Annotated in this window: 59 protein-coding genes, 1 tRNA gene and 1 other RNA gene (2 of these 61 cut by a window edge); 18 read left to right on the top strand and 43 right to left on the bottom strand. The window is 46.7% G+C overall.

Translation table 11 applies throughout. The features are described 5' to 3' along the window. Both dltA and G6R27_RS04525 read right to left on the bottom strand, forming a co-directional pair. Positions 1 to 280, bottom strand: the 5' portion of a protein-coding gene (gene dltA / locus G6R27_RS04530; RefSeq protein WP_213819884.1) for a D-alanine--poly(phosphoribitol) ligase subunit DltA. Its footprint begins 1250 nt before the window's first position; only the first 280 of its 1530 coding nucleotides appear in the window; its start codon is at positions 278 to 280; its stop codon lies off the left edge, out of view. Between the two features lie 15 nt (positions 281 to 295). After that, complete coding sequence (locus G6R27_RS04525) at positions 296 to 436, bottom strand: teichoic acid D-Ala incorporation-associated protein DltX (RefSeq protein WP_010017670.1); 141 nt, start codon at positions 434 to 436, stop codon at positions 296 to 298. Positions 437 to 581: 145 nt separating this feature from the next. Between G6R27_RS04525 and G6R27_RS04520 the strand changes: the two genes are divergently transcribed. The 4 genes from G6R27_RS04520 to G6R27_RS04505 all read left to right on the top strand — a co-directional run bounded on the left by G6R27_RS04520 (position 582) and on the right by G6R27_RS04505 (position 4570). Further along, positions 582 to 1805 carry a hypothetical protein gene (locus G6R27_RS04520; RefSeq protein ID WP_213819883.1) on the top strand — a complete coding sequence of 408 codons (1224 nt, stop codon included), beginning with the start codon at positions 582 to 584 and terminating at the stop codon, positions 1803 to 1805. A 4-nt stretch (positions 1806 to 1809) separates the two neighbouring features. Then, a complete protein-coding gene (locus G6R27_RS04515) occupies positions 1810 to 2745 on the top strand; it encodes an alpha/beta hydrolase (RefSeq protein ID WP_213820029.1) in 936 nt (311 codons plus the stop codon). Positions 2746 to 2761: 16 nt separating this feature from the next. After that, a complete protein-coding gene (locus G6R27_RS04510; protein ID WP_213819882.1) occupies positions 2762 to 3880 on the top strand; it encodes a TPM domain-containing protein in 1119 nt (372 codons plus the stop codon). A 63-nt stretch (positions 3881 to 3943) separates the two neighbouring features. Further along, entirely contained in the window at positions 3944 to 4570 is a 627-nt protein-coding gene (locus G6R27_RS04505; RefSeq protein WP_213819881.1) for a LemA family protein, read from the top strand. A 51-nt stretch (positions 4571 to 4621) separates the two neighbouring features. Here G6R27_RS04505 and G6R27_RS04500 read toward each other — a convergent pair whose 3' ends face one another. The 4 genes from G6R27_RS04500 to G6R27_RS04485 all read right to left on the bottom strand — a co-directional run bounded on the left by G6R27_RS04500 (position 4622) and on the right by G6R27_RS04485 (position 7818). After that, entirely contained in the window at positions 4622 to 5338 is a 717-nt protein-coding gene (locus tag G6R27_RS04500; RefSeq protein WP_213819880.1) for a hypothetical protein, read from the bottom strand. A gap of 489 nt (positions 5339 to 5827) precedes the next feature. Beyond that, positions 5828 to 6430, bottom strand: coding sequence for an ATP-binding cassette domain-containing protein (locus G6R27_RS04495; RefSeq protein ID WP_213819879.1), 603 nt, complete (start codon positions 6428 to 6430; stop codon positions 5828 to 5830). A 15-nt stretch (positions 6431 to 6445) separates the two neighbouring features. Next, positions 6446 to 7015, bottom strand: a complete 570-nt coding sequence (locus G6R27_RS04490; protein ID WP_213819878.1) for a hypothetical protein — start codon at positions 7013 to 7015, stop codon at positions 6446 to 6448. Then, positions 7015 to 7818, bottom strand: a complete 804-nt coding sequence (locus G6R27_RS04485; RefSeq protein ID WP_213819877.1) for a hypothetical protein — start codon at positions 7816 to 7818, stop codon at positions 7015 to 7017. Before G6R27_RS04485 ends, G6R27_RS04490 begins: the two co-directional genes overlap by 1 nt. Positions 7819 to 8291: 473 nt before the next feature. Between G6R27_RS04485 and G6R27_RS04480 the strand changes: the two genes are divergently transcribed. Together G6R27_RS04480 and G6R27_RS04475 are read left to right on the top strand one after the other, a co-directional pair. Beyond that, positions 8292 to 9365, top strand: coding sequence for an AEC family transporter (locus tag G6R27_RS04480; RefSeq protein WP_213819876.1), 1074 nt, complete (start codon positions 8292 to 8294; stop codon positions 9363 to 9365). 15 nt (positions 9366 to 9380) lie between these two features. Next, positions 9381 to 10394, top strand: coding sequence for an NAD(P)-dependent oxidoreductase (locus tag G6R27_RS04475; protein WP_213819875.1), 1014 nt, complete (start codon positions 9381 to 9383; stop codon positions 10392 to 10394). Between the two features lie 116 nt (positions 10395 to 10510). Here the strand turns inward: G6R27_RS04475 and hdcB are convergent, their stop codons facing one another. Genes hdcB through hdcA form a run of 3 tightly spaced genes read right to left on the bottom strand, consistent with a single transcriptional unit; the run spans position 10511 to position 13441 of the window. Beyond that, entirely contained in the window at positions 10511 to 10999 is a 489-nt protein-coding gene (hdcB, locus tag G6R27_RS04470; RefSeq protein ID WP_213819874.1) for a histidine decarboxylase maturation protein HdcB, read from the bottom strand. Next, entirely contained in the window at positions 10996 to 12456 is a 1461-nt protein-coding gene (locus G6R27_RS04465) for an amino acid permease (protein ID WP_213819873.1), read from the bottom strand. Before G6R27_RS04465 ends, hdcB begins: the two co-directional genes overlap by 4 nt. Positions 12457 to 12493: 37 nt before the next feature. Next, entirely contained in the window at positions 12494 to 13441 is a 948-nt protein-coding gene (gene hdcA, locus G6R27_RS04460; protein ID WP_213819872.1) for a histidine decarboxylase, pyruvoyl type, read from the bottom strand. A 256-nt stretch (positions 13442 to 13697) separates the two neighbouring features. On the opposite strand from hdcA, the gene G6R27_RS04455 reads away from it, so the two are divergent. After that, complete coding sequence (locus G6R27_RS04455) at positions 13698 to 14528, top strand: SDR family NAD(P)-dependent oxidoreductase (protein WP_238480085.1); 831 nt, start codon at positions 13698 to 13700, stop codon at positions 14526 to 14528. A gap of 60 nt (positions 14529 to 14588) precedes the next feature. Here G6R27_RS04455 and G6R27_RS04450 read toward each other — a convergent pair whose 3' ends face one another. Beyond that, positions 14589 to 15119: a DUF4811 domain-containing protein gene (locus G6R27_RS04450; RefSeq protein ID WP_213819871.1), complete on the bottom strand. Its 531-nt coding sequence runs from the start codon at positions 15117 to 15119 to the stop codon at positions 14589 to 14591. Beyond that, positions 15120 to 16598: a DHA2 family efflux MFS transporter permease subunit gene (locus G6R27_RS04445; RefSeq protein ID WP_230791180.1), complete on the bottom strand. Its 1479-nt coding sequence runs from the start codon at positions 16596 to 16598 to the stop codon at positions 15120 to 15122. A 136-nt stretch (positions 16599 to 16734) separates the two neighbouring features. On the opposite strand from G6R27_RS04445, the gene G6R27_RS04440 reads away from it, so the two are divergent. Further along, a complete protein-coding gene (locus tag G6R27_RS04440; RefSeq protein ID WP_213819870.1) occupies positions 16735 to 17280 on the top strand; it encodes a TetR/AcrR family transcriptional regulator in 546 nt (181 codons plus the stop codon). A 41-nt stretch (positions 17281 to 17321) separates the two neighbouring features. On the opposite strand, the gene G6R27_RS04435 is transcribed toward G6R27_RS04440, so the two are convergent. Then, on the bottom strand, positions 17322 to 18191 hold the full coding sequence (locus G6R27_RS04435; protein WP_213819869.1) for a LysR family transcriptional regulator: 870 nt from the start codon (positions 18189 to 18191) through the stop codon (positions 17322 to 17324). Positions 18192 to 18284: 93 nt separating this feature from the next. Between G6R27_RS04435 and G6R27_RS04430 the strand changes: the two genes are divergently transcribed. The 3 genes from G6R27_RS04430 to G6R27_RS04420 all read left to right on the top strand — a co-directional run bounded on the left by G6R27_RS04430 (position 18285) and on the right by G6R27_RS04420 (position 23106). Next, positions 18285 to 19691 (top strand): APC family permease, encoded by a 1407-nt coding sequence (locus G6R27_RS04430; protein ID WP_213819868.1) that lies wholly within the window; start codon positions 18285 to 18287, stop codon positions 19689 to 19691. Between the two features lie 154 nt (positions 19692 to 19845). Next, positions 19846 to 21999 carry an ArnT family glycosyltransferase gene (locus G6R27_RS04425; RefSeq protein WP_213819867.1) on the top strand — a complete coding sequence of 718 codons (2154 nt, stop codon included), beginning with the start codon at positions 19846 to 19848 and terminating at the stop codon, positions 21997 to 21999. A gap of 15 nt (positions 22000 to 22014) precedes the next feature. Beyond that, positions 22015 to 23106: a glycosyltransferase family 2 protein gene (locus tag G6R27_RS04420; RefSeq protein WP_213819866.1), complete on the top strand. Its 1092-nt coding sequence runs from the start codon at positions 22015 to 22017 to the stop codon at positions 23104 to 23106. Positions 23107 to 23174: 68 nt separating this feature from the next. Here the strand turns inward: G6R27_RS04420 and G6R27_RS04415 are convergent, their stop codons facing one another. Beyond that, positions 23175 to 23774: an NAD(P)H-dependent oxidoreductase gene (locus G6R27_RS04415; RefSeq protein WP_213819865.1), complete on the bottom strand. Its 600-nt coding sequence runs from the start codon at positions 23772 to 23774 to the stop codon at positions 23175 to 23177. 286 nt (positions 23775 to 24060) lie between these two features. Here G6R27_RS04415 and G6R27_RS04410 point away from each other — a divergent pair, with 286 nt between their 5' ends. After that, positions 24061 to 24660 (top strand): Pr6Pr family membrane protein, encoded by a 600-nt coding sequence (locus G6R27_RS04410; RefSeq protein WP_213819864.1) that lies wholly within the window; start codon positions 24061 to 24063, stop codon positions 24658 to 24660. Positions 24661 to 24700: 40 nt separating this feature from the next. On the opposite strand, the gene G6R27_RS04405 is transcribed toward G6R27_RS04410, so the two are convergent. The 21 genes from G6R27_RS04405 to gap form a co-directional block, all read right to left on the bottom strand. Continuing rightward, positions 24701 to 26266 (bottom strand): bifunctional metallophosphatase/5'-nucleotidase, encoded by a 1566-nt coding sequence (locus G6R27_RS04405; protein ID WP_213819863.1) that lies wholly within the window; start codon positions 26264 to 26266, stop codon positions 24701 to 24703. Positions 26267 to 26323: 57 nt separating this feature from the next. Then, entirely contained in the window at positions 26324 to 27118 is a 795-nt protein-coding gene (phnE, locus tag G6R27_RS04400) for a phosphonate ABC transporter, permease protein PhnE (RefSeq protein ID WP_213819862.1), read from the bottom strand. After that, positions 27115 to 27897 carry a phosphonate ABC transporter, permease protein PhnE gene (gene phnE / locus G6R27_RS04395; protein WP_213819861.1) on the bottom strand — a complete coding sequence of 261 codons (783 nt, stop codon included), beginning with the start codon at positions 27895 to 27897 and terminating at the stop codon, positions 27115 to 27117. Before phnE (G6R27_RS04395) ends, phnE (G6R27_RS04400) begins: the two co-directional genes overlap by 4 nt. Continuing rightward, positions 27897 to 28697, bottom strand: coding sequence for a phosphonate ABC transporter ATP-binding protein (phnC, locus tag G6R27_RS04390; RefSeq protein WP_213819860.1), 801 nt, complete (start codon positions 28695 to 28697; stop codon positions 27897 to 27899). Before phnC ends, phnE (G6R27_RS04395) begins: the two co-directional genes overlap by 1 nt. Positions 28698 to 28788: 91 nt before the next feature. Further along, positions 28789 to 29727 carry a phosphate/phosphite/phosphonate ABC transporter substrate-binding protein gene (locus tag G6R27_RS04385; RefSeq protein ID WP_213819859.1) on the bottom strand — a complete coding sequence of 313 codons (939 nt, stop codon included), beginning with the start codon at positions 29725 to 29727 and terminating at the stop codon, positions 28789 to 28791. Between the two features lie 250 nt (positions 29728 to 29977). Further along, positions 29978 to 30550: a hypothetical protein gene (locus G6R27_RS04380; RefSeq protein ID WP_213819858.1), complete on the bottom strand. Its 573-nt coding sequence runs from the start codon at positions 30548 to 30550 to the stop codon at positions 29978 to 29980. 191 nt (positions 30551 to 30741) lie between these two features. Further along, positions 30742 to 31098: a transfer-messenger RNA gene (gene ssrA, locus G6R27_RS04375) on the bottom strand. Positions 31099 to 31177: 79 nt separating this feature from the next. After that, positions 31178 to 31975 (bottom strand): carboxyltransferase subunit alpha, encoded by a 798-nt coding sequence (gene accA, locus G6R27_RS04370; RefSeq protein ID WP_230791183.1) that lies wholly within the window; start codon positions 31973 to 31975, stop codon positions 31178 to 31180. Positions 31976 to 31978: 3 nt separating this feature from the next. After that, complete coding sequence (locus tag G6R27_RS04365) at positions 31979 to 32821, bottom strand: acetyl-CoA carboxylase carboxyltransferase subunit beta (protein ID WP_213819857.1); 843 nt, start codon at positions 32819 to 32821, stop codon at positions 31979 to 31981. Between the two features lie 58 nt (positions 32822 to 32879). Further along, a complete protein-coding gene (locus G6R27_RS04360) occupies positions 32880 to 34268 on the bottom strand; it encodes an acetyl-CoA carboxylase biotin carboxylase subunit (RefSeq protein WP_213819856.1) in 1389 nt (462 codons plus the stop codon). 1 nt (position 34269) lies between these two features. Further along, positions 34270 to 34701 (bottom strand): 3-hydroxyacyl-ACP dehydratase FabZ, encoded by a 432-nt coding sequence (gene fabZ / locus G6R27_RS04355; protein ID WP_213819855.1) that lies wholly within the window; start codon positions 34699 to 34701, stop codon positions 34270 to 34272. Positions 34702 to 34781: 80 nt separating this feature from the next. After that, a complete protein-coding gene (gene accB / locus G6R27_RS04350) occupies positions 34782 to 35267 on the bottom strand; it encodes an acetyl-CoA carboxylase biotin carboxyl carrier protein (protein ID WP_213819854.1) in 486 nt (161 codons plus the stop codon). Positions 35268 to 35280: 13 nt separating this feature from the next. After that, positions 35281 to 36531, bottom strand: coding sequence for a beta-ketoacyl-ACP synthase II (gene fabF / locus G6R27_RS04345; protein ID WP_213819853.1), 1251 nt, complete (start codon positions 36529 to 36531; stop codon positions 35281 to 35283). 36 nt (positions 36532 to 36567) lie between these two features. After that, positions 36568 to 37296 (bottom strand): beta-ketoacyl-ACP reductase, encoded by a 729-nt coding sequence (locus G6R27_RS04340; protein ID WP_213819852.1) that lies wholly within the window; start codon positions 37294 to 37296, stop codon positions 36568 to 36570. 5 nt (positions 37297 to 37301) lie between these two features. Then, positions 37302 to 38243, bottom strand: coding sequence for an ACP S-malonyltransferase (locus G6R27_RS04335; RefSeq protein ID WP_213819851.1), 942 nt, complete (start codon positions 38241 to 38243; stop codon positions 37302 to 37304). Between the two features lie 21 nt (positions 38244 to 38264). After that, positions 38265 to 39221: a DUF561 domain-containing protein gene (locus tag G6R27_RS04330; RefSeq protein WP_213819850.1), complete on the bottom strand. Its 957-nt coding sequence runs from the start codon at positions 39219 to 39221 to the stop codon at positions 38265 to 38267. 77 nt (positions 39222 to 39298) lie between these two features. Continuing rightward, on the bottom strand, positions 39299 to 39541 hold the full coding sequence (locus G6R27_RS04325; RefSeq protein WP_213819849.1) for an acyl carrier protein: 243 nt from the start codon (positions 39539 to 39541) through the stop codon (positions 39299 to 39301). Positions 39542 to 39626: 85 nt separating this feature from the next. Next, on the bottom strand, positions 39627 to 40601 hold the full coding sequence (locus tag G6R27_RS04320) for a beta-ketoacyl-ACP synthase III (protein WP_213819848.1): 975 nt from the start codon (positions 40599 to 40601) through the stop codon (positions 39627 to 39629). Between the two features lie 17 nt (positions 40602 to 40618). Then, complete coding sequence (locus G6R27_RS04315) at positions 40619 to 41089, bottom strand: MarR family winged helix-turn-helix transcriptional regulator (protein WP_213819847.1); 471 nt, start codon at positions 41087 to 41089, stop codon at positions 40619 to 40621. Beyond that, positions 41076 to 41519, bottom strand: a complete 444-nt coding sequence (gene fabZ, locus G6R27_RS04310; RefSeq protein WP_213820025.1) for a 3-hydroxyacyl-ACP dehydratase FabZ — start codon at positions 41517 to 41519, stop codon at positions 41076 to 41078. Before fabZ (G6R27_RS04310) ends, G6R27_RS04315 begins: the two co-directional genes overlap by 14 nt. A 197-nt stretch (positions 41520 to 41716) precedes the next feature. Next, complete coding sequence (gap, locus tag G6R27_RS04305; protein WP_213819846.1) at positions 41717 to 42727, bottom strand: type I glyceraldehyde-3-phosphate dehydrogenase; 1011 nt, start codon at positions 42725 to 42727, stop codon at positions 41717 to 41719. 217 nt (positions 42728 to 42944) lie between these two features. Between gap and G6R27_RS04300 the strand changes: the two genes are divergently transcribed. After that, positions 42945 to 43427, top strand: coding sequence for an ECF transporter S component (locus tag G6R27_RS04300; protein WP_213819845.1), 483 nt, complete (start codon positions 42945 to 42947; stop codon positions 43425 to 43427). A 109-nt stretch (positions 43428 to 43536) separates the two neighbouring features. Then, a complete protein-coding gene (locus G6R27_RS04295; protein WP_213819844.1) occupies positions 43537 to 44874 on the top strand; it encodes a dihydrolipoyl dehydrogenase family protein in 1338 nt (445 codons plus the stop codon). A 78-nt stretch (positions 44875 to 44952) separates the two neighbouring features. Here the strand turns inward: G6R27_RS04295 and G6R27_RS04290 are convergent, their stop codons facing one another. Further along, positions 44953 to 45627, bottom strand: coding sequence for a CPBP family intramembrane glutamic endopeptidase (locus G6R27_RS04290; RefSeq protein WP_213819843.1), 675 nt, complete (start codon positions 45625 to 45627; stop codon positions 44953 to 44955). A gap of 109 nt (positions 45628 to 45736) precedes the next feature. Then, entirely contained in the window at positions 45737 to 47773 is a 2037-nt protein-coding gene (metG, locus tag G6R27_RS04285; RefSeq protein WP_213819842.1) for a methionine--tRNA ligase, read from the bottom strand. A 442-nt stretch (positions 47774 to 48215) separates the two neighbouring features. Between metG and G6R27_RS04280 the strand changes: the two genes are divergently transcribed. Genes G6R27_RS04280 through G6R27_RS04265 form a run of 4 tightly spaced genes read left to right on the top strand, consistent with a single transcriptional unit; the run spans position 48216 to position 51354 of the window. Beyond that, a complete protein-coding gene (locus G6R27_RS04280) occupies positions 48216 to 49010 on the top strand; it encodes a transporter substrate-binding domain-containing protein (protein WP_213819841.1) in 795 nt (264 codons plus the stop codon). 27 nt (positions 49011 to 49037) lie between these two features. Further along, a complete protein-coding gene (locus tag G6R27_RS04275) occupies positions 49038 to 49736 on the top strand; it encodes an amino acid ABC transporter permease (RefSeq protein ID WP_213819840.1) in 699 nt (232 codons plus the stop codon). Further along, the gene (locus G6R27_RS04270) at positions 49733 to 50467 is read left to right on the top strand and encodes an amino acid ABC transporter ATP-binding protein (protein WP_213819839.1); all 735 of its coding nucleotides are present in this window, start codon (positions 49733 to 49735) and stop codon (positions 50465 to 50467) included. Before G6R27_RS04275 ends, G6R27_RS04270 begins: the two co-directional genes overlap by 4 nt. After that, a complete protein-coding gene (locus G6R27_RS04265) occupies positions 50467 to 51354 on the top strand; it encodes a DNA/RNA non-specific endonuclease (RefSeq protein ID WP_213819838.1) in 888 nt (295 codons plus the stop codon). Before G6R27_RS04270 ends, G6R27_RS04265 begins: the two co-directional genes overlap by 1 nt. 94 nt (positions 51355 to 51448) lie before the next feature. Here the strand turns inward: G6R27_RS04265 and G6R27_RS04260 are convergent. From G6R27_RS04260 to G6R27_RS04230, 7 genes are all read right to left on the bottom strand, one after another. Then, positions 51449 to 51532 (bottom strand) — tRNA-Leu (locus G6R27_RS04260). Positions 51533 to 51612: 80 nt separating this feature from the next. Next, a complete protein-coding gene (locus G6R27_RS04255) occupies positions 51613 to 51954 on the bottom strand; it encodes an ArsR/SmtB family transcription factor (protein ID WP_213819837.1) in 342 nt (113 codons plus the stop codon). A 92-nt stretch (positions 51955 to 52046) separates the two neighbouring features. Further along, the gene (locus G6R27_RS04250) at positions 52047 to 52508 is read right to left on the bottom strand and encodes a universal stress protein (RefSeq protein ID WP_213819836.1); all 462 of its coding nucleotides are present in this window, start codon (positions 52506 to 52508) and stop codon (positions 52047 to 52049) included. Positions 52509 to 52532: 24 nt separating this feature from the next. Next, positions 52533 to 53918: an Nramp family divalent metal transporter gene (locus tag G6R27_RS04245; protein WP_213819835.1), complete on the bottom strand. Its 1386-nt coding sequence runs from the start codon at positions 53916 to 53918 to the stop codon at positions 52533 to 52535. A gap of 387 nt (positions 53919 to 54305) precedes the next feature. Then, positions 54306 to 55295 carry a cation diffusion facilitator family transporter gene (locus G6R27_RS04240; RefSeq protein WP_213819834.1) on the bottom strand — a complete coding sequence of 330 codons (990 nt, stop codon included), beginning with the start codon at positions 55293 to 55295 and terminating at the stop codon, positions 54306 to 54308. 59 nt (positions 55296 to 55354) lie between these two features. Then, entirely contained in the window at positions 55355 to 56065 is a 711-nt protein-coding gene (locus tag G6R27_RS04235; RefSeq protein ID WP_213819833.1) for an NAD-dependent protein deacylase, read from the bottom strand. Between the two features lie 21 nt (positions 56066 to 56086). Then, on the bottom strand, positions 56087 to 56645 hold the 3' portion of the coding sequence (locus tag G6R27_RS04230) for a nitrate ABC transporter ATPase (protein WP_213819832.1). It continues 413 nt past the right edge of the window; the window shows 559 of its 972 coding nt (coding positions 414-972); the start codon falls outside the window, past its right edge; it ends in the stop codon at positions 56087 to 56089.

Below are 56645 nucleotides of genomic sequence, written 5' to 3'. Positions count from 1 at the left end.
TTTCGATTCGGTCGTTCGTTGAATCCTTATCCACCGGCGCATAAGCGTGACCGGATTTGACGGATGCTAAGAAAGCGGCAACCATTTCGAACTGGTGACCACCAAAAACCATGATCGGCGCCTTTTTTGCAATTCCTTGCTCGTCCAAAAAGGCCGCCAAGGAATCCGAATAGGCTTTTAATTCGCCATACGTATGGGTAACGCCCATTTCATCGTAGGCGATTTGGTCGGGATGGGCGATAGCATACTGATCAATGTGTTGGTAAATATTCTCAATCATTTTAATTAAAACCTCTTAAAACTCGTTGTAGATGAAGTGACCACCGGTGACGCCGGAATAACCATATAAGTAAATCAAGAACAACATGATTAGAAAATAAGCCAAGGTTTTCGCCACAAAGGCAACCCAAGGCCGTTTGATGAAACGCTGAAACATCGCGACATGCCCCCGAATTCTTCCAATTAGTGTATAATTAGCGGCAGATTGGCCGTTAATGTATATCAAAATACTTCGACTATTATAGCACAAATTAAAATGGTGCATAGCCAGTCTAAATACGCTCAAATCAAAGAAGGTCCATATGTTTTCGAAATATCTAACAAAGATCGTCGCCCTTGATAACAAATGGGTAAAAAAATTGCCGGTTGAGACACTTTTTACGGCTTTTCAAAAAGTCGTCCCGCTGGTCATCATTAACGTGTACCTCCACCTTCTCATTAAACTTTTCTTTGATCCGTCCGCGATTGTGCCTGCCATTTTCCACATTCGCTTAAAGCATCTGTTTTTTGCCCAAAACCTACAGTTTTTAACCTCGGCCTTTGATTACTTGATCTTGGCCTTCGTTGCAGCCCTTTGGACAAAGGGTTATTTGGAAGCGAAGTTAGACGATCTGGGCCACACAAAAGACGAATTACTACCCGTTTTGGCCAACTTCGCACTGGCCCTATCTTATGGCTTTGCCACCTATACCTACGCCAACCAATCGGCGATCTATTTGATTGGTGTACTCTTCTTGACCTATTTGTCCAACTTATCTTACGTCTACTTAACCAAGTGGACCAAAGGAAAATTAAATGACTTTGGCTTTGCCTACCTTTTTTGGGCGGCGACCATCTTGGCATTATCAACTTTCCTTTATTCGCTAATCCCAAGTCAGGTTAGCCAAGCCTCCTTTAACGCCCTCTTCTCCATGGACTTCTTTTCTCATTGGTATGGCTTAGTGCTGACGGCGATATTCACACCAATCGCCTTTGTGCTTGGCTTTGCCATTCCAACGGATTTGACGGTGTCTGCAACCGACCTATCGCAAGTAAACGCTAATCTTAATGCCGTTTATCAAGCCGTGATGGCGCAGTTACCTCACCCGCAAAATCCCTATTCGGTTCTGACGACTTCTGCCTTGATCGGCGGTGTTGGGTCGACTTTAGCCTTGACCATCTGCCTCCTCTTTTTGAAACGACAAAAACTACGCCGCCTTGGCCTTTGGTCTTTAGTTCCAGCCGTCTTTGATTCGAACAAAATCTTAGCTTACGGCCTGCCCCTTTTCTTCCGGCCACTGATGCTTTTACCAATGGTTTTAGCATCGACCTACGGGACCGTCGTCACTTCCCTTCTTATTAAATTCGACTTTTTACGCCCCACTGTTTTTTCTGTACCAATCGGTACGCCACACCTACTTTTGGCCTTCTTTGCTTCGCAGACGCCACTTGATGCTTTACTGGCGACCGTCTTGATCTTGATCGGGGCCATTTTGATCTACTGGCCTTTTGCTAAGCAACTTGAAAAGGAGGAAGCCAATGCTTAAAAAGATGTGTTCATTTCCCAAAAAAGCCCGTTCCTTCTGGCAGCAAAGCGCCCGTTCCTCTCGGATTGCCTTAGTATTAACCGCTATAGCCGTAGTTGTTCTGGCCTTCCTTGGCCGCACTTGGATGCTAACGGAACATCAAAACGATCGCGCGATCCAAAAATCACGAATTGAACCAGTGATCTTTGTGCCTGGCTCTTCCGCCACCATCCAGCGCTTTAATTCGCTTTTTACAACGTTGAATGAAGAAGACAGCGGAAGCAAGAATCACTCCGTATTGAAGGTGCAAGTCAATGCTGACGGTAGCCTTTCTTATTCGGGTCACCTTTCTTCTGCCAACCGCCAGCCCTTCATCGTGATTGGCTTTGAAAAAAACCAAGATAACTACCCAACCATTCAAGCTGATGGCCAGTCAATGGAAACGGTCATGTCCGATTTGCAATCCAAGTACCACTTCCGTTCCTTTTCTGCCGTTGGCCACTCGAACGGTGGACTGATCTGGACGGACTACCTGGAAAATTATTATTCAAGCAACAATTTCCACATTCGGACGCTGATGACCCTGGGAACGCCTTACAATTTCTCCGAATCGTCTGACACCAAAAAAACGACGATGCTTTCGGATTTCATTGACGGCTCAGACAACTTGCCAACCGACCTATCGGTTTATTCAATTGCCGGATCTGACGATTACACAGATGATGGAAACGTCAATGTCCAGTCCGTTTTGTCCGGTAAGTATATCTTCCAAAAGAAGGTCGCCAAATACACGCAGACAACCGTGTCCGGTGATAACGCTCAGCATTCTAAACTGCCCGAAAATCCCGAAGTGGTGAATCTAATTCGTGAACTGATCTTGGATAACAAGGCTGGCCGACGTGGGCTCTCCACCAACCAACTGAAAAAAGAAGCACCAGCGACCGATAAAGATAAAAATTAAGAACAAAGGAGGACGGATGACAGCATTTAAGACAACAAAGGGGCTTTCTCTGCTAGTCTTTTTGGCTTTGCTTCTAGGCAGCCTCTTGCCTCTTGGACTAAGCCAGCAGGCCAATGCCGAAAATCCCGACACCCTGACACCATCGAAGACCACAACCGATGTTTCCGACTATGCTGAGGTGCTTTCGGATTCTGCTATCAAGCAGTTCTTGCGCTTAAACAAAGAGGCAAAAGCACAGGATAACAACGCTCAGTTTGCCATCGTCACCGTCAAATCAACAAACGGCCAATCAATCGCCGACTTCACCAACGACTTGACCCTACGCAAGGAATGGCACGTGGGCAGTTCCAAAAAGGATAATGGTGTCCTGATCGTCTTTGCCGAAAACAACGGGCAAAATAACGTCCGCGTGGCTACCGGAACGGGTATCGAACAGACCTTGCCCGATGCGACCATTCACCGACTCTTGCTGCAAAACGAAAAGAGCCTGAAGTCCCACAAAGAAGTCGACATCAACCTTGGTATTTTTTCCCTTTACCAAGATTTGGCCAACATCGCAGACCCTGGCTTTGTGAAGGAAAACCCAGCAACTGATACCATCCAACAGTATGTGGACGGCCGTGATAAGCGACAAAGTAATCAAAGCACTTACCAGAAGCAAAATCCAGTGCAGCAAGAAGAAAGCCCTGTTGCCAATTCAACGAGCGAAAAGAGCCCCGCCACTATCTTACTTCTGGTACTAGCAGCCGCCCTGCTGCTGATTGTCATCATCGTGATGCGCTCCCTAGCCAAATATAAAAAGGCCAGCCCAAAAGAACGGGCACAAGCCGATCCGAAGGATGGCCATTACCCACGGCCAAGTATTCATTTCGGTGGGCCATGGGGCTTCCTCTTTGGTTGGCTGCTGGCTAGCTTCCTCTCGTCGCGCGATCGCGATCGCTACCACGGAGGCGACGGCTTTGACGATAACGGCTCGGACTATGGCCACGATTTCCACCACATGGGCGACTCGTCTGGCTTTGATGGCTTTGGTGACGATGGTTTCGGTGGTGGCTTTGACGGAGGTGACTTCGGCGGCGGCGGTGATTCCGGCTTTGGCGGAGGCGACTTCGGCGGCGGTGGTTCGGACTTTTAGCCCTTGCAGGCCGATCGTCGAACCCGTAAAATAAAGAAAAGAAGAAAGAGAAAAGGAAATTCCATGACTGTCATTAATGAACAACAGCCCTTCTACCAAAAGCGCGGTTTTCAAATCACGGCCGGTATTGGCCTTGTGATTCTGATCGTGCTTTCGCTCTTCATCTCGTCATCCAATGGTCTGAACCAAAAGCAACAAAACGTCGATGCAGCCACTGGTGAGATCCAGACGGCCTTACAAAACCGGGCCGATTTGATTCCAAACCTGGTTAACGCGGTCAAGGGGTCACAGGGGCAAGAATCAGCCGTTTACGGTAAGATTGCCGACGCCCGCACCCAATACAACCAAGCCAAGCAGTCCTACGACAAGGCTTCTGGTCAAGATCAAAAGACTTCGGCGATGCAAAACCAGGACAAGGCCTTCAACTTGATGGTCTCAACCATTAACGAAAACTACCCTGACTTGAAGTCTTCGGATCAAATGTCGACCTTGATGGCCCAACTGGAAGGCGTCAACAACCGTGTCACTTATGAACGCAAGAAGTACAACAAGGCCGTCTCGGACTACAACAATTCTGTTGTTTCTTTCCCGGCTTCACTTGTTGCTTCAATGACTGGTCACCAAAAGATGGCCTATTACCAAGCCGACAGTAGCGCACAGAGCAACCCAACGGTTGATTTCTCAAAGTAAGGCAAATCAAAAAAGGAAACGCAAATGCGTTTCCTTTTTTTGATTACCGAATTAATTCAATTTCACTTTAAACGATGGGAGGTGCTCTTGAATTTTAGGATCGTCACTCTCGATGCCATAATTCAGCACTAATTTACCATCATTTGAAACCTCAGCATACAATGTCTTTGTCAGACTTTCCTTGACTGAGATAATCCCTTGTTCTGGCATCGCTTCTGGCAAAGAGTCATTTGTTAGGAAAGGTATCTTCTCACCTTTTTGGAAAAGCGAAAATGCGTCTTTTTGATAAGCAATGGCGCCCTTGCCCGTCTGGAAATCTTCATTAGCTGTATTCTTAATGGTCAATGAAATCGCAACAAAGCGTTTTCCGGGTGCAGCTTCAACCCCTGCCAAATCCGATGAATAAGAGACCTGATTGACGCGATAATTATCCGTTTCAACAGTAATGTCTTGGCCCACCTTCAAAACATGATTTCCAACACGAAAGCTCGAATGCCCCATAGCTGTCTTTCTTGCTTGTGCAAAGCCAACCTGGACAAAAAGTGTTGCCAACAAGGCGATCAATGCAATTAAGACAGCAAATTTAATCGTTACATCTTGTTTTTCTTTTTTGCTCATAAACAAAAGGCCTGACAGCCCAATCGAAACGAGCGCTAACAGTCCGCCTGCCAAATTAATATATGGCATCCAAGAAAGCAGTAACGCGATGCTGGAAAGTGACAAAGCGATATGCGCCGTCAAATTCGTAGTGAATCGACTATTCTTCATTCATCTCTCCTCTATAAATAAGTACACAAAATTCGCAAAATTAATAGCAGAATAACCGTCGTGGCTATCGACCAACTTTTATTTGGACTTTTAACAGACAAAAATAGCAAAAGTAGCCACCATAAGATACTGAACAGCAAGACCGGAAGTAGGTAATCTAGTCCACCATTGATGGCACCTAATAGTTTTACAGCAAGAAAAGCTAAAAAGTATGGATAAAAAGCACCACAATAAACCCACAAACGACGACACAGCGATGTTGGACGCACTTGAAGAAAAGATTGGATGTTAAAAAGGCCTTGCAAAGGAACCATCAACGTCAAGTAATCGAACCAGAAAAACAGCAAGGAAGCCATCGTTAAATAAATATCGCTGCCATTTAACGAAAACAGGATTTCTGAATGACTCGTAGTAGTTAAATTCTCTTCTATAGTTGGAAGAAAGCAAAAGCACAACAGCACCACTAAAAAATAGCACCAAAAACTAAATCTACTCCTCACTTTGCAGCACTCCGTCAATCAAGCGATACGTCTTATCGTACGGCATACCCGCTTGGAAATCGTGTGATGCAATAATCACGAGCTTGTTTTCATCTTTTAATTGTTGAACTAATTCGACAAAATGATTCAGCGAAGCACGATCCAATCCTCGAGTTGGCTCATCCAGCAATACAATGTTTTGATCTTCCATGATTGCCTGGATAATCCCCAACTTCTGTCTCATTCCCAATGAGTACTTTGAAACAGCTCGTTTATTATCTGGATCCAGTCCAAAGTCAGCCATTAATCGACGAATTTTTTCTAAATCCTCATTATGATTCAATTTGGCCAAGAAGCTCAGGTTGGTCAGACCGGTTTCGAACTCCAAATAGCCTGGGTTTTCAATCAAAGCTCCAATGGTTGTTTCTGAATCGTAATGTATTTCTCCAGAATCGGCCTTCAAAATTCTTGCGATAATTTTGAATATCGTCGACTTACCCGATCCGTTTTCCCCACTAATATGAATGACTTGACCAGGTTGTCCGCTAAAAGAGATGTCTTGTAAAACGATCTCGTCATGAAAACTTTTTTGTAATTGGTTAACTTCTAACATAAACACTCCACTGGATTAATTGTTAAAGGCTTGCCACAATGTGTCGTAATGGACACTATAGTGGACTAGCAAAAAGGACTTTTCAACTATAAAATGATAAAGAAAATTGGACACAAATACTGTCAATGCGATAACTGCTGGATATGATGAGTTATACATCGTGATTAACAACAGTCCTAAGAACCAAACCAGCAGAACTCGAAAGACGAGCACTAAGACTCCAATCACGACAGGACCATCGCGGAATATTTGGTAGCCTAGTAACAAAAAGGCCCCCTCAAAAAGCAAAAAATACAAGACGACTTCAAAAGTCATTGCTTTAATCAATTGTTTTTGAATAACTTCTGTCTTACCTCGCACTTCAATCAATGCACGTGATTTTCTAAATGAAACGACTTGCCACATCACAAAGGCCAAAAGGATCGTTTGCGATATTAACACCGGACCCCTTAAATTGATTGTAGCAGCAATGATATCGTCAACCGGGCGAAACGATGGTAAGAATTGAATCGATAGCAAACTGATGACTATAACAATCATCGTCGTAACAAAAGAAGGCTTTAACATTTTTAATTGGCGAAACATCAGGCAAAGCGCTCCTTTTTCTTCATCCACAAAGAAGCCGATGAAACAGTCAACAACGTATAGAGGCATGCTGCACAGATAAAGTAAAAGACGGTTTTATCCATTGAAATTGTCGGATATGAAACCATTCCTGGTGCTATCAATGTTGACACCTGAAGTGAATACAGCGCTCCTGACAAGTGACCATTTAACAACTGAGCCAAAATAGCAGGTGCAAGGAAAAAAGCTACTCCTAAAAGGCTTCCTGATACGATCGCAATCGCTGTCTTTTTAACCCATAACGTTGCTGAAAAAACAAACATGGCATAGATTCCCCAGCCAATCGCAGCAAGGAAACAGAATTGAATGGTTGACCAAAGATTCCCATCATCATAAAAAGCAAGACCATTAGCTTTATTATCCGCAACCGGTCCAAAGGATAACGGGTGAATGAATAATGATAGCAAAACCAATTGATAAAGTGACATCAGCAGTGAAAGTGTTGCCCCACCAATAAAGGAAACGACCACGCCTTTCGTCAAGAAACGACGATAGCCAATTCGCTGGATAATATTGAAGAAAAACGGACTATTCTTTGCATATACAAAGATAAAATTGGCAAAAATGGTCAGCATACAAAAAAGAACCAAATCATAAGCAGGATTGCTCTGCCCAATTTGTAAGAAATAAAACGTATTTGAAGTCTTCAAAGCACTAGCACTGGCTAAATCAACATCTCGACATGCAAGCAGGGTTACCCCGGTCATGGCAAAGAGTAAAGCAGTCACAACCAAAAGTGTGACGACTGATAAACGTCTTGGCATAAATTCCTCTCCCAAAAATCCCTCGATCCATTAAGTTTAAAGTGATTCTATAAAATCACTAAGCATTCTATCATAATCGTTCTATTTTAAACAATGTAGATAAGAATACTTATTGAAACAGTTTTTTTTTCAAAAAACCACCAGCCACTATTCTAAACAACCCTTCCCGACATCTCCGATTACAAGGCAAAAACCGTTCAAAAAGCGATTAGACCGCTACCTATCGAGCTTTTAAGAAGCCTTTTATCACAACGAAAAAGCCCCAGACCAATTGGCCTGGGGCTTTTCCGTTCTCTCATAAAGAATAATTCTATTATACATGAATACGAAACATCAAACAAGTGTTCTGTCCATTAAATTTTTATACACTTTCACTATTTTTACCGTCATACCTTGACTTTTGCTGCCCTTGTTGAGAAAATAGTTTGTCAGAATTTGATAAAGAAATAACATAGAACGGAATGGAGACTTTTATGAACCTCGTAGATTCAGTTGTAAAAGTCGTGACTAACGCCAGTATTATCGGTGCCATCGTTGCTACGATCGGTACGATTTTACTTGGTTACTGGTTGCGCAAGACGAACCGCTTGAAGGAAGGGGCTGTGAAGTCCTTGACAACGGTCACGATGACAGTTGCTTTGCCTTTGTTGGCCTTCAACTCATTCATGACGCCGTTGAACCAAAAGACCTTGCAACAAGGCATGAGCGTGTTGATCTGGGGATTACTCATCTACATCATCTTGATTGTGACGATGCCTTGGTTGTACGCCAAGTACGGAAAGGACGAACGTGACGTCTTAGGCGTTTTGACGTCATTTGGTTCCACGACCTTCTTCGGAATGCCAATCGTTGGTGCCGTTTACGGCGCCAAGGGTGTCATGTATGCGTCAATCTTTAACATCGGCTACCGTATCTTCTTGTACTCATATGCTTACATCAAGATGTCTGGTCAGCAATTGAAGGGTGAACACATCAAGAAGATGTTGTTAAACCCAATCGTTGTGGCTACTTTCCTTGGCCTCTTCCTCTGGTTGATCCAAAACGCCGCACCACAGGTAACAGCAATGGTCACTGACTCCAAGACTGGTCAAGCTTCCTTGCAACACGTCGCCTTCTTCCGTTTGGATGCCACGATGCCATGGCTTTACTCATGGTTTAAGATGATGGCCGCTTTGGCCTCACCACTGGCCTGGTTGGCCATCGGTGGTAACTTGGCCCAAATGTCCTTCGGCGAAGCTTTGAAGAACAAGACGGCTTGGTACTACTCATTTAACAAGGTCATCATCGTGCCAATCATTATGATTGTTTTGACGGTGATCACGTCAGCCATGGGCATCTTGCCCGTTGACCACATTGCCTTGGCAACGATGGTCATCATGATGGCAACGCCGGTTGCAACCGTGGCCGTTAACTACGCCATGGCCTTTAACCGTCAATCATTGTTGGCATCCAACACGTCGTTGATCTCAACGATCTTGGCCACGATCTTCATCCCTGTTTGGATCATCGCGGTTCAACTCTTGGGTGATCTGCCACTCTTCAAGTAATTAAGGGAGAAAGATATGTCATTTAAGATTATTTCATTTGGTACGCGCGACAACGAAGTGGCGCACTTCGACGCCTTGAACAAGCAAGGTTTCGACATGACTTACAAGTCTGAAAACTTGACCCACGATAACATCGATTTGGTCAAGGGCTTTGATGGTGTATTGCTCCGTGCTAATAACGTCGCTGACAAGCAAAACTTGGACAAAATGGCCGAATGGGGCATCAAGTATGTCTTCACTCGTACCGTTGGTTACAACCACATCGATTTGGATGCCGCTAAGGCAAACGGTCAGATTGTTGCCTTCGTGCCTGCTTATTCCCCATATGCCGTGGCTGACTTGGCCTTTGGTTTGGGAATCATGCAAAACCGTAACCTCTCTGGTGCGGTGGCTTCGACGAAGCAATCCGACTTCCGTCCAAACCCCGCTTCATTCGTTCCTGAATTCCAGTCCTTGACGGTTGGTATCTTGGGAACCGGTAAGATTGGTTTGGCCGAAGCGAAGCTCTGGAAGGGTGTTGGCGCCAAGGTATTGGGTTACGACCCATTCCCTAAGGATGGCATCGACGATATCTTGACTTACGCTTCAATGGAAGACTTGCTCAAGGAATCAGACATCGTTTCCTTGCACGTGCCTTACTTCAAGGGTAAAAACGACCAATTCTTCGCGGCTGAACAATTGAAGCAAATGAAGTCTTCTGCTGTCTTGGTGAACACGGCCCGTGCCGAAATCACCGACGAAGAAGCCATCATCGCTGCTGTGAAGAACGGCGAAATCAAGGGCTTTGCAACGGACGTCATCTCGAACGAGGGTGCTTACTTCGGTCAAGTTGACCCTGAAGCCGCTAAGGATGAGAAGTCCATCATGGCGCAGTTCCAAGCGCTCTATCCAAAGGTGGTGGTCACGCCACACATCGGTTCATACACCGAAAACGCCTTGACGGATATGATCTCAATCTCATACCAAAACTTCGAAAACGCCTTGAACGGCAACTTCGAAAACAACTTCTTGGTGAAGCCAGAAGCATAAGCGAATCAATAAAAGCCAGCCAACAGATTGTTGGTTGGCTTTTTTTTGAACTAAAAAACGATGAACCAAGCGGTTCATCGTTTTCTTTTTTTCGAACGTGTCCTTGCCGAAACGCCCTACTTCCCCGCCTTTGGCAGCATGGGATTCAGCGAATCGTAGTCGTGCTGAGAAATCTGACCCGTCTGCATCTCATAGCGCAGCTCATCGATTAGTTCAGCATGTTCTGGATCGAAGTAAACCGAGCTTTGCAGGGCCTGGCTACCATCGTAGCTGGCCTTGTAGATTGGCTTTGGATCCAAGGCCTGGGTCAGGTCATAGACCCGACCGGTTTGAATCTTTTGCAAAGTGATCGGTTCAATCTGTCCGTCAACTGAAAACGTCAGTTTTCCATTTGGCACACCAGCGACAAAGGTCGTTTTGATGGGCGCATTGCGAGAAAATCGCTTTTCATCGTCAGAAGACTTGAGATAAACGGTCTCGCCATCATAGCCGATGGCTAGAGGCTGCCCCTTTTCATCCTCACCAATCAGAAGGCCGCGCAAGCGCAAGTCTGCTTGTTTGGTCCAGTCAGACACAAATTGTTGAAAGTCTTTTTTTGTCATCATTTCAGTAACATCATGGCACAAGAACCAACCGCAACAATCAAGATACATGCCACGAAGATCTTTTCGTACTTACCAAAGACCTGACCGATCGTCATGTCTTGCTTGTGCGTCCGTGCCCAAATATAAACAGGAATACCAAGCGCGTAAATCACAAAGGACAAAGCCGTGTAGGTAATACCAGCTGAGTAACCCATGTAAAGCGTTCCCAAAATGGCCAAACCAGAGTAAATCAATGGCTTGGTGCGACCAAAGGTAATCTTAGCACCCGTTGGGTTGAATTCCTTGTCGTTCAAGCTAATCTTAAAGAGGTAAAGCATGGCGATCAAGTATGGTGGCACCGTCATAGTACCCACGATGGTCAGCATCGTGTTGAAGGCCTTACCAGCAAAGTGGGTGGAAAAGAGAATCAACTGCATGACAATCGTTGACACGATAATCGAATATGCTGGCATGTGATTCTTGTTCATCTTCTTAAAGGAAGTTGGGAAGGTGCCCATTTGAGCAGCGGCACGTGGCATTTCGGACAACATCAACGTCCAAGTCAACCAAGAAGCCAAAACAGCTACCAGAACGGAAATACCAATGATCACGTGACCGATTGGGCCATAAATTGAGGCAAGTAAGGCACCGGTCGATGGGCTAGCCATCTTACCGATTTGTCCATAACTGCGGTAGCCGAGGGCCAGGATCGAAACGGCGGCATAGATGATCAGACAGATGATGAAGCCCCACTTCGTGGCGTTACGAACGTCTTTTTGACTTCGAGCATTGCCAGAAAGAACAACCGCTCCTTCAACACCACCAAAGACCCAAAGCGTCACCATCATCGTGCTCTTTACCTGGTGGAAGATCGAGCCCATATCGGCGTCGCCCAAGCTTGTCATGGCTTGGTTCGCCCAAATATTGGTCGTAAAGGTGTGGGGATTAAAGACGGCGATCATGGAAACAATGAAGAAAAGCAAGGAAAGCAAGATCACCGCTGTCGACAAATTATCGACCCAGCTAGCTCCTTGAATTCCCTTCAAAACCAAGGCAGACATCGACCACAAGATCACTGTTCCAAGTAAGATTGAATTCAGGTTATTGCCACCCTTAAAGACGCCTGGGAAGAAGGCGTTCAAGGTTGAGGCCAACAAAACGGCATAGGTGATGTTGGCAAAACACTCACAGATCCAATAGCCCCAAGAAACGAAGAAGCCGGTAAATTTACCAAAGCCATCCTCGGCATATTTGTAAAGGCCTGACGTAAAATCAGGACGTAATTTTGATAAGAATAAGAATGAGTAAACCAAGCACCAAATGATCAGACCAGAAACGATCCAACCAAGGGCTTGCCCAATCAAGCCCGCATTAGCGGCCATGTTTTCGGGCAGGTCATAAGCCCCACCACCAATCATGGCTGGAACGATCAGACCAATCAGGCCAATGGTTCCTAATTTTTTAGCTTCTGAAGCCACAGTTCATTTCCCCCTTTAAAAATGATGAGCTAAACGATTAATAAGTAATCTGGTTCTTCTTAACCAATGAATCGAAGTGCATCTTCGTCAACCAGTCTTGCAAAGACAAGCTGCGCATCGTTTCCATGGCGTCCAAAGCTGACGCATTGGTTCGATTAGCACCGGGAACAGCATCGAATGGCATGGTCAAGTAAGGACCAACCGTAATCGCCGTTCCGAACTCACCGGGCTTTAACATCACGTGAGCAAAACCAATGTACGTCTTCTTAAACGTCGTCTTAGCATGGCGACCGCAGTTGGCAATTGATTGTGCCATCGCTGCTTCACGTGTCTTCAGGTAAGCCATCAAGTCTTCTTCACTATCTGACTTGCTCCAAACACCGGCATCTTCGACAAACATGGAAGAGTGGTGAACGGGATCTTCTGCAATTGACAAAGCAATGGCAGACCAAACACCATAACCTTCACCTGGTTTCAATGGCCGATCTTCTTCCGGACGACGGGCCATGGCCCCTTTGTTGGCACAAGTAATAAAGGCGGCAGGAACCGTCTTAAAACGTGGCTCATCAACCGTACCCAAGTATTCAACTAAGGCGTCTTGCAGGGGCTTAGCATCATAGATTGGCAGCGTTGAACCATCCCATTGCTTACGCGTATACAGTGGTTCTTGCTTGTCCAATTCCTCGTTACGCAAGAAATCATAACCGATGATGTTGCCTTGTGGTCCCGTGAAGGATGAGGCCGTTTCCATATTGATCTGAGCCAAGTTCGCGTTCTTTGCTTCTGCGCGGTCATAAGAGGAAATGTTATCAAGCAGTTCATCGTCTGTCAGCTTCGTTGAAGCAGCATCGACTTTCAGTCCTGTCAAATAACCCTCTCCGATATTACCTGGTTCGAGGTATCCCCTTGAAAAACCAACGTAATTGTTCAACGCATCACTGTTAATTCCAATGGCACGCGCGTCTTTAAAATCTTTTGCATTCATGTGCACCCTCCTGTTGGTTCGTTTTTCAAAATCATTTGCTACGGAGTATTTTAGAACCATTAAAAATATTTCGTATCCATTTCTGTTTTATACCTTTTGTAATCTAATGTCAAAGAAGATTTTTTAATTTAGCCACTTTGGCCAATTATCGTCTTAATACGAGCCATTTTCCTCTTTTTAGCCCGTTTGAAAGGGCGTTGAAAGTCCTGCTTTGACACGTTAAAATGGCCATAATCAATCGAAAAGGAGAACAATTATGACAAAAACATGGTTCATCACAGGTACGTCATCTGGTTTCGGAAAGGATTTGGCCATCCGGCTGGCACAGGAAAAAGACACTAATTTAGTCGCCACCGCCCGTCACGTGGAGGCCTTAGACTATTTGGACCAATATGATCAAGGCCAGATTTTAAAAGCCGAGTTGGACGTCACCAAGCCCGAACAGATCAAGAAGTCCGTCGCCTTGGCGATGGAAAAGTTTGGTCGCATTGATGTTTTGGATAACAATGCTGGACTTGGCTACTTTTCCACATTTGAAGAGGGGACAACAAAAGACATCCAAAAGATGTTTGACGTTAACGTCTTTGGCCTAATCAACATGACAAAAGAAGTCTTGCCAATCATGCGTCAACAAAACGCCGGTGTCATCATGGGCTTGTCATCTGTTCTCGGCCAAGTTGGTCTACCTTCTCTTTCTTACTATGCCGGTACGAAATTCGCTGTCGAAGGGATGTACGAAGCCTTACAAGGTGAACTTGCTAAGACCAACATTCAGGTCATGTTGATCGAACCATCCGGTTTCCGCACGGACTGGGCCGGCCGCTCCTCGAACAAAACAGCGACCCAATTCCCAGATGTTTATGGTGACGTTCAGGCAGGCATCGATGCCGTCGGTAAAGGCGATGAAGCCGGTGACCCAAAGAAGGCTGCTGAAATTATCGTCAAGACCGTCAATGGCAGTGCCGACCTGCCATTCCGTTTGCCACTTGGTCAAGCTTCTGTTGAAGGAACCGAAGCCAAGTTGAAAGCGGACTTGGCTGAAATCGAAAAGCTGCACGACCAAGCCGTGTCTGCCGACTTCGACTAATCGTTATGAGACAAAAAGAAAAGCAGCTGTTCGAAATTTCGAACAGCTGCTTTTTTTGTTTTATTTTTCAATAATTTGCCAATTTTCTGGCACTTGCAAATGATGGCGAACCGAAACGGTGTTGTCATCATTCTTGTGAGCAAATAAGAACTCCCAGAAGTCGGACTTGTAAGTCCAATTCGTTATCACGGTTTTCACCTGAGCAGAAGACGTGTTTGTCTTTTCAGCTGAGGAACGAATCTTGCTTGTTGCTACCATGTTCTTCGTATCAGGAGCAAAGTGTGCCTTGGCCTCCTTGTCCGAAGGTTGGTCCTTATAGACCAAAACGGCATTGTCTCGGCCAATTTTTTTAGAAGTTACCGCCTTTATGGGTGACTGTTCTGGCGTCATCGCATAAACTTGCTTCGTTGTGGTAGTCGTCGTCTTTTCCATACCAAAATGGCTGTCCATATTAGCCGTTAGCAAGGCGACAGATACAACTGTCAATCCACCAAAAAGTGCGGTTAACAGATAGCGTAACCAAGCCTTTGGAATCATGAAGAGCGACAAAAAAGTCAGCAGTACGAAAGCTGCAATTATCCAAATGATCATTTACTTTTCCTCCTTTGTTTGACCCTTCATGAAGAAAACAAAGATGAAGCCAAGAATGGCAAAGACCAATGAAATCAAGAAAGCTGTTTGGAAGCCATCCATTGAAGCGTTCAGGGCCTGACTCGCATACTGGATAGGATCTGTTGCCTTGAGCGAAGCGCTTGGTGTATTGTTGTTAATCACGTTTTGAACAACGGATGTCAGCAAAGCAACGACAACTGATGAGGAAACCTGACGGAGCGTGTTATTGGCCGCTGTTCCGTCGGCTGCCTTTTCGTCAGGCAAAGCCGACATGGCCGTCGTTGTCAATGGCATCATGACGATGGCGATTCCGGCCATTCGGATGGCGTAGAGAACGGAAATCACGACCGTGGGCGTCGTCGTGTTCAAGAAAACGTAGGGTACCGTGCCCAAAGCTAAAATGCCAAAGCCGAAGAAGCTCATCGCTTTAACACCGACCTTGTTATACAAGATTCCAGCGACAGGTGACATCAAGCCCATGAAGAGCGCCCCCCACATCAGCGTAATACCAGAATCCAAGGCGGAAAGTCCGCGGATGTTTTGCAAATACGTTGGCAGCATCATTTCGACACCGTACATCGCCATCGTGGCCAGCAAAAGTGCGACCGTCGGAATCGTAAATTCCTTCTTGGCAAAGACGCGAACGTCTAAGAAAGGCACTGGCAACTTCAGCTGTCGCCAAGCAAAGGCGACCAAAAGCAGAACACCTGCCCCGATTGGCGCAATGACCCGTGCAAAATCACCCCAACCATCAGCAGCCACGTTGGTGAATCCCCAAAGGAAGAGACCAAATCCGGCAACGGAAAGAACCAAGGAAAGAAAGTCCAACTTGAGTTTCTTTTTTTCCATCACGTTCTTTAGTAAGAATGGTGCTGCAATAGTGGCCAAAACAATGATAATAAATGGAATAACGAAAATTGAGCGCCAACTGTTTGAAAGTGTCATTCCCAAAATCGTGTGGTTCTTTTCCAAAATCCAGCCCGTCAAAGTAGGTCCGATAGCCGGTGACATACCGACAACCAAGCCCATCAGACCCATGGCTGCGCCACGTTCTTCCTTTTTAAACATGTTAATGATCAACACTTGAAGCATTGGCATCATGATGCCAACTGCCATGGCAGCGATAATCCGACCAGCCACAAAGATCCACCACATGTCCGATTGCTCCGGTGTCAGCATGGACATTCCCACGCCAATCAGCAAGAGGCTGTATGCAATCATGTGCAAGACTTTGTTCTTAATCCGGTTAGCCAGGTAAGCAGTCAGCGGAATCATCATCCCGTTGACCAAAAGGAACCAAGTCGTGGCTTGCTGAGCCGTTGCCAAATCAATGTGAAAAGCGGTCATCAGGGTTGGCAAAGCCGTGCCTAAGGAAGTCTGCATCAAGGCTCCCGACATGGCCGCAATCATCAACACCCCTAGAATGACCCAGCGGTTATAAGAAGTTTTTGCTTCCATCATTTTCTCCATTTCTTTCTGATACATTTTGTATCAGTTAGTAACAATAAACAGTCTAACACGATTTTTAACTGAGTCAATATGTTTCACCAAACTTTTTTGATATAATAGAAGGACCAGATGACAGGAGCGCAAAATGAATTACGGCCAGCAAGAAAACATTCGAGTAAAAGAGCAGATTGTCGACGGCCTCTTTTCGGAATTAGCAGTAAAATCCTTTTCCGAAATTACCGTCGCCTCACTGATTGAAGCCGCCGGCGTCGCCCGTGCTTCCTACTACCGGAATTTCAACAGTAAGGAAGAGATTCTCCGTTTCTATCTGAACCAATTAATAACGAAGCGACGAGAAAATCACCATACGCCTTCCTGGACTCGAGAAGCAGTAGAAAAAGAACTCATCGATTTATTCGACTTCTTTTTTAAACAGAAAGATCGCTTCCTTCTATTATTTAACAGTGGGTTATCCGCATATATTTTTGAGTTTTTCCAACTGCTTCCACTCGAACAAGGTAGAAAAAAGAAATCCCCCTTTGCCAATCCATATTTGCTCCCACTCTTCACAGGCGCTATTCCTTCCATTCTCTTCACCTGGTTAAAAAAAGATAATCCCGAGTCATCAGAAAAAATCGCTAAAATGGTTCTTTCCCTGTTACCCGAGCAACTCTTCATCGACGAAAAATAAAAGCACGAACGCTGATTCGATTCAGCGTTCGTGCTTTTTTCTTATTGTAATGCTTTTTGGTTCTCCACCAAAAAGTCGATGAAATACTGACTAGCAATCGGCAATGTCGCCTTGTCACGATAAACAGCGGCCACCGGACGGGTCACCTTCGGCTCGATGCTCTTAGCCACGACGTCAAAGTCCGTCCGCGAAGCGACCAATTCGGACAGAATCGAAACGCCTAAGCCAGCCTCAACCATGGCCATGATGGTGTAGTCATCTTGGATGCGGTAGCGGACATGGGGAATCACGCCTGCCTCTTCGAAGGCTTTCATCGGCTCGGAGTAGCCACCACCCTCGACCAGAATGAAGGGATCACAGGCCAATTTTTCGATTGGGACAGAATCCAGTTTGGCCAAAGGGTGCTTACTTGGCAAAAAGGCCTTCATCTCGGTCTCATGCAGAACAACTTTGTTAAAGCCATCCCCGTATTCGGCCGTCATCAAGCCAAAGTCAATTTCGCCTCGCTTCAGCCAATCCAAGATCATGCCAAAGTCGCCTTGCTGCAAGACAAACTCGATGTTCGGATACTTTTCTTGGAATTTCTTGAAGAGCTCGGGCAGCCAGTAGCAAGAAACCGAAGTGATGGCCCCGATTCGCACCATGCCGGTCTCCAATCCCTTTAAAGAAGCCGCCCGCTCCTGTAGTGCCTGGTATGTTCGCAGCGTTTGGACGATGTAGGGATAGAGCGCCTCCCCTTCGGCCGTTAGAGAGACGCCATTTCGCGATCGCTTTAGAATTTGCATCCCGAATTCTTTTTCAATTCCCAAAACCATTTGAGAGACGGAGGACTGGGTGTAGCCAAGCGCTTCGGCCGCCTTCGTAAAGGACTTCATTTGAATGATCGTTTCAAGGACCAAAAGTCGATTCATTGTATTACTTTTCCTTATGCAAAGATTTCATTTATTAATTTTACTTATCTCAGTGTATCAACTATGATTAAAAGTATCAATTAAGGAAGTAACATGCTCATGAATATCTTTAAAAAGGAATCGGTCAGCTCCTACTTACAAGCTGACGCTAAATTAAAAAAGACCCTGCGGACAAAGGATTTGATTGGTCTTGGAATCGGGGCCGTGATCGGAACCGGAATCTTCATCTTGCCTGGTAACGAAGCGGCCACGCATGCCGGTCCGGCTGTGGCCATCGCCTTTCTCTTAGCCGCCTTGGTCTCTGGTTTGGTCGGCATGGCCTACGCAGAATTCTCATCCGCCATGCCCGTTGCCGGTTCGGCCTACTCTTTTGGCTCGGTTGTCTATGGTGAAATTGTGGGCTGGATTCTTGGTTGGGCTTTAATCCTCGAATATTTCCTCGCCGTTTCGGCAGAAGCAACGGGCTTTGCCGCATACTTCAACAATAACCTGCTATCAGCCATTGGCATTCACCTTCCAAAGGCACTCCAAGCAGGGCCAATGGAAGGCGGGGTGGTTAACCTCACGGCTGTTTTGATCGTGTTAATTATCGCGGGTATTTTGATGAAGGGTTCTTCGATCTCGACCAAGGTCGAAAACTTTGCCGTGGTGATCAAAGTCGCGATTATCATTCTCTTCATCGTTGTCGGTGTCTTCTATATTAAGCAAGAAAACTATGTTCCCTTCTACCCAGAAGAATTCCATAGTGGACTCTTTGGTATGGGCGGGATCTTAACAGCTGCTGCTACGGTCTTCTTTGCCTTTATCGGTTTTGATGCCCTCGCCGCTAACTCGGCTGAAACGATCGATCCAGGTAAAAACGTGATCAAAGGCATCCTTGGCACGGTGGCCATTGCGGTCGTCATGTATGTGACTTTTTCCTTTGTCTTGACTGGAATTGTCAACTACAAGGATCTAGGCGTTGACGATCCTGCTGCCTTTGCCATGCAGGTGATCCACCTCTCGATGTTTAATAAGCTCATTACGGTCGGGGCCCTCTTTGGTATCTTCACGGCCATGATGACAATGTTTATCGGTGGTTCGCGTTTGGTTTACGCCCTTGGCCGCGACGGTCTTTTACCAAAGGCCATGGGTCAAGTTTCAAAGAAGTACGGTGTTCCCGAAAAGGCCATCATCGTGGCCACGATTGTCCAAGCCGTTTTTGCCGGATTAGTGCCTCTTTCTGAACTCGCTTCGTTGATTAACGCCGGCACGCTGATCGCCTTTGCCTTCATTTCCTTTGGTGTCATTAAACTTCGTCGTCGAAAGGATATTCAAAACACTGGTTTCAAGATGCCTTGGTACCCCTTCTTACCAATTCTTGCGGGCTCTTGTTCCATTCTTTTTATCTTCATGCTGCCAAAAATCACGCAGGTTTCTGTCACGATTTGGCTAGCTATCGGACTGACGGTCTACCTGACTTATGGTATCCACCATTCCAAGCTACAAAAGCGTGACTAAACCACCCATTTGTTTTCGGTTAAAAGCCGCACCTCGCTCTTTTCGAGGTGCGGCTTTTTCCTTTTAAATCTTAATCTTCAACTTATCTTCATTTAATTTTAAAATATCAAAACCGCCTTAGAATTAAAACATTCTCTTAAAGGAGGCGAGTCTTTTGAAAAATCGTCTAAGAAACCATACTGATTGGTACCTAGTCGGCATTCTTGTCCTAGCCACTTTCCTATACGGCTGGGGTATCTGGGATGCCGGCTCGGCCAACTCCTATTACACCGCCGCCATCACGTCGATGACACAGTCCTGGCACAACTTCTGGTACGGGGCTTTCGATCCGGCTGGCTTTATCACCGTCGACAAACCACCCATCGCGCTTTGGTTCATGGCCATCTCCGCCAAAATCTTCGGCGTTCACGGCTGGTCCGTTGTCTTGCCATCGGTTTTGGCCGGTATCGGCTCTGTCTTTCTTCTATATCAGTTACTGACACCAAAATTCGGCTTATGGGCCGGTCGGCTTGCCGCACTTGTCATGACCTTGACGCCAACGGTGGTCGCCAACTCAAGAGCCAACAACATGGACGCCATTTTGGTCTTCTTCTTGCTTTTGGCCGTCTGGGTGTTGATGAAAGCCGTTTCCCGACAAAGATTCTGGCTCGTCTTACTGGCCTTTGCCATTGTCGGCATTGCCTTTAACATCAAGATGCTGCAGGCCTTCATGATTCTGCCAGCCATGCTGGTCTTCTACTGGCTTGCCACCAAACTCCCTTGGAAGAAAAAAGTTCTTTGGCTCTTAGCAGCCATGGCCTCGCTTGGCCTTTTCACTGTCGCCTATCCGGCCGCAGTCGATTCAGTCTCGTCATCATCCCGCCCCTACATTGGTTCCTCTCAGACTAACTCGCTGATGGAACTGGCCTTTGGCTACAACGGAACCGAGCGCTTACTCGGGCAAACGTCTGGTACAGGTGGTAGCTTTGGCGGCATGGGCAAGAACAACAAGCAGTCCAAAAACCAACAAAAGAACAATAATAATCAAGCCCCTACTGGTACTCCTGGTACTCAAAAGCCAACGGGTACAAAGGCTCCAAGCGCTCAGACGACAAACAACAAAATGAACGGACAAGCACCAAACGGGCAAGCACAGCAGGGGAATCCACCGCAAAAGCCATCCAAAAGGGGCACACAAAGTCAAAATGGACAACAACCCTCTGGCCAAATGGGCAAGTCTAAAAACTTTGCCAAAGGTGCTAAAGGCGGTATGGGCGGTGGAAACTCAGCCTTTGCCATCGGTTCTGCTGGACCATTCCGACTCTTCCAATCTGATCTTGGCTCACAAATCGGCTGGTTCTTACCCTTTGCCTTCTTAGGCATGGGCCTTGGCTACTGGGCCTTCCGTAAGAAGGGCAACAAGTGGTATCAAATCTCAGACGAACAAAAAGACGTCTTACTTTGGGCCGCTTGGTTCGTTCCAGTATACGGCTTCTTCTCGGTTGCCTCCTTCTTCCACCCCTACTACACGATCATGCTAGCGCCTGCCATTGCCGCTTTGACTGCCATCGCAGCAGCTGCTGTTGGTCGAATGGTTCAGGAAAAAGAGAAGAAAGAAAGCAGCCTTGCAAAAGCACTGCTCGCATTGACCATCGTCAGCGCAGCAGCCTTGCAAGCCTACTACGCCTGGTCTTATTTCCCAGTGGCTGCAAGTCTCATTCTCATCCTTTCCCTAGCCGTTGCGGCGCTTTGGCTTATTCCAGGCAAATGGAAGACAAGGCACAAGGTCTTTTTGACCATCGCTGTCTTATCTGCACTTTCTGGCTTCTGGGCGCTGACGCCAACGCTTGCTCACAAATCAGCCGCCATCCCCGCTGCCAGCCCTTCGCTTTTGTCACAAAAGGGCTCTTCTGATATGGGAGGCTCCGTCGATTCCGCCCTTCTTTCATACACCAAAAAGCACCAAGGATCGGCCAAATACCTATTTGCCACGACGGATTCCAACTCAGCCTCGGGTTATATCATCAAATCCGGCCAGGCTGTCATGGCCCTTGGTGGCTACAACGGAACCGACCCAACGATGACCTTGACGAAATTCAAAAAGTTGGTCAAGGAAGGTCAAATCAAGTATTTTGTTGTCGGCAACACAAAATCATCGACCGGAAATATTGCAAAAATTCTTTCCTGGGTCCAAAAGAACGGATCCAAGGTCAGCTACAGCAGTCAATCAGAAGATAGCACGAACCAGACAAATCAGATGCCCGGCCAAAACATGGGCGGGCAAAACGGCACTGCCACCCTTTATGATCTCAGTCAAGCATTGAATTAACAGAAAGGACCCGTCATGGAAAATGTGAGAAATAAGGCGGCCAAACTCGCCTTCATTCTTCCCGCTTATAACGAAGAGGAAATGTTGGCGCAGACGGTCACCATCTTAACCAATATCAAAAAGCAGCTGATCCAAGCTAAAAAAATCGCCACCGACTCCTTTATTCTAATTGTTGACGACGGCTCAACAGATCACACGGCCGATCTGATGGCACAGATGGAACAGGAGACAAGCGATATTCTAACGGTCCAACTATCCCGTAACTTTGGGCACCAAAAAGCGCTACTAGCTGGTCTGACTGAAGCCATTCGACTAGCCGACATCACCGTGACATTGGATGCTGATTTGCAAGACAATCCAACCATCATTGAATCGATGGTGGATCAGTACCTAACTGGATCGGATATCGTCTATGCTGTCCGTTCATCAAGAGAGCAAGACAGTTGGTTCAAGAAGAATTCCGCGCTGGCCTTCTACCGGACTGCCGCCTGGCTCGGAGTCGAGCTCGTCTTTAATCACGCGGACTTTCGATTGATGTCAAAACGAGCCGTCAAAGCGCTACTAGCCATGCCCGAACGAAATCTTTTCCTACGCGCGATGGTTCCTCTTGTTGGCTACCCTTCCAGCAAAGTCTACTATGAACGAAAAAAGCGTGAAGCCGGTTCATCAAAGTATCCGCTAAAGAAAATGTTAGCCTTTGCCATTGACGGCATCACCTCATTTTCAGTCAAACCAATCAAATTGCTTTTTAACCTCGGACTCGCGGTTTCCTCCATCGCTTTTTTCGAAATTGCTTACACAATTTTAGAAAAAATCATTGGCCACCCCACCGCTGGCTGGTCATCCTTAATGATCTTCATCTGGCTGCTTGGCGGGCTTAACCTAATGGCCATCAGCGTTATTGGTACCTACGTCGGCAAAGTCTTTACTGAAGTCAAGGCTCGGCCAACCTTTGTCATTCAAGAAAAAAGTCAACGGCTGACTCAAGCTGAAGAAAGGAAGGCGGAAATCGTGCCTCTTGTCTGCCAAACGACGACGGGCGAATCCGGCATCGCGTCTTTTTCCAGCCAATACCGGAACAGTTTTTACCATCCTGAATTTCAATAATGCCACATAAAAAAGCCGTTTGGAACACCGGTCTCGCTAACACGAGACTGGTGTTTTTTAACGGCTTTTTATTCAATCAGTGGTCGTTCGTAATCTTGTAGTGCAAAAGCTAAAATTTGACTACTGCAACGGTTCATGTATTCGAATCGCTTGGCTTCATCCGTCACCCAGCGTGTCCCGCCAAGCAGCATCACTTTCGCAAGTTTCATGCCGGTAATGCCTAAAATATCGCGCCGCCAGCGGCTGACAATGCCACCTATCCGCTTGTGATAGTAAGCTGGATCATCAGCAGTCATAAAAAGGCTCGCTTTCTTTCCCTTCAAGAATCCGCGGATCCGAAGGGGACCCTTGCGCTCATAGGCAAAGCCAGGCATCAACACACGGTCTAACATGCCTTTCAACAATGCCGGCTCGCCCCCCCACCAGATGGGAAAGAAAAAACAGATGTGGTCCGCCCAGTCAATTTTTTTCTGGAATTGGTGAACAAGGGTGAGATCCTTCATCACGGCTCGATAGCCATAACGTAAAATGGGATCAAAATCAGCGATGGCTAAGTCCACGATTTGGACGTTCATCCCATCTTCTCTCAAATTTTCGTAACTATTTAAGGCATTCGAATGGGTAAATGACTGATCATCTGGATGCCCCTGTACGATTAAAATATTCATTTTTGGCTCCTCTCTTTTCTTGAGTCGCCAAAAAAGGTGCGCGAGCAACTCATTAAAACGAACGACTTAACTATACCACAAATGTTATTAATGTTACAAATATTACAGAAGCGATGCTTCTTAATATAAGCGCTTTAGATTAAATTTAAAATAAACGACATATCGGTTAGTTCACAGACCGGTCAGCCGTTTGTTTCCAAAAGCAAGACTGGGACTTTTTCGCCCGCTAAGGTATACTGGTTCTTGTATTTATGAATAAATTTTGAAAGAGGAAAGTAATTCAACCATGAATCGCCTAAAAAATAGCTACCGCACCCTACTTGTCATCGTTGGCATTATCGGTGTGCTGGTCGAAACCAATTTGGAACCGGCCAAGTTCTTGTACTACACCATTATGTCCAACATTTTGTGTATCCTATATTTTGCCTACTTGCTGGTCAAAAAGCAGGGGTACAATCCTAACGTGAAGGGCGCCGTGACGTTAGCCATCACCGTGACCATGTTAATCTACTGGTGTATCTTGGCCCCCCATTCCTTTAATATGAAAACATTTGCCGACTATGCCGGTACATTCTTGGCGCACTTAATCGTGCCAATGATGGTCATTTTGGACTGGCTCTTCTTTGATCAAAAAGGCGGCTTTAGTAAAAAAGCGCCCATCTACTGGCTGATCATCCCTCTGGTTTATTACGTCTTTACGTTAATTGCCGCTCAATTTAAGGTCGTCTACCCGTTAACGGGCGCCCACTACCCTTATTTCTTCATCGATTCAGAAGCAATTGGTTGGGCTGCTGTTGCTGGTTATGTGTCGGGTCTCGTTCTTTTCTTCTTGATTCTGGGTTACCTTTTTGTCTTGCTTGACCACAAATTAGCCAAACGTAAATAATGAATAAAAAGGCAGCGAAACGTTTTGTTTCGCTGCCTTTTTACTTATCAATGTGAAAATTATGCTGCTTTTCGATGACTAATCCATCGTGTTTTTCCAGATAATCAGCTAGCAAAGTCGTTAGCGGTTTCGGATAGTCTTTGATCACTTTCCCTTTTGAAAAGACCTCGTTTCCAGCACCCGTTGCCCGATAATTATTGACCGCGACCGTGTAGGTCTTTTTTGGATCATATGGTTGTCCATTGACCGTTTCAATCACCACCCGCTGCCCTAGGGGCATTGTTAGATCAAACCGATAAACCAACCCGGACCACAAGTCGTAGTTATAATCCTGCTTTTTTGGGTATTGATAGGCTTGGCTGACCTTGATCGCATCATCTTGAAGACTAAAGTAACCAGCGTTCACTTCCAAAGCCGTTTTCAGTTGCTCACCCGTTAAGGAAATGCTGACCAATGTGTTCGGGAATGGGTAGTTGCCCAGCAGTTCGCGCCTGGTTACCGCCCGATGAAAGCCGGGCATTTCATCGTTAAAAAGGGCAGTGGCCGAAAGGTCGGCTCCTGTAGTCTCTAGTTGCACTTGATTAATCAAATCAACAAAGTCATGCCCTTCTTGTCTGGCTTTTGGTATATTCTCTAAAATCAAATCGGTAGCGAGGTGGGCGATTACTTGGTCTAGCCATTGATCTAAATCAGCTTTGATCCCTGCCATTTCATTGACATACTTGGCTTTTTCTGGCCAGTCGGCCGTTTTGATCAAACGGGCGGAAGGACACTTCGTTGTATCACTCGCTTTCTGATTTCGATCAGCATCCAAATCCACCGTCAATTGGCCAACGGCTTCTGCCCGATAGCCCGGTTGACTAATGGGAATACCCTTATATACTCCGGACAAAAGGCGGTGCTGATGGCCGGTTACCAAGGCACTGACACCAGGAATTTCCAAGAGTTCGTTGCCTTGATTTTCCCCAGTTTCCTTCTCCAAGAGCTCGTTTGTGTCCAGGTCACGGGAAAAGCCGCCATGATAGGCAATAATCACCGCATCGACCTGTTTGGAAAGCTTCTTGACCAGGTCTCGAGCGATCTTCACAGGATCTTCAAAGAGGAGCCCGGGAATGTTTTCAGGCCGTTCCCAATTGGGCACATACTTAGTCGTTAAACCTATGACCGCAACTTTCTTCCCCTTTTTTTCAAATATGTTATAGGCCTTTCCGATGAATGGCAGCCCAGTCTCCTCATCTAACACATTGGCATTTAGAAGCGATTCGTCATCTTTAAAAATATGCTCCAAGTACGCACGTCCAAAGTTGAATTCGTGATTTCCTAAGACCCGGGCATCATAACCCATCTCCTGTGGCATCTTCTTAAAAACAGCGGACTTATCCACCGCCACATTGGCCAGGTACGTGCCAAGAGGTGAGCCTTGAATAAAGTCCCCGTTTTCAATTTTCAAGACGAAATCGCCCCTTACTTTGGCCATTTGTTCCACCACTGCCATAGTTGAAGCAGCACGGAATAACCCATAAGGTTTGACTGCGTCTCGATCAATAATGTTACTTGCCCACCAAAAAGTGTGACTATCTGATGTTGATAATACCTGTAATTTCATTTCCTTATCCAATCAAAAAGCAGGCCAGCCAATCTGGCCCCCTGCTTATCATTACGATTACTTCAATAATTGTTTTCGGATGGTACCTGAAAGCCAGTCAATGGCCGTCACCATGACAACGATTCCAATTAAGATGATCCCGACACGTGACCACGAACGCGTGGACAGTGCGAAAATCAATGGCGCACCAACACCACCGGCCCCAACGATTCCAAGGATGGAAGCGGAACGGACCGCGATTTCAAAACGGTAGAGGGTAAAATTGATAAATTCAGGCAAAACCGTTGGTAAAGTTGCCCAGCTTAAGGCATCAAAACGGTTTCCACCAGCAGAAATAATGGCTTCTTCTGGACCACGATCAATATTTTCAATCGCTTCTGAGAAGAGCTTTCCCATCATTCCAATGGAGTGCACGCCCATGGCCAAGACACCTGCAAAAGCACCTGGGCCAACCGCCTTAATAAACATAATGGCCAACACTAATTCTGGGAACACACGAATAACCGTGAGCAGAAACTTTCCAAAAGTCGAACGGCTAGAGAACTTCTTTGACGTCCGGGCTGCCCAGAAAGCAAAGGGCACCGCGATAAAGGACGAAATAATCGTTCCAAGAAAGGCAATCGCCAGCGTTTCAATCAACGCCGATACCAAATCTTCTCCGTGCCCAGAATAGACATAGGACCAATCGGGATGGAATAGTCCTGAAAAGATCGAACCAAGAATCTGGCCAGCAGATGCCTTAATCCCAGAAAATTGAATCCCAGAAAATGCCCAGATGACAATCACCAAGACGATGAATGCAATGAGATATGGGCGACTTTGCTCATAAAATGAACGTTTTTTTACCATCATGACAAAGCCTCCCGGAGTTTATTGGATAGTGCATCAACCAGAACAACCACCACGAGAATGGCCAAGATCACAACCGACGTTCGGTCATAACGGAACATTTCAAGCGTCGTGTTTAAGTAAAGCCCGATTCCACCGGCACCAAGGTAACCAAGAACGGCAGAAGCACGAACGTTGATTTCCAAAGTGTAGAGGAAAAAGGACAAGTACTGATTCAAAACCTGTGGAATCACCGCAAAGATAATCACCTGGTTACGGTTTCCACCAGCAGCGCGCATGGCTTCGATTGGTCCCTCGTCGACAGTTTCGATTGCCTCGTAAAGCAATTTGAACATCATTCCAAAGGAGAAAACCGATAAGGCCAAAACACCGGATAAGGCACCAATTCCGACAACCGCCACAAAGAGTGCAGCCAACAACATTTCAGGAATGGAACGAACTAAGTTCATGATAAAGCGGACAATGCCACGAACAAAAGAGTTGCGCACGATGTTTGAAGCCGATACAAGGGCAACCGGAATCGCCGCCACACAACCAATCAACGTGCCGACAATGGCCATTTGAATGGTTTGAAGCAAAGGCGTGATCACGGCCGGAATATAAGACCAGTCTGGACTAGCCATCTTAGTCCATAAGTCAATGAACTGGTCGGCTGAGAACTCCTGGCCGACCCCGGTTGCTTGCGCTGATAAAATAACGGCAAAGACCAAGAACAAAAAGATTGTAAAGCCAATGATGTGCCATTCCTTCATCATTGACCGTTTTGGAAGCGATTGTGCCATCAATCTGCCTCCACATCGTCGCCAGCATCAAGGTGGCTGTCATCTCCTGCTTCACGATAAATTTCCTTAAAGTCCCGCTTGTCGACTTCTTCGATTGGCTTATCGTAAATGATGCGACCGTCTTTCAAACCAACAATTCGACTTGAGTATTTGAGCGCCAGCCCAATGGAGTGAACGTTTAAGACGATGGTCATACCATCTTCTTCGTTCAACTTCTTCAAATCATTCATGACCTGCTTAGTCGTTTTAGGATCCAAACCAGAAACCGGTTCGTCGGCTAAGATAACCGATGGTTCTTGCATCAGCGCACGGGCGATCCCAACACGCTGCTGTTGGCCACCAGAGAGATCACGGGCCTTTACGTAGTACTTATCAAGCAAATTCACACGAGAAAGGTTAGTCTTAACCATCTCTTGATCTTCTTTTGTAAACAGCCCAAGCGCCGCCTTCCAGGCTGGGTAATACCCAACGCGACCGGACATCACGTTTCGATAGACCGATGAGGTCTTAACCAAATTATAGTTTTGGAAAATCATAGCCGTTGAGCGACGAATCTTGTGTAGCTTATCGCCCGTCGCCTTGGTGATATTTTGACCATCGATCAGAATTTCGCCCTCGGTGACGTCATGCAAACGGTTAATGGCCCGCAGCAACGTGGACTTACCGGAACCAGATAGCCCCACAATCATCACGAATTCGCCCTGCTTAATGTCTAAGTTAATGTCCTTTAGTCCAATTGTACCGTTTGGATACACTTTTGAGACATTCTTGATTTCAATGTTCCCTTTATTTTCAGTCATAATTTTCTCTTCGTTATCCGATTCAAACTACTCTATACGGCACAAAATGGCCGTCCACCAATGGTGGCGACCATTTTGGCAAAATTAATCGTTATTGCATTTTTTGCAATTGACTCTGGTACTTACGGACGATGTCAAAGTGTGAATCCTTTGAGCTCGTCACGCCATCCCATGAGTAAACGTCGTGCAAGACCTTCTTACCTTCATCAGTCTTGGCGATCTTTTCCATTGCTTTTTCAATCTTTTCAGAATCAGAAGCGCTGACACCCTTACGGAGTGAGATCGTGTCGTTTGGAATACCATCCGTGGTATACAAGATGCGCGTCTTATCAAAGACATCCGGCTGATCCTTCTTCACGATGTTACGAGCATCACCGAAGATAAAGGCAGCATCCGTATCACCATTCATGACTGAGAGGACACCTTGATCGTGACCCTTCACCTGAACCAGCGTTGCGTCCTTCAAGACGTTAACACCCTTCTTGTTCAATTCGACGGCTGGGAAAATATATCCCGCATCCGAAGTTGGGCCTTGAACCGCAATCTTTTTGCCCTTCAAGTCCGCTACTGACTTAATGTTTGAATCCTTTTTGACGATAACCATTGAGTTATAGTCATCAACTAACTTATCCGTCTTCGCTCCGGTATTGTCATTTTTAATCCCATAACGCGTTGACTGCATAATGACTTTCGCACCATACTGCTTGTGTGCCATGACATAGGCGGCTGGTGATAAGAAGCCCATATCAACTTTCTTGGCACCCATTGCTTCAATAACTGAGTTCGTGTCCGTTGACAATGACACGTGCACTGGAATTCCAAGTTGCTTACTCAACAACGTTTCCAGTGGCTTTGCCTTGGCTAGCAAGCTATCCGACTGGGACGAAGGAATGAATTGAACATTCAATTCTTTTAAATCCATCCCCGAACTTGACTTGCCTGAATCCGATTTCTTTCCCGCAGAATTGAAAGCGAAGAAACCACCAACAGCGACAATCACTACCGCGACAGCAACAAGAAGCTTTTTCATTTTCCCTTTTTTTCTCCTAATATGCAGATAGGCAACAAAATCGTTCGCACTGTAGCGAATATTAGTCGTTCAATAACGACCATCATTCGTTACGAGTTAAGTATCTCTTATTTTTCTGCTACTTGCAATAACTATTTTATCTTTATTTAATCTAAAACCGAACGTTAAACGAATATTACATGTCAGAATTACAAAAACCGAACATTTTGAAAATAAAAAAGCACTACCTTCACGATAGTGCTACATTTTCTTAATCTTTTTTCAGTGGCATGCCGTAGCGAGACAAGAGCACGGCGAGATAATCAGCTGGGCTTTGACCCAAGAGGTCGTTTTCTTGCTTTGACAAGGTCACGTTGGCAGCGTCATGTTCAGCCATCCCCGCAAAGTGGATCGCAAAGGTCTTGCTGTAATCTGATTCAAATTGAACAAAATAGGTTGAAATGTCTTGGAAGTTTGCCCGGATGTAAGTGGTTTTTTGATCGTCTGAAAGGACAAGCAGAAGTTCTTGATTTGCTTGATCAATCCACAAACCATCCCCTAAGTTGAGGGCGTGGTTTTCCTGGAATTCAGCTTGCACCTTTTCCAGCGACCGGTTCTTCAGCTTGCTTTTGAAAGATTCGGGGGCTGCATCGCCGTCGTTGATGTCCCGGGCTTCTTTGACTGTCTGCTCGGTGAAGGCTGCTGTCTTCTTTTCATTGCGGTGCTTTTTGCCATAATAGGCAATCCCCCAAATGATGGCCACAATGAGCAAAATCGGGATCAAATGTGTCAACAAGAAGAGCAAAAGCAACAAAAGCAAGGCCCAGAATAGAAAACTAGGCATCCAGGATAGGAATCGGAACGAGAAATAAATGAAGAAAATGAATAAAATAATGAGAGACAAGAGAATCATGTGCAAATAACCTTTCTTCTTTAGTGAGTGAGTATAACACGCTTTGTTAGACTTTACGAGCCCTTTTTATTTTTGCTAGTTGAAAAAACAAAAAACACCCACCATCACAGTGAGTGCTTACATCATGGATCTGAGGGGAGTCGAACCCCTGTCCAAACCGCCCGCCACGCTAGCGTCTACATTCATAGGGCAATCATTATTACCGCAACCAAAGCAGCCATTGTCCAGAACTTGACTTTGGCTGGGATCGAATTGTTTTAAGTGACGACGCGCCGACATCGTCCCGCCACCGATCTGACCATCTATAAGAGCAAGCCATCCATGTCAGCCTACATGACTTGCTCACGTGTCACTGGTTTTTAGGCAGCGACAGCGTAAGAGTTATTGTTTTTTGCAGTTAAATCGTCTGCCCGTTTTACGCCCGGACGGCGGAATGCAGCTAGCGCTCGCAACAGCCTGTCGAATTCCGGGACAGACCCAAATAAAAAAGCGCTAAGGAGATCACTCCTTAGCACCATTATAGCAAATTTTAACTGGCAATAAAGCCTCTACCCCAAATTAGAATTGACGGTAGCGAGCCCTTCGAGCAGCCACCAAGTCATCCTTTGGCATGGCTTGCATCGCCTTGAATTCCTGGGCAAGATTTTGCTGCATCGCCTCGAAGATTTTTTCATGGTGACGGCCTTCTGGGATCACTTGATCAATGACCTTCTTTTCCAAAAGATCAGCTGGGGTGATGCCCATAATGCCGGCTGCCTCATCCGCCCGTTTGGCATCCTTCCACAAAATGGAAGCAAAGCCTTCGGGTGAGAGAATCGAGTAGGTCGCGTTTTCAAACATCCAGACCTGGTCGGCCGTGGCCAAAGCCAAGGCACCACCAGAACCACCTTCACCGTAGATGATGGCAATCATTGGAACGGACAGCTTCATCGATTCGAGAATCGATTGCGCAATAGCCTCTCCCTGGCCCTTGGCTTCAGCTTCCATTCCAGGGAAAGCACCGGGTGTGTTAATGAGCGTGATGATTGGACGGTTAAACTTAGCCGCCTGCTTCATCAAACGCTGCGCCTTTCGGTAGCCCCACGGTTGAGGGGATCCATTACGTTTGGACAATTTGTCGTTGATGTCCGTGCCCTTATCGATGGCAATCACCGTAACCGGCTGCCCCTTCAGGCGCCCAATTCCTCCGATGACAGACGAATCATCTGCTGACAAACGATCGCCGTGCAGCTCGATAAAATCGGTCACCAAGCCATTGATGAGTTCGCGGGCCATGAAGCGGTCCTCACGAGACTTCTTGACAACTTCGACCGGATTGATGTCCTTTTTAAACATCGTTTTCATAAAGTCGAACATGTTTTAGGCCTCCTGTTGGTGCATGGACACGATTTGGCCGATCACTTCGGCCAAGTTTTGTCTTGGCACAATCTTGTCAACAAAACCGTTTTGAAGCAAAGTTTCGACGCGCTGGAAGTCCTTTGGCAGCTTCTCGTGAATCGTTGATTCGATGACACGAGCACCGGCAAAGCCGACCAAGGCGTGCGGTTCTGCCAAAGTGATGTCGCCTTGCATGGCAAAGGATGCCGTCACGCCACCGGTCGTTGGATCGGTCAAGACAACCAAGTAAAGCAAACCAGCTTCTTGGTGGGCTGCAACGGCGGCTGACACCTTGGCCATTTGCATGAGGGAGTTAATTCCCTCTTGCATCCGAGCGCCACCGGAAGCGGTGAAGAGCACAACGGGCAAGCGATGCTTCGTCGCATACTCGAAGAGGCGAGTGATTTTTTCACCAGTCTTTGAACCAAGCGAGCCCATCATGAAATACGAATCCATGATGCCAAGCGCAACCTGCTGTTCGTCAATCAAACCAGATCCTGTCAGAACAGATTCTTTCATATCGGTCTGTTTCTTGGCCCGGTCCAACTTTCCCTGATAACCCGGAAAATCGGTTTGGTCAATCGTCAGTTCTTCATCAAATTCAACGAAGTCACTTGCAAAGAGAGCGACACGCTCACGGGCTTGCAAACGAAATCCATAATCACAGTTTGGGCAGACCCGGTAATCGCCGAGCTGCTTGTTATAAATTTGTGTACCACAGTATGGACAGGCCAGAAACAGGCCATCCGGGATCCGGTCGCGGACTTCGTCTGTGACCTTAATCTTGTTATTCTCTGTTTTGTTATTGCTAGAAAACAAATCCATAGTCTTTGGGCAATGCCCACTCCTCTCATCAATTGGCCAAAAGCCCTTGAATCAGAATTTATTCAGCCACTTCTGCTGCTTTTTCTTGGGAAGCTTCCCAGCCTGGCAAGAAGTGTTCTTCCAAATACTTGGTCGTGAATCGATCGTTTAACACACCGTCATCTTCAAGCAAGGCGAGCTGGAAATTTTGTGAAGTTGAGACACCAACCACGCTCGTTTCGTCGACGATGCGGGCCAATTTGGCAATCGCTTCTTCACGCGTATCGTCGTGGGCAATCAGCTTGGCGATCATCGAATCGTAGAACGGCTGAATCATGTCGCCATTGTACAAAGCAGAGTCGATACGGACACCAGGGCCACCAGTTGGCAGGAAGACGAAGTCAACCTTACCCGCTGATGGCGCGAAGTTGGCTTCTGGCTTTTCAGCCGTCAAACGCATTTCGACCGCATGGCCATTGATCTGCACGTCTTCTTGTCGCAAAGGCAATTCTTCACCGGCCGCTACTTGGACCTGCAAGCGAACGAGGTCCAGGCCGGTCACCATTTCGGTGACGGGGTGCTCGACTTGGATACGCGTGTTCATCTCCATGAAGTAGAAGTTTCCTTCTTGGTCCTGGAGGAACTCGATCGTTCCCGTGTTTTCATAGTCGATGGCATTGACCGCTTTGGTCACGACTTCGATCATGTCAGCCCGCATGGCTGGCGTCACCGAAGCAGCCGGTGACTCTTCCATCACCTTTTGGTTCCGACGCTGCAGGGAACAGTTACGTTCTGGCAAGCAGACGACGTTTCCCTTCTGATCACGGATAACCTGCATTTCGATGTGCCGGCAATCGAGCATCACCTTTTCGATGTACATGTGCTCGTCACCGTAGTTCAGCTTCGCTTCAGCTTGGGCGTTAGTGAAGTTTTCTTCCAGCTCTTCATCCTTGAAGATGAAGCGCATGCCCTTTCCACCACCACCGGCAGCGGCTTTCAGCAAAACCGGGTAACCAATTTCGTTGGCCACTTCACGCGCTTCGTCCACGTTGTGGATGTAGCCAAGTGAACCAGGGATAACCGGAACGCCGGCCTCGCGCATTTCTTTGCGGGCGTGTTCCTTGTTTCCCATCAAATCGATGGTTTCGGGACGTGGTCCGATCCATTTGATGCCGACTTCACCAACCATTTCAGCAAAGAGGTCGTTTTCGGACAGGAAGCCGTATCCCGGGTGAATGGCTTCTGAACCAGTCAAAACCGCTGCAGAAATCACATTCTTCATGTTGATGTAAGAATCAGCCGGCTTTGGTCCTCCAACACAGACGGCTTCGTCAGCCACCTGAACGTGAAGGGAGTTCTTGTCAGCCGTTGAATAGATGGCCACCGTTTGGATGCCCATTTCCTTCAACGTTCGGATGATTCGCACCGCGATTTCACCACGGTTTGCTACCAATACTTTTTTGAACATTTTATTCTCCAACAATAAAGGTCAGTTCAGCCGTCGTTGCCTTCTTTCCGTTAACCCAAGCAATTCCCTTACCGGAACCGACAGGGCCACGCAAGCGATCCAAAGTAACCTCCAACTTGACTTGGTCACCAGGACGCACCATCTTGCGGTAACGGGCCTTTTTGATACCACCGAAGTAAGCCGTCTTTCCCTTGAATTGGTCCATTGACAAAAGGGCCACGGCACCGGCTTGGGCCAATGCTTCAACCGTCAGGGCACCTGGGAACGTTGGGTTGCCTGGGAAGTGGCCTTGGAAAATCTCTTCGTTAATGGAAATGTTCTTAATGGCGACACACTTTTCACCAGGAACGAGTTCTTCGACCGTGTCCAACATGAGCATTGGGTAGCGGTGTGGCAAAATTTCTTGAATTTCTTGGGCGTTCATTAAAGACATTTTTCTCTCCTTTTGTCCCTGATATGTATGCCAGCCAGGCCTTTTGCAACCGGACTGGCTTAAGTAGTAATGAACGGAACTTAGTCCGTCGTTACGCGGTAGAGTGGCTTGTCGTAATCAACCACTTCTTCGTTTTCAACGAGAATTTCAGCGATCGTTCCAGAAACGTCAGCCTTGATTTCTGTCATCAACTTCATGGCTTCGATGATGGCAACCGTTTCGCCCTTTTCGACGTGGTCACCAACGCTCTTGAAGTCGGGTTGGTCTGGCTTTGGCTTCAAGTAAACCGTCCCCACCATTGGCGCTTTGATTTCCTTACCAGCTGCCGGTGCTGTTGGCGCATCTTCGGCAGGTGCGGCAACTGATGCAGCATCGGCTGCTGGTGCAGCGGTCGTAGCCGCTTTCTTTTCAGCAGGTGCTGGCGCTGCGACTGGTGCTTGTGTGGCAACCTGTTCGTTTTTCGACAGGTGCAATGAGAAGTCACCGTCTTGAATGGCGATGTCTCGCAAGGATGACTTTTCCAAGTCAGCCATCAATTCACGAATTTCTTTGACGTTTAAATTCATTGGAGTGTTCCCCTTAAAACTTCTTGAAGATCACAGCGGCGTTGTGACCACCGAATCCGTAGTTAGCAGACATCACGTATTCTGGGGCAACCTTTTGGTTGTCCTTCATGACCAAGTTGACCTTCTTCGTGTGTTCGTCTGGTTCATCAAAGCCAACGTTTTCTGGCAACATACCACGGTCGATCGCACCAACCGAAGCCACCGCTTCGATGGCACCGGCAGCACCGAGCAAGTGACCCGTCATTCCCTTCGTTGAGGAAACAGGCACGGAATTTTCACCAAAGACAGCAGCGATGGCTTCCGCTTCACCAGAATCGTTGGCCCCAGTGGCCGTACCGTGAGCGTTGATGTATGAGATTTGTTCTGGCTTCAAGTGAGCATCTTCCAAAGCCTCTTCAAAGGCACGGATCACCCCTTCACCATCAGGAGCTGGTGAGGTCATGTGGTAGGCATCCGCCGTTGCCCCATAGCCAACCACTTCGGCCAAGATGTTAGCACCACGGGCTTCCGCATGTTCCAATGATTCCAAAACCAAGACACCAGAACCTTCACCCAAGACGAAGCCGTGGCGGTTCTTGTCAAATGGCTTGGAAGCCTGTGCTGGGTCTTCTTCCTTTGACAAAGCCGTCAAAGCCGCGAAACCGGCGATTCCGATTTCGTTAACCGTTGCTTCGGCTCCACCAGTCAAGACAACGTCTTCCTTACCGGATTGAACGCGCCAGAAGGCTTCTCCGATGGCGTTCGTGGCTGAAGCACAGGCCGTCACGATCGTCATGTTGGTACCCTTAGCACCAAAGCGCAAGGAAACGTTACCAGACACCATGTTTGGAATTGATTCCGGCACGAACAAAGGTGACACGCGTTGTGGGCCCTTTTCGTGCATCTTGATGACCTGTTCTTGGATGGTCGTCAAACCACCAATACCGTTCCCCAAGATAACACCGAAGCGGTTGGAATTCTTCACCTTTGAGCGCTCTTCTGAGCCTTCATCTGGCAAAAGGCCCGCTTGTTCCATCGCTTGCGTTGAAGCGTCAATGGCGTATTGTGAGAACAAGTCCAACTTGCGGGCGTCGCGCTTTCCAACGCGGGTCGTGGCATCAAAGCCATCGACTTGACCAGCAACCGTGATGCCCGTTTCAGAAGCATCAAACTTCGTGATTGGCTTGATACCACTTTGACCAGCAAAGATGGCATCCAAAAAGGCCTTGGTATCGTTTCCGTTTGGTGCAATGGCACCCATTCCAGTAACTACAACTCGTGTCATGTTATTTCCTTTCAACTGCTTTTCTTAAAAGTCTGCTTAGATGTACAGGCCGCCATCAACGGTGATCGTTTGACCGGTGATGTAATCGTTACCCGCCAAGAAAAGGGCGACATCGGCGACGTCTTCGACATTGCCAAATCGGGAAAGTGGAATTTCCTTTTTGATCGCTTCTTTGGCATCGTCAGACAAAGCGTCCGTCATGTCAGAAACAATCATGCCGGGCGCAATGGCGTTGACGCGAATGTTACGGCGGGCGCCTTCCTTGGCCAAGGACTTGGTCAACCCAATCACGCCTGCCTTTGAAGCCGCGTAGTTGGCCTGACCGATGTTGCCCATTTGGCCGACAACGGAAGCCATGTTGATGATGACACCGTGCTTTTGGCGGATCATCTTCTTAAAGACCGGCTGGGAAACGTTGAATGTTCCCGTCAGGTTCGTGTTGACAACAGCGGCAAAGTCTTCTAGCTTCATCCCCATGGCCAACTGATCCTTGGTAATCCCGGCGTTGTTTACCAGAATATCGATGCCATCAAAGCCGTCTTCTTTGTACAACGCCTTCAAAGAAGCTTCGGCTGCTTCACCATCGGCAATATCGAATTGCAAAGTCCGAGGCGTCTTAGAAAACGAGTTGATCACTTCTTCTTTCAAAGGGGAGCGACCGTGCAAAATCAAGTTGGCACCCGCCTTGTCAAAGGCATGGGCGATGGCCAAACCGATTCCTCGTGAAGAACCGGTGACGAGAACTGTCTTTCCTGAAAAATCCATGTATCTTATCCTTCTTCCTTTACTAGCGCCAAGACCTTTTCAAAGGTCGTCCAGTCCGTGACTGAATAACGGGACACGTCTTTTGAAACAATCTTTCTGGCAAACTTCGACAGTGTGACGCCCGGACCGATTTCGATCAAGGTATCGATCTTCTGATCGCCGACCATGTTCTTCAAGCAGTCTGCAAAATAAGTTGGCGAAACGATCTGCTTGGTCAGCGTGTCCTTTAGGGTCTCGGCCGTGAAGACTTGTTTCGTCGTGTTCGAGTAGACGGGGTAAGCCGCATCTTCAACTGCTTCTTCTGCCAAACGCCCCGCCATCAGATCGGATGCTTCTTGTAAAAGCGGCGTGTGGAAGGCACCAGAGACGGGCAATGGGACCATCTTCTTCACACCGGCTTCTTCAAGCACGGCAACGGCTTGATCGACATCAGCTGCTTTTCCACCAATAACCAGTTGCGCAAAGGTGTTAAAGTTGGCCGTGTAAACGGCAGCGCCGTCTTCTTGCAAAGCCTTGATTTTTTCAACGATCATGTCCTGATCGTCGTCTAGAACCGCTACCATCTTACCGGGGTTTTCATCCCCAACCGCCTGCATGTAGGCGCCGCGGTCTTTGACCAAGGCAATCGTCTGATCAAAGGTCAGCATGCCGCTGGCCACCAAAGCAGGATATTCCCCTAACGAGAGTCCTAAAGCAGCAACCACGTTTGGCATCCCGCATTCGACCATAGCAGCAGCCAATGCTGCGTCGAAAGCGACGATTGCAGGCTGTGCCCACTTAGTCTGGCTAATCTTTTGCTCGTCGTTGAAGACTTCGATTAAATCATAGCCTAAGATAGCAGATGCTTGATCGATGTACTTCTGAAAAGAGGCTAGGTTGTCATACAAGTCCTGGCCCATGCCAACCTTTTGTGATCCTTGACCGTTAAATAGCAGTCCAATGCGCATAGAAACTTCCTTATTTCTTCCTTACTTGCTTAAACCGAGAATGTCAGCTGCTTCTTCCCAAGTATCCTTCAAGATAGCAGCAACTGGCTTTTCTTCCTTAATCAAACCAGAGATTTGGCCGGCCATGAAGGCACCGCCGTCCTTGTCACCCTGTTGCACAGCAGCACGAAGCGTACCAGATTCCAGCTTTTCAACGGTTTCATAATCAGGGGCAGGCTTTTGAGCTTCCTCAATTTCCTTTTTCACGTATTCCTTGGCCATCTTGTTTTTCAAGACACGAGCGCGGGAACCAGCGATGTTCCCCGTCACGATCGTATCGATATCGCGGGCCTTCAAAATCTTTTTCTTGAAGTTCTCGTGAACTTCGGATTCAGGAGAAGCCAAGAAACGGGTCCCCATTTGGATACCTGAAGCTCCCAAGGCAAAGGCGGCTGCCGCCCCACGACCATCCGCAATTCCACCGGCTGCAATCACCGGAATATTCACCGCATCAGCCACTTGTGGTACCAAAGCCATCGTCGTCATTTGACCGATGTGGCCACCCGATTCCATTCCTTCAGCAATCACGGCATCGACCCCTTTACGTTCCATCATTTTAGCGAGTGAAACGGAGGGCACAACGGGCATCACAACGATACCCGCAGCGTGCAATTCTTCCAAGAATGGGGAAGGATCACCGGCACCAGTAGCGACCACTTTGACCCCTTCTTCTAAGATGACATCAAAAACTTCGCGAATGTGACGAGACATCAACATGACGTTGACACCAAATGGTTTGTCCGTCAATTCCTTGGCGCGGCGGACTTCCTTACGGACGTCTTCGCCATGCCAGTAACCCGTTCCGATAAAGCCAAGACCACCGGCTTCGGATACAGCGGCTGCCAAAGCACCGGTTCCTGCCCAAGTCATCCCACCTTCAACGATCGGATACTTCATGCCGAGTTTGTCAAAAATCTCGTTTCCAACTTTAACTGTCATAATCTTTGTCTTCCCTTTGCTTTCTTTTATCTAGTATGTACGCGGCGACAAGCGCCGCCTGACAAAAATAAGAAAACTTACTTCTTGTCAGTTTGTTCCTTGATCTTGTTCACCAAGTCAGCAACCGTTGAAACTTCTTCTGTTTCTTCCAACTTAATGTCGAATTCGTCTTCGACTTGGTTCAACACTTCGAACAAGTCCAATGAATCGGCATCGATATCATCCGTCATGTTCGTTGTCATCGTCACTTCTGAGTCTTCCAAATCGAATTGGTCGACCAAGATGTCCTTTACCTTGTCAAAAATCTCTTCTTGTGTCATGAGCACATTCTCCTATAGGTTTCGTATTGCAATACGTTAGATTTTTACGGTGCAGCCTACTACACCGTAATTGAACTGATTTTAATTAAAATTGCCAAATCTGAGCGCCGGCGGCCAATCCGCCGCCAAAGCCGACAAAGGCCAACTTCATGCCTTCTTTGATCTGGCCGGCCTCTTTTAGCTCATCTAAGAGGATGGCTGTTGAAGCGGCTGATGTGTTGCCGTATTCCACCATATTGGTTGGGAACTTAGCCATCGGTTGACCAAAGTTCTTGGCAATGGACTCAATAATGCGGTGGTTGGCCTGGTGCGCCAAGTAAAGATCCACGTCATCTGCTATCAATCCAGCTTTTGCTAAGGCCTTATCCAAGACCTTCGGTACTTCCCGGGTCGCAAAAGAGTATACGCCGCGACCATCTTGGTGGAAGTAGGGATCGAGTGGTGAAATCTCACCTGCAAAAGCGTTTTGGTTGGCAAAACGCCCCGTCAGAATCGCTTCCCCACGATCGCCATAGGCCTGCAATTCTTCAGACAACAAGCCCTTGTCTTCGCTTGTTGCCTCCAAAAGCACGCCACCGGCCCCATCGCCGAAAAGAACGGAAACCGTGCGATCTTTCCAATCCACTAATTTGGATAAAACTTCCGCTCCGATGAACATGCCCTTTTGATAGCGACCGGAAGAAAGAAAAGACGAAGCGACCGACAAGCCATAAACAAAGCCTGAGCAGGCTGCATTGATGTCAAAGGCAAAGGCCTTCTCTGCCCCAATCTTTCCTTGAACAATGGCCGACGTATGCGGTGACAAGGCGTCTGGTGACATCGTGGAAACGATGATGAAGTCCAAATCGGAGGCTTGCCAATTGGCTTCTGCCAAAAGTTTTTCAGCTACTTTTGCGGCCAAATCTGACGTATTTTCCTGCTCAACAACATGCCGGTTATGAATGCCCGTTCGAGGGTAGATCCATTCATCCGACGTGTCCATTAATTCTGCTAAATCATCATTAGTAACCACTCGTTTTGGCACCTGCCGGGCAGTCGCCACAATTTTCATCTTTTCCATCTTACTGATACATGCCTTTATTCTTGTAATAAGTCGCCTAGGTGTTCTCTTAAGTTATGCAGTGCACGTTGAATAACCGGTGCATTTTCATTGGTTGCATCTGAAAAAATCGCTTTCGTCATGCCCATGTGAAAAATTCGATGTACCCGGTAGAGCACGCGACCCTGATGGGTCAAGCCGAGCTTGACCACACGGCGGTCACTTTTCGAACGCCGTCTTTCAACATACCCTTTGTCAACTAAACGATCAATGGCTGTCGTCATGGCACTTGGGGAAAGGTGGACGGCCTTTGCTAAGTACGAAGCCGTCTTTTCTTCATACATTGAAATCGCGTAAATCGTGTGCACTTCACGCACCGTCAAATCGGAAAACGGTCCTTTTTTCAACTGACTTTCTTCAACCCAAGCTACTTCGGCCAACAGATCAATCAGTGTTTGGTTGACTGAATTAAAGTCAACATTTGTTGGCAATGCTTCAGTCTTTTTCATCAGGAGCCACCACGAACATAAGCTCCGCACTCGTTGCGACTTTTCCGTCAACTTTGGCTGTGACGTTCACAGAACCCATATTTTCACGAACCTTTCCAAAGGTAACGTGTAACTTCAATACATCACCCGGAACAACCATTTTCTTGAACTTCGCATTATCGATTCCCGTCATGTAAGCCGTCTTCCCACGGAACTGTGGGGAAGACAAAATCAAAATCGAAGCAGCTTGCGCAAGTGACTCGATAATCAAAACGCCTGGCATCACAGGATTTCCTGGAAAGTGTCCTTGGAAGAACTGTTCATTAATCGTCACATTCTTGACGGCCACGATCGATTCGTCTGGCACCATCTCTTCGACATAATCCATGTAAATAATTGGATAGCGGTTAGGAATCAAATCCATGATTTCAGTTGTTGTTAACACTGGCATTGTCGGTCCTTTCATTTGCCTTTGCAGACAAATTCACTTGAATTTTAGGATAAATGTAGTTTATCAATAAATACTTCGATAGTCAAACTATCCAATGACAGAAGTAGTTATCAAAATTGTCGGTTAAAAAAGAGCATCGGGCTCATTTTTAAGCACAAAAAAAGAACAGCCATAGCTGTTCTTCTCGATTAATATGCTTATACGTGTGCAAAGTGCAACAACGTACGGATCATGTTTGACGTGAAACCGTATTCGTTGTCATACCATGAAACCGTCTTAACCAATTGCTTGTCGCCAACTTCGACGATTTGCGTTTGGGTAGCGTCGAACGTAGCACCGTGCGTGTCGCCGATGACGTCAGATGAAACGATTTCGTCTTCGTTGTAACCGAATGAGTCAGATGAAGCAGCCTTCATGGCAGCGTTCACTTCGTCAGCAGTTACGTTCTTTGACAAAACAGAAGTCAATTCCGTAACGGATCCATCAACAACAGAAACACGTTGTGCGTGTCCGTCAATCTTGCCGTTCAATTCAGGAACAACAAGACCGATTGCCTTAGCGGCACCAGTTGAGTGAGGAATCGTGTTAACAGAAGCCGTACGGTTTGAACGGAACTTCTTTGACTTTGGTCCATCCAAGATCATTTGCGTTGAAGTGAAGGCGTGAATCGTCGTCATCGTCGCAACTTCAACACCGAACTTGTCTTGCAATACGCGAGCCATTGGAGCCAATGACTGTGTCGTACATGAACCAGCAGAAACGATCTTGTCGTCTGCCTTCAAGATGTCTTGGTTAACACCGTAAACAACCGTTGGTACGGAACCAGCTGGTGCAGAAATCAAGACCTTCTTGGCACCGGCGTCCAAGTGGGCTTGTGACTTTTCGGCTGACGTGTAGAAACCAGTGGCTTCCAATACGTATTCAACCCCGTCGTTTTTAACCCAAGGGATGTTCTTGGCATCGCGTTCTGAGTAAACCGTGTAGTGCTTACCGTTAACGATGATACCCGTTTCATCAGCAGAAACTTCAGCATTCAAAGTTCCGTGCGTTGAGTCATACTTCAACAAGTATGCCAACATTGATGGGCTAGTCAAGTCGTTGATAGCGGCCACTTCGATGTCAGAAGCAGTGTCGCCCAATTCCAAGATACGACGGAATGCCAAACGACCAATACGACCGAATCCATTAATACCAATCTTCACAGTCATGTGTGTAGACCTCCAAATAATTTTTTGACTTAAGTCAACATAGATATTATAACACAACGGCGCGTAGCCTGGGCAAGTCACCGGATAAATTTCTCACAAGGTCGCCCATACCATTTGCCCATTTTCTGCTTTTTCAACTGCCTTTGCATGATAGAATAAGAGAAAACATCATTTCTTTTTCTACTATTAAATAATAAGAATAGAAAGGTCTTTTCCCATGTCAAACTGGTCTAGCAAAAAAATCACAACGGTTGCCGCACTGGTCGCCATCAACGTCGCTTTGTCTTATATCATCCGAATTCCGGTCCCCGCCACTTCGGGTTATGTGAATTTACTCGAGGGGGTCATCTTTTTAGCGGCCCTTTTTATGGGCCAAAAAGCTGGCTTTCTCGTCGGGGCCTTTTCCGGCGGATTACTGGATCTCTTGGCCGGCTACCCTCACTGGATCCTTTTTTCCTTTTTGATTCACGGACTAGAAGGCTGGGTGGCCGGAATGGCTAAAGAAAAAGCAAGTTTTCAAACCGTTTTGCTTCTTCTTTTGTCTTCCGTCATCATGGTTCTCGGTTACTTCTTAGCCGCTTCCTTCCTATATAACTGGCAGGCTGCGTTGAGTTCTGTACCTGGCAACATCGCCCAAACGCTCTTTGGGCTCATCGTTGCGCTGCTTTTGAAAAAGGCCATGCCAGACAAGCTTTTCTAAAAGTGGGTTCGGCAGATAAATCGAATTTCCAATTCAATTTCTTAACGTTTTTTACATTCTTAACAATCGGTGCGATAATAGAGTCAAGTAGAAAAAAAGGAGGAGTTTCATGTCTCAAACATACGATTACGACGTTGTCTTTATTGGTGCCGGTCACGGTGCCTTTGATGGTGCGCCGGCACTGACTGCTGCGGGTAAAAAAGTAGCGTTCATCGAAGAAGATCGCGTCGGCGGCACTTGCCCAAACTGGGGGTGCAACGCCAAAATTATTTTAGAGGCACCAACCAAGCTCCTTACTGAAAGCATGCAATCGCAAGGCATCATCCACGGCGCCCACTCGCTTGACTGGAAAAAGGCCATGGAACGCAAGCAAGCCATCATCGATGGCTTTGCGCCCGCCATCCAAAAAGGGATGGAAATGGCCGGCATCCACTTCATCTTCGGCCACGCAAGTTTTAAAGACGCACATACGGTTCAAGTTGCTGACAAAACCTATACGGCCGACAAGTTCGTCATCGCTACTGGCCAGCATAGCCACCGCTTAGATATTCCTGGAAAAGAATTCCTACATGATTCTAAAGACTTCTTGTCCATCCCTGAAGTTCCTGAACGCATGGTCATCATCGGAGCCGGCTTCATCGGGTTGGAAGCAGCCTCGATCATGCAAACAGCTGGTGCAAAGGTCACCGTGATTTTGCGTGACCAACAAGCCTTACCTGCCTTTGACCGGGAATACAGCGATCAGCTGTGCAAAGCTTTGACCAAGCAAGGCGTGCTCTTCTTGAAGAACACGGAAGTGCAAAAGGTCGAGCAAAACGGCTCCTCTTACTCGATCGAAACGACAACTGGCTCACTGCCAGCCAACTACATCTTAGATGCCACCGGCCGAATTCCAAACACCCAGGATCTAAACTTAGATCAGATTGGCGTTGAATACGACCACAAAGGTATTATCGTAAACGACTTCTTACAAACGAAGCAACCAAACATCTACGCCACCGGTGACGTCTTGAAAAAAGACGTCCCTAAGCTAACCCCGACCGCTACTTTCGAATCGCAGTACGTCGTCGCTCACATCTTGGGAGAAGACAAGGAACCCATTAATTATCCAGCGATTGCCCAAACCGTCTTCACAATGCCTCGATTAGCCCAGGCAGGCGTCACAATCAAAGAAGCCAAGGCTAATCCAGATCAGTACGACATGATCGAACAAGACACGTTGGACGACTGGTATCGCTCAGTCGACTTTGAAACACCGGGCCAGCGGACGCTTATTTACAACAAGACTAAGCAACTCGTTGGTGTCATCGAATTGTCCGACAAAGCAGAAGACGTGGTCAACGCCTTGTTGCCAGCCATTGAATTCGGCTATACCAAAGCCCAACTGAAGCGCTTGGTCACGATCTTCCCATCGATCGGCTACTCGGCTTTGGATAACCTAGGATGATCAACCACCTTATCAACAAGAAAAAGGACTTCGTTTTGAAAAGAAGTCCTTTTTTAATGCCATAAATTTAGAAGTAAATCAACCATTCACCAACCAGATAATCACCGGAATTGACACAATCACGTTACTAATAGCGTGCTGGGCCATACTTGCCGTCAATTTTTTCGTTTGTCGGTAGGTCAACGCAAGCAAAAGGCCTGATTTAAAATACAGAACAAAGACAAGTAGATTGTCCCAAGAAATGAAGAGAGTCTGTAAGTGCAGGTAGGCAAAGATCAGAGCAGAGACCAATCCCATGCCCAAAGTCAGCTTCTTCTTTGTGAAGGCGTTCATGACATAGCCTCTGAAGACCAATTCTTCAAAAATCGGTCCCCAGACTATGATAAAGGAAAACATCAAAACAAGTTCAGCAACACTAAGGTCTTGAAGATGTTGCAAAATAGCCGCCTGATTGACGCTGTGACCGTTCAAGCCCAAGTACACGCCTAAAAAGCGCAACAGTCTATAAAGAACAAATTGCAAGAAAAGGTTTCTTACAATAACAAAGTAGTCATGGCCGTTCAATTTCACAAAAAGTTGCTGATTCACCGTGTTTTTTCGAACAAACCAGGCCGACAGAAAAATACCAAAACAGTAAAAGGCACTGACCAGCAACTGCATTGGAACAGTATCGGCACTGGTTGCCGCGTAACCAATCCACTTGGACAGTAAAACCAAGAGGATAAAAAGAGGAATTTTTCTTAGAATTGCCATCAAGGCCACCTTTCAGTTTATCGTCGTAAGGTTTGATCGAATGCTCAACCATTTTTTACAAAAAGCCGGCCAACAAAAAAATTGTAAGGCCGGCATTCAAATCACGTTTTTATTCAATTCCCGATCCAGCTTCGATTGAATCTGGCAAGATCGTCACGGTAACGATGCCGTTCTTTTCGGCTGAGAGAACCATTCCTTCGGACAATTCACCCGCCATCTTCCGGGGTTTCATGTTGGCAACAATGGCCACCGTCTTGCCCACCAACACTTCGGGTTCTGGGTACCACTGACGAATACCAGAGAGAATTTGGCGTGGTTTGTCCGAACCATCATCCAAAGTAAACTTGACCAACTTCTTGGACTTTTCGACCAATTCAGCAGCCGTAATCTTGGCTGCCAAAATTTCGACCTTATCGAAGTCGTCGTATTCGATGGCTGCCTTGTGCGTTTCTTCTGTCATCGTTTCTTGCTCTTTCTTCTTTGCTGCTTCCTTGACGGCGCGGCCCTTGCCCTTGGTGTCTTTGGATACCAAACCAGCGATGAAGGCCACTTCTTTTTCGACATCCAAACGTGGGAAGATTGGCTGTCCCTTCTTGACCACCGTTGCACCCGCTGGCAAATTGGCCATGGCCATGTCCGTCAAGGGCAAGCCAGCTTCTGGCATTTGCAAGCCGAGCTGCTCAAAGATTTGCTTTGGCGCATCAACCATGACCGGTTGGAGCATGGCAGCCACGACACGGAGTGCGGCAGCCAAGTGCGCCATAACGGCTGACAAGGCTTCCTTGGCTTCAGGATCGTCAGCAGCCGTCTTGGCCAAAACCCATGGTTCCGTCTCGTCGATGTATTTGTTAGCACGACGAACGATGCCCCAAACAGATTCGAGGGCGTCGGCCGTGTGCACAGCCAGCATTTGCTCTTCGTAGGAAGCCAGCTTTTCAGCAACTAGTTCTTCAAAGTCTGCATCAAAGGCCGTCTTGTCGGAAACAAATTCCGGAATCACGCCACCTTCGTACTTATTGATCATGGCGACCGTACGGTTCAAGAGGTTTCCCAAATCGTTGGCCAAATCGTAGTTGACGCGTGAGACGAAGTCTTCTGGTGAAAAGACCCCATCGTTACCAAATGGCATGGCACGCAAAAGATAGTAACGAACAGCATCCAAGCTGTAACGGGAAGTCAGGTCTTCTGGATAGATGACGTTTCCCTTGGACTTGGACATCTTACCGTCCTTCATCACCAGCCAACCGTGACCGATGATTTCCTTTGGCAATTCCAGACCTAAGGCGTGGAGCATGATTGGCCAGTAAATGATGTGGAAACGAACGATTTCCTTCCCGACCAACTGGACGTTGGCAGGCCAGAACTTCTTCAGCAAATCTTCGTTGTCTGAGCCATAACCCAAGGCCGTGATATAGTTGGCCAAGGCGTCAATCCAAACGTAGATCACGTGCTTTTCATCACCGGGAACTGGAACCCCCCAGTCAAAGGAAGTCCGCGTCACAGCCAAGTCTTCCAAACCAGGCAAAATGAAGTTCTGCAGCATTTCGTTCATGCGCGATTCTGGCTGAACGAAATCAGGGTGGGACTTGTAGTAGTCGACCAACCAGTCAGCGTACTTGGACATCTTGAAGAAGTAAGTCTCTTCTTGAATCTTTTCCACTTCGTGACCGGATGGGGCCTTGCCACCAATCATCTTGCCGTCTTCATCACGGTAGACTTCGGCCAATTGTGATTCGGTGAAGTACTCTTCATCAGAAACCGAATACCAGCCTTCATATTGGCCCTTGTAAATGTCGCCTTGATCCAAGAGCTTTTGAAAAATTTTCTGAACGGCTTCTTCGTGTTCCTTATCCGTCGTTCGGATGAACTTATCGTAGGAGATGTTCATCAAGGACCACAGGTCTTTGATGTCTTTGGCCATCTTGTCCAAGTATTCTTTTTCGGTCGTACCGGCAGAAGCGGCCTTCTTTTGAATCTTTTCACCGTGTTCGTCGGTTCCGGTTAAGAAGAAGACGTCATCACCAAGCAAGCGGTGGTAGCGAGCCGCCGCATCGGCTAAAACGGTCGTATAGGTGTTCCCCAATTGGAGCTTTCCAGATGGGTAGTAAATGGGTGTTGTAATATAGAAGGTATTGTTTTCTGACATATGAGTCCCTTTCCTGGCTAATGGTGCCTTTACTGCCCTTCATTATAGCAAAATCAGTCCTATCCGAAAAGCATTGTCTTTTTTAGCCAAACGTTCAAAGTCCTAATAAACCGTTTTTATTAGAAAATTCACGAAGCTGATCAGAAAACGTCTCTGAACCAATTTTTACTAACAGACCAATTTTGATTTCTTCTCATTGATTTCAATGAACTTTATTGACAAAGAAATCACACACCGGTACACTAAAAACAGATTAAAAAGGAGAGTAACTATGAACGTATTCGCTTCACACAATGAAAACCTTGTATTGACTCAAACGGTTTGCTGTTGCGCACCGCTTTTTTAGGGTGGCGTTTGTAGGCGAAAAGACCACCCGATTAATGTAGGACGCTTTTTCCTACTTTCGGGTGGTCTTTTCTTTTTGTCAATTAGGAGTAATCAAATGAATAAGAAAATCGCAATTATCCTCGCCGGCTTGGCTGTTATTCTCGCAGGTATCTTTGGTGTCAGCAAGATGACCTCTTCGAACCAAGAGAACATGAACATCAAGAAAGGCACACTCACTGTCGGCTTGGAAGGAACTTACGCACCCTTCTCATACCATGATGACAACGGTCAGCTAACCGGTTTTGAAGTCGAAATCGCCCGCGCTTTGGCCAAGAAAATGGACCTAAAAGTAAATTTTGTCCAATCAAAATGGGATTCGCTGATTGCAGGCTTGAACGCCAAGCGTTATGACGCTGTCATTAATAACATTGGCATTACGGACGAACGTAAAGCAAACTACCGCATGTCAGAAGCCTACCTCTATCCACGGGCTGCTTTGATTAAAAGAACCGGTGACAGTTCATTGAACCAACTCTCGGATATCAAGAACAAGACAATGGCACAATCCGTCACTTCCAACTATGGTAAGAAAGCCAAAGCTGAAGGAGCCAACATCAAGGCCGTGGCCGGTATCATCGAAGCCATGAACTTAGTGACAACCAACCGGGCAGACGGTTCCTTAAACGACCTTGGCGCCTTTGAAAACTGGAAGCAATCCAACCCTGATGCGGATGTCGAAGCCATCGATGTTTCTAAGGCGATGGGTTCTACTCCTGATGGCGTTTTGATGAATAAGGACAACAAAAAACTGCAAGAAAGGCTCAACAAAGCCATGCGTGAATTGCACGAAGACGGGACGTTGACGAAGTTGTCCAAAAAGTACTTCAACCAAGATTTGACCAAGGAATAAGCAAACGCTTTATTATAGGAAGAAAGTATGACTGACTTTTTCAACCTGGCAGTAAAATACCTGCCTGAACTCTTCACCGCCGCGCTCAAATATACGCTACCGTTAACGGCCATTTCGTTTGTCTTCGGTTTGCTCTTTGCCTCGCTAACCGCTTTGATTCGCGTGGCTAAGCTACCCCAAAACGAATGGGCATCGGCGTTTCTGCAAATCATCAAGTGGATCGCTGCAGCCTACGTTTGGTTCTTCCGATCAACCCCGCTGATTGTTCAACTCTTCATTGTTTTTTACGGTCTGCCAAACGCCCACATTGCCCTCTTCCAGTCGGCCTGGGTATCGGCCGTCACCGTCTTTTCATTGAACACCGGTGCTTATGCGTCCGAAACAATCCGGGCGTCCATTTCGTCAGTGCCAGAGGTCCAAAAACAAGCGGCTGAATCACTTGGTATGACCCGTGCCCAGATCTATTGGAACGTCGTGTTGCCACAAGCAGCCCGGATTTCCATCCCGCCACTGTCCAACTCCCTGATCGGTCTTTTGAAGGATACGTCGCTAGCATCCGTTATTACGATTGTCGAAATCTTCTACTTGTCACAGCAGATTGCTGCGGCCAATTATAAGGTCTTGTCGATGTACATTCTGGTGGCCATGGTTTACGCCTTCTTTACGACCATTCTTTCCATTGGACAGCACTACTTAGAGAAGTACACATCGAGGTTCGCACAATGATTGAAGTGAAAGAGCTCAGCAAACACTACCCTGACAAAGTGGCCTTGGACAAGATTAGTTTGGCCTTTCCAGCTGAAAAAACGACAGCCATTGTCGGCCCATCCGGTTCCGGAAAGTCCACTCTGTTGCAAGCCTTGAACCTGTTGGAGCGACCTGACCAAGGTCTTTTATCCATTGACGATTTGACATTGGACTTAGCCAAACCCTTAACCAATAATCAGATTCTAAAAGTTCGCCAAAAGACCGCCATGGTTTTTCAAGAAAAAGCGCTGTTCACCCACTTGACGGTGCTTAAAAACCTAACGGAAGGTCCTATTAAGGTCCAAAAGAAAAGCAAAGAAGAAGCGGAAAAAAAGGCCTTCGAATTGCTCGAGCAATTTGACATGTCGGCGCTTTCCAACCGCTATCCTTACCAGCTTTCTGGTGGGCAACAACAGCGTGTCGCCATTTTGCGTGCCCTAGCCATGCAACCAAAATACTTACTTTTAGATGAGCCAACCTCCGCTTTGGATCCTGAGCTTGAAGCTCAAGTCCTGCGCGTGTTGAAGGATTTAGCTGCAAAGGATGTGTCGATGATTATCGTCACACACAACATGGCCTTTGCTGAACAAGTCGCGGACCAGATTGTCTTTATTGATAATGGTCAAGTCGGCTATGCCGGCCCATCCACGGCTTTTTTCCATTCAGAAAATGCCCGTATTAAGCAATTCCTAGGAGCAATGTCCTTCTAATGGCAAAACAACAACCAAATCAAAAGCGTTTCACTCAAACCGTCACCATCATTATTGCGTTAGTGGCGGTTTTTGCCTTTCAATACGATCAAAAAGGACAAACCAAGCAAGCACCAAAAGAAGAAAAGCAGCAGTCACAAGTTTTCCACTCCACCAAAGACGCGAAAAATGTTCAAACTGCCGCTTCCGATCAAGACCTTTTGACCATATCATGGGATGGCACGCTTGACGGCGACATTGTGCATCTAAACGATAATCGAGCCACCTTTACAGCAGAAGAACTCCGCCAAACTTTTCAAGCGGATGGATCCAAACTTAATCCTGTCAATGGTCTATCCCTTTCGCCTTTAGACACCCTCGGGCGGTCCGGCCAAGCCAACTTCGTTGTTTCTAAAAAAGCCATGGATCAAGTCACAAAGCGTCCAAGCCAGATTCCAAAGTCAGTGCGTCCGTCTGGCTGGAACCAAGGCGATCGTTTTAATGGCACAGCTTGGGTTGGTGGTTACCATCAAAACCCTAAGGTCTCTCTTGGCGGAACGAAACAGGCTCTTTATAACAAGTCGCATATCGTCGGCTACCAATTCTTCGGCATGCCAACCATGGTGACCGAAAACATGACAACGGGCACCCGTGTCGAAAACGCTTATCCGGGACAGCTTGTGCCAGAAGACGACATTCGCTATGCCATCAAACAGAATCCAAACATTACGATTCGCGGCCAGGTGACCCCGATTTATTCTGGCAATGAACTACTGCCACGAGGCGTTCATTACATGGCCAAATCTGTTGAAGACAACGGACAAACGCTAAACTTAAACTATTGGATTTTCAACGTTCAGCCAGGTGTTTCGATCAATTATATGACCGGTGCGGCAACGATTCAATAAAATACTTCTCACGTAAAAAGGCCCGACTTTCTAGTCAGGCCTTTTTTTATTTTCATAAAAAAAAGAGAAGCGATCACTCGCTTCTCTTTTCGGATGCCCTCGGTGGGAGTCGAACCCACACGGTGTTGCCACCACTGGATTTTGAGTCCAGCGCGTCTACCAGTTCCGCCACAAGGGCATTGCTTTTCACAACTATATTAGTTTATCAAGGGCAAGTCCCCCTGTCAACAGTAAAAAGCATTTTTAATGGCTCGCAGCTCATTTTTTAAACGAAGCGGATTTTTTGTGCAGCCATTCTTCATGGGTCTCATTGTTGACCACGTGCTCGACGTGCTTTTCGGCACTGGCTAGCAAGTCAATGATATGTGAGTCTGTTAAACGGTAGTAAACCGTCCGGCCGATTTTTTCGACAGCAACAACTTGCTCTTCGCGAAGTTTTTTCAGTTGATGGGAAACGGCCGATTGCTCCATTTGAAGGACCTGAATTAACTCAGTTACAGAGTACGGTTTTTCCTGGAGCAACATCAAAATGGCCAAGCGCTTCTCAGAGGAAAGCAACTTGAAGATATGACTCAGTTCAGCTTGGATTTCTTTTTTCATAACGCTATTATAGCAAGGAATAGCTGTTAAGCAATATTAAAAGCCAAATAAAAAAAGCAGCTGAACGAATTCAGCTGCTTTTATGAAAGCCCTTAGTTTTGCACGATCAAAGTCGAAATCTTTGAGTTACGAGCAATGTAGGAAGCTTGGGAACCAAGTGATGCCCAGAAGCCTTCGTGTGAGTGAGCACCAACCACAATTAGGTCAGCCTTCACACGTGGTGCAATTTCTTCAACTAAAATTTCACCAGCCTTAACACCATCATCAAAGACCGTGTCAACCGACTTAACACCGGCTTTTTCAGCAAATGCGCGGTACTTTTCCAAGTTTTCTTCGATTTCTTGGCGCTTTTCCTTGATCACATCCAAGTGCAAAGCAGCAACGGCTGACAAGTCACCCATTTCCAAGATTGACGCAATAATCAAGTGCGCATCGTCTTCGCGCGCTTGGTGAATGGCGTTAGCCAAGGCGTTGTATCCTTGTTCGGATTCGTCAACACCAACCAAGATGGTCTTAAAATCCTTTGGTTCAACGTTTAATTGTAATTCAGCCATGATAGCCTCCTCTTTCTTTCTTGATTACCAGAACAAGTGCATCCCGTAAACAAGAACAATGTTGATAATCGTCAATGCGACGAAGCAGACCCAACCAGTCCACTTAACCCAAGCTGAGTTAGCGTAATCGCCCATGATCTTCTTCGATGACGTGAAGTAGATCAATGGTGCCATTGAGAATGGCAAGGCGATTGACAAGAAGACCTGCGTTGATTCAATCAACGCATCCATTTGTGATTCGTTACCACCAAACATGATCGCGATAACCAAAACAGGTGTGATGGCGATACCACGAGTAATCACACGACGAAGCCACATTGGGATTCGGAAGTGCAAGAAACCTTCCATGATAATTTCACCAGTCAACGTACCAGTGATCGTTGAATTCTGACCTGAAGCCAAGAGGGCCAAGGCGAAGAGCGTTGACAAGATTGGAGAGGCGATTGCTCCCGCAATGTTGCGATTGTTCAAGGCATCGTACAATTGGTGGAAACCATCCAATTCAGCGGCGTGTCCGAAGAACAAGGCCGCCCCCACAATCAAAAGCATGGAGTTGATGAAGAAGGCCAGGGTTAGTTGGATGTTAGAATCCCAAGTCATCAACTTGATGGCATCCTTCACTTCTGCAGGATCATCGTGGTTAATCTTACGAGTCTGCGAGATCGATGAGTGCAAGTAAAGGTTGTGCGGCATAACCGTGGCACCGATGATACCAGCAGTCAAGGTGATTGGGTTATCAAGTCCGCCGACTGACTTCATTGACAACGTTTCTGGACGAGGCACGTAGTTCCCAACGATAGCCATCCAGTCAGGACGTGACAAAATCGTCAAATAAACAAAGACAACCAAAATCGTCAAGATCAATGTCATGACGATCGCTTCGATCTTACGGAAACCAAACTTCATCAAGAGAAGCAAGATCACAACGTCAAAGGCAGTCAAGAAGACCGTGACCAACAATGGCCAACCGAAGAGCAAGGACAAGGCAATGGCACCACCGACAACTTCGGCGATATCCGTTGCGATCAAGGCCAACTCGGTCATGATCCACAAGGCGTAACGACCAAACTTGTTCGTTCGGTTACCAGTGGCCTGGGCCAAATCTTCTTGCTTAACGATTCCAAGTTTACCTGCCATGTACTGCAAAAGCATGGCGATCAATGAGGAAATCAAGATAACAGAGAGCAGCAAATAGTGGTAGGCCGCTCCACCCTTGATTGACGTCACCCAGTTACCTGGATCCATGTAACCAACAGCAACCAAGGCTCCTGGTCCTGAGAAGGCGAATAAACGACGCCAGAAAGATCCATTCTTTGGTACTTCAATGGATCCGTTCACTTCTTCCAGTGATTTGTTACCGGTGTGCTCAATCAGTGAGTGATGAGGCTTTTGTTTTACGGAATTGTCCATAATTGTCTCCTTTGGATTTCTCCTCAGGAAGGTCATTGAAAAACGTTTCTAAAAAACTTGCCAAAAGCAAAAAAGGCCGCAAGAATTCCTTGCTGGTATTCAACCATTCTAATCTAGAAGACGATTACTTCGTTCTTATTTTAAAAGCGCTAAATAATTTTCATAAAGGATTTCATTCAACTTGGTTGTTGAAAGCTTATGAAAGCTACTTAACTCAATGACTTTTCCTAAGTCTAGATTTAATATTACACGAGGAGGCGCTCAGGTCAAGAGAAATTTTTGTAACTTTTTATCTACATTCGTATAATAGCGATAAAAAAAGGCATAGGAACAATCTTCCCAGCCTTTCCAAAAAGTTATTGATCGTTCACGTACCGTATAACGATTCTAAATTACATTACAATTCTCTTCAGTTTGTCCGCCTTCGATCTGAATCGTCACGTGCGAAATACCAAAATCCGTCTTCAATTCGTTTTCGATTTCGTTTAGAAGGCGAATGCCGTGTTGGTCATCTAACTGTTCTTCTGTCAATGACAGATGCACCGTCAAAGCGGTTTCCGTTGTTGAAAGGGGCCAAATGTGCAAATCATGCAAGTTTTCAACACCGGGTTTGTTCAGCAAGTAATCGAAGACCGCCACGGCGTCGATCTCATCTGGTACTCCGTTGATCGCCAGGTTAACCGTCTCTTTCATCACCGGCCAAGCTGAAATCAGAATAATCAACCCGATCAATAGAGACACAATCGGATCGATCAATTGCCATCCGGTTACTTTAATCAACCAGCCGGCCAAAATGACGCCAATCGACACCCCTGCATCCGACAACAAATGAATGTAGGCAGTCTTGGCGTTAAGGTCCTGCTTTGGTCCCTGTTCATGACCATGCTCATGTGCATCTGGTACGCCAGAAGCCTTGAAAAGCAAGGCCGTCGATACATTGACCACAATTCCGACAGCCGCCACCACCGTAATCATCAAGCCGTTGGTCTGAATATGTTCAGGATTCATTAAATTATTGAAGCCCTCGATGAAAATCGTCCCGACAGCAAATAATAGCAAAACCGTATTAAAAATCGAAGCCAAGATCGAAACGTTATGGAACCCATAGGTTTTATTCCGGGTGGCCTTAATGCCAAAAACTAAGACCGCTAGCCATGCAATGACAAGGGCCAAAACATCCGATAAATTGTGAAAAGCATCGGCGAATAAAGCCGTCGAATGCGCTATTTTAGAAAAAAGCAATTCAGACAAAACGAAAATCAAGTTCAAGCTAATCCCGATTAAGTAAGGTTTTTGGGAGGGTTGTGCCCTGTGAACATCGTGTTCGTGAACCTGATTTACCTTTTGCTGACCTGTCTTTTTGTCATATTGTGACATCTTCTCTTCCTCCTTTTTGTATCATACCGTTTTTTCAAATAAAAAAAAGCCCTTCGGGCTTAGTTTTTCAATTCGTCAAAAAAGATGGCGGCATCGCCGATGATTTGTTTCACACCCGCCATTTCTGGCAGTGGTGTCAAATTAACTGCTAGTATTGGCACATTTCGCCTGGCCGCATTCAACAAACCAGCAAATGGATAGACCTTAAAGGAAGTCCCGACCAGGCAAACCAAGTCCGCTTTTGAGACCCATTTTAATGCCTCTTCTACCCGAAAGGGCACTTCCCCATAAAAGGTAATCGCCGGTCTGATTTTTTCATGATCGCTTTTCCGGTAGAGCGATTGTTGATAAGCCGAAAGGCTCGCCTTTTTCCCGTCTTTTGGGCAGTATAAATCATAAAGCGAGCCATGGAAACGAATCAGCTGATCCTCTGACAAGCCAGCTTTCACGTCAAGGTCATCAATGTTTTGGGTAATGACTTTGGCCCGATCCTCATGAACAAAAGCTGCCATTTTGTCATGGATCACATTCGGTTTGGCCTCCGGAAAATAGAGATTTTCTTGCATGAAATGGTATTGAATTTCTGGGATTTCGGAAAAGGCCTGGTCCGACAACAAGTACTCGGGTGAGTAGTTCAACCCTTGGTACACACCGTTTTTCGACCGGTAATCTGGAATTCCTGATTTGGTCGATACGCCTGCGCCCGTCAAAAAAACGATCCGCTCGGCCCGATCGAAAGCTGCCTGTATTTCTGCTGTCACCAATGCCATGAAGCCCCTCTTTTCTTGTACTTATCGACGCAAAATGTATGGTAAGGCTAACTTTTCCAAGAGTGCCTTAACTGACAAAGCATAGAGCTCGGTAAAGAACTTTGGTCGGTCAGCAGGATTTTTTGGCGGTGCAATCACGAAGGCGTTTTGCTGATCGTTTTTGCCAAGGCCGACATAGGCCTTTTCTTTGGAAGCAAAATCCGTCATTTCGGAATGGAAAATCTCAAAGGTGTTCTTCACTGGCCCGTTCAACTGACGCTCAGACAAAACGGGCGTCAAAGTTACGTATTGCTTGGCATTAACCGTTGGTAAGTCGACCTGCTGTAACAAGTCATCCAAGCCGGAAAAGACCTGTACAATCGTCTTTCTTATAACCCGAGAATCCTTCAGGTCAGAAGACATGATCAGGTCCGCTAAGCTCTTGGCTGCGGCGTTCGCCTTTGGGTAAAGTTGTTGATAACGCTTTGCGCTCTCCTGTGCACCAGCTTTTTGTCCGGCGTTTTCAGCAACCATCAAGAAAACCTGCGCATCCGTTAATGAGAGCAAACGGAAAAGATGCTGCCCGTCAATGACATCATCT

It is taken from the genome of Fructobacillus papyriferae, assembly GCF_018437225.1.
Classification (GTDB): domain Bacteria; phylum Bacillota; class Bacilli; order Lactobacillales; family Lactobacillaceae; genus Fructobacillus; species Fructobacillus papyriferae.
The sequence above is the reverse complement of the archived record's forward strand: the minus strand, read 5'-3'. Positions and strand labels throughout refer to the sequence as shown.

Coding starts and splice junctions, on each gene's coding strand:
- G6R27_RS04525 (WP_010017670.1), bottom strand. CDS start 436: ATGTTTCAGCGTTTCATCAAACGGCCTTGGGTTGCCTTTGTGGCGAAA.
- G6R27_RS04520 (WP_213819883.1), top strand. CDS start 582: ATGTTTTCGAAATATCTAACAAAGATCGTCGCCCTTGATAACAAATGG.
- G6R27_RS04515 (WP_213820029.1), top strand. CDS start 1,810: ATGTGTTCATTTCCCAAAAAAGCCCGTTCCTTCTGGCAGCAAAGCGCC.
- G6R27_RS04510 (WP_213819882.1), top strand. CDS start 2,762: ATGACAGCATTTAAGACAACAAAGGGGCTTTCTCTGCTAGTCTTTTTG.
- G6R27_RS04505 (WP_213819881.1), top strand. CDS start 3,944: ATGACTGTCATTAATGAACAACAGCCCTTCTACCAAAAGCGCGGTTTT.
- G6R27_RS04500 (WP_213819880.1), bottom strand. CDS start 5,338: ATGAAGAATAGTCGATTCACTACGAATTTGACGGCGCATATCGCTTTG.
- G6R27_RS04495 (WP_213819879.1), bottom strand. CDS start 6,430: ATGTTAGAAGTTAACCAATTACAAAAAAGTTTTCATGACGAGATCGTT.
- G6R27_RS04490 (WP_213819878.1), bottom strand. CDS start 7,015: ATGTTTCGCCAATTAAAAATGTTAAAGCCTTCTTTTGTTACGACGATG.
- G6R27_RS04485 (WP_213819877.1), bottom strand. CDS start 7,818: ATGCCAAGACGTTTATCAGTCGTCACACTTTTGGTTGTGACTGCTTTA.
- G6R27_RS04480 (WP_213819876.1), top strand. CDS start 8,292: ATGAACCTCGTAGATTCAGTTGTAAAAGTCGTGACTAACGCCAGTATT.
- G6R27_RS04475 (WP_213819875.1), top strand. CDS start 9,381: ATGTCATTTAAGATTATTTCATTTGGTACGCGCGACAACGAAGTGGCG.
- hdcB (WP_213819874.1), bottom strand. CDS start 10,999: ATGATGACAAAAAAAGACTTTCAACAATTTGTGTCTGACTGGACCAAA.
- hdcA (WP_213819872.1), bottom strand. CDS start 13,441: ATGAATGCAAAAGATTTTAAAGACGCGCGTGCCATTGGAATTAACAGT.
- G6R27_RS04455 (WP_238480085.1), top strand. CDS start 13,698: ATGACAAAAACATGGTTCATCACAGGTACGTCATCTGGTTTCGGAAAG.
- G6R27_RS04450 (WP_213819871.1), bottom strand. CDS start 15,119: ATGATCATTTGGATAATTGCAGCTTTCGTACTGCTGACTTTTTTGTCG.
- G6R27_RS04445 (WP_230791180.1), bottom strand. CDS start 16,598: ATGGAAGCAAAAACTTCTTATAACCGCTGGGTCATTCTAGGGGTGTTG.
- G6R27_RS04440 (WP_213819870.1), top strand. CDS start 16,735: ATGAATTACGGCCAGCAAGAAAACATTCGAGTAAAAGAGCAGATTGTC.
- G6R27_RS04435 (WP_213819869.1), bottom strand. CDS start 18,191: ATGAATCGACTTTTGGTCCTTGAAACGATCATTCAAATGAAGTCCTTT.
- G6R27_RS04430 (WP_213819868.1), top strand. CDS start 18,285: ATGCTCATGAATATCTTTAAAAAGGAATCGGTCAGCTCCTACTTACAA.
- G6R27_RS04420 (WP_213819866.1), top strand. CDS start 22,015: ATGGAAAATGTGAGAAATAAGGCGGCCAAACTCGCCTTCATTCTTCCC.
- G6R27_RS04415 (WP_213819865.1), bottom strand. CDS start 23,774: ATGAATATTTTAATCGTACAGGGGCATCCAGATGATCAGTCATTTACC.
- G6R27_RS04410 (WP_213819864.1), top strand. CDS start 24,061: ATGAATCGCCTAAAAAATAGCTACCGCACCCTACTTGTCATCGTTGGC.
- G6R27_RS04405 (WP_213819863.1), bottom strand. CDS start 26,266: ATGAAATTACAGGTATTATCAACATCAGATAGTCACACTTTTTGGTGG.
- phnE (WP_213819862.1), bottom strand. CDS start 27,118: ATGATGGTAAAAAAACGTTCATTTTATGAGCAAAGTCGCCCATATCTC.
- phnE (WP_213819861.1), bottom strand. CDS start 27,897: ATGGCACAATCGCTTCCAAAACGGTCAATGATGAAGGAATGGCACATC.
- phnC (WP_213819860.1), bottom strand. CDS start 28,697: ATGACTGAAAATAAAGGGAACATTGAAATCAAGAATGTCTCAAAAGTG.
- G6R27_RS04385 (WP_213819859.1), bottom strand. CDS start 29,727: ATGAAAAAGCTTCTTGTTGCTGTCGCGGTAGTGATTGTCGCTGTTGGT.
- G6R27_RS04380 (WP_213819858.1), bottom strand. CDS start 30,550: ATGCCTAGTTTTCTATTCTGGGCCTTGCTTTTGTTGCTTTTGCTCTTC.
- accA (WP_230791183.1), bottom strand. CDS start 31,975: ATGTTCGACTTTATGAAAACGATGTTTAAAAAGGACATCAATCCGGTC.
- G6R27_RS04365 (WP_213819857.1), bottom strand. CDS start 32,821: ATGGATTTGTTTTCTAGCAATAACAAAACAGAGAATAACAAGATTAAG.
- G6R27_RS04360 (WP_213819856.1), bottom strand. CDS start 34,268: ATGTTCAAAAAAGTATTGGTAGCAAACCGTGGTGAAATCGCGGTGCGA.
- fabZ (WP_213819855.1), bottom strand. CDS start 34,701: ATGTCTTTAATGAACGCCCAAGAAATTCAAGAAATTTTGCCACACCGC.
- accB (WP_213819854.1), bottom strand. CDS start 35,267: ATGAATTTAAACGTCAAAGAAATTCGTGAATTGATGGCTGACTTGGAA.
- fabF (WP_213819853.1), bottom strand. CDS start 36,531: ATGACACGAGTTGTAGTTACTGGAATGGGTGCCATTGCACCAAACGGA.
- G6R27_RS04340 (WP_213819852.1), bottom strand. CDS start 37,296: ATGGATTTTTCAGGAAAGACAGTTCTCGTCACCGGTTCTTCACGAGGA.
- G6R27_RS04335 (WP_213819851.1), bottom strand. CDS start 38,243: ATGCGCATTGGACTGCTATTTAACGGTCAAGGATCACAAAAGGTTGGC.
- G6R27_RS04330 (WP_213819850.1), bottom strand. CDS start 39,221: ATGACAGTTAAAGTTGGAAACGAGATTTTTGACAAACTCGGCATGAAG.
- G6R27_RS04325 (WP_213819849.1), bottom strand. CDS start 39,541: ATGACACAAGAAGAGATTTTTGACAAGGTAAAGGACATCTTGGTCGAC.
- G6R27_RS04320 (WP_213819848.1), bottom strand. CDS start 40,601: ATGGAAAAGATGAAAATTGTGGCGACTGCCCGGCAGGTGCCAAAACGA.
- G6R27_RS04315 (WP_213819847.1), bottom strand. CDS start 41,089: ATGAAAAAGACTGAAGCATTGCCAACAAATGTTGACTTTAATTCAGTC.
- fabZ (WP_213820025.1), bottom strand. CDS start 41,519: ATGCCAGTGTTAACAACAACTGAAATCATGGATTTGATTCCTAACCGC.
- gap (WP_213819846.1), bottom strand. CDS start 42,727: ATGACTGTGAAGATTGGTATTAATGGATTCGGTCGTATTGGTCGTTTG.
- G6R27_RS04300 (WP_213819845.1), top strand. CDS start 42,945: ATGTCAAACTGGTCTAGCAAAAAAATCACAACGGTTGCCGCACTGGTC.
- G6R27_RS04295 (WP_213819844.1), top strand. CDS start 43,537: ATGTCTCAAACATACGATTACGACGTTGTCTTTATTGGTGCCGGTCAC.
- G6R27_RS04290 (WP_213819843.1), bottom strand. CDS start 45,627: ATGGCAATTCTAAGAAAAATTCCTCTTTTTATCCTCTTGGTTTTACTG.
- metG (WP_213819842.1), bottom strand. CDS start 47,773: ATGTCAGAAAACAATACCTTCTATATTACAACACCCATTTACTACCCA.
- G6R27_RS04280 (WP_213819841.1), top strand. CDS start 48,216: ATGAATAAGAAAATCGCAATTATCCTCGCCGGCTTGGCTGTTATTCTC.
- G6R27_RS04275 (WP_213819840.1), top strand. CDS start 49,038: ATGACTGACTTTTTCAACCTGGCAGTAAAATACCTGCCTGAACTCTTC.
- G6R27_RS04270 (WP_213819839.1), top strand. CDS start 49,733: ATGATTGAAGTGAAAGAGCTCAGCAAACACTACCCTGACAAAGTGGCC.
- G6R27_RS04265 (WP_213819838.1), top strand. CDS start 50,467: ATGGCAAAACAACAACCAAATCAAAAGCGTTTCACTCAAACCGTCACC.
- G6R27_RS04255 (WP_213819837.1), bottom strand. CDS start 51,954: ATGAAAAAAGAAATCCAAGCTGAACTGAGTCATATCTTCAAGTTGCTT.
- G6R27_RS04250 (WP_213819836.1), bottom strand. CDS start 52,508: ATGGCTGAATTACAATTAAACGTTGAACCAAAGGATTTTAAGACCATC.
- G6R27_RS04245 (WP_213819835.1), bottom strand. CDS start 53,918: ATGGACAATTCCGTAAAACAAAAGCCTCATCACTCACTGATTGAGCAC.
- G6R27_RS04240 (WP_213819834.1), bottom strand. CDS start 55,295: ATGTCACAATATGACAAAAAGACAGGTCAGCAAAAGGTAAATCAGGTT.
- G6R27_RS04235 (WP_213819833.1), bottom strand. CDS start 56,065: ATGGCATTGGTGACAGCAGAAATACAGGCAGCTTTCGATCGGGCCGAG.